The following is a 57,671-nucleotide window of genomic DNA, read 5'->3' as shown; positions in this document are numbered from 1 at the left end:
AAAACGCAGCTGCATTTAAAGCGGGTCAACCGATCCGTCAAGTCAACTGAAGTTAAGCAATAAAAAAAGGTGCTGTGAGAAGCACCTTTTTTCTTGAAGAGATATAAATAAACTCAACCTAATAAATAAACTCCACTTAGGTTTGAATAAAACGACATGGTTTAACGTGGGACACCTGCATCACTGTCATCTACAGCTGGATTAGAGGTGGTAGCTCCACTATTAGGTAAAGCAACACTTTGACGCTGAATGGTCGGTTCTGCTTCAGGTGCTTGATTTTGACTTGCTAGCGTGGTGTTGGCTGATTGCGCAGTTTCAAGGTTGACTGAATTTTCTTGAACGGGTAAAGCGACCGATGCAGTAGTTGGAGCAGGGGAGGCTGTGACAGCAGGTGCTGTCGTTGGGTTGGGTTGACTCAAACTGCCTCTTTCGATGGGAACGCCACCTGCACCGACGAGGTTCTGTTTAGCATGCTGCACAGATTTAACAGTTGTATCTACGCCTTGACGAGCACCGTCACGTAATGCAACCGCTTTTTCATTGGTGAATTCTTTGGTGTTTTGCCAAGCTGAATCGACGGATGGCTTGATTTTAGCAATACCACGCTTGGTCGCATCATCAACGGTATTGGCTGTATTTTGCAAAGTCTCTTGTGCTTTGACTGCAAGTACTTTGGCTAAATTTGGATTGTCACCGTAAGCAGGATTGTTGCCTGTTAAAGTAGAGTCTTGAGCAAATGTAGTTGCTGAGCATAGCGTAATACAACTTACCAGCATCGTTTTCATTATGTTCATGAAGGATCCTCTTCTCAGTTCTGTATGGGTGGCGCTGTGACTCAATCGCCTCATCTGTACAAAACTTTTGAATTTTTTATCAGTTTCCAAGCAAACTACATGAGCGATGGGGCTGTTTCAATGTTGAAATGTATCTGTAACGTTGTGCTTCGGCAGTTTTAATGATTAACGCTACAATTTTTATTCATCTTGCATCGCTTAAAGGCTTTTAGGATACAACACTACATTGTGTGCATTAGATCGTGGACAATAAAATTAAAAGTAAAGTTTATCCTCCGATTCTAAGACAGGTGTTGATCAAACCAATATATTCAACATAAAAAAGTCTGAGCATTGATTCATGCTCAGACGCTGTTTATAAGAAATATAAAAATTAATGCTTCAGATATTGAGTCGGGACTTTTGGTAAAACCACGCTTGATGGGTATTGTGAATTCGAATAGATCGAAATCGATCCCAAAAGCGATGAAGTTAAATTTGGTAATGGGGCAACGCCTTTCCATACATCACTGGAAACCACCGAAATTTGAATACGATGGCCTTTCGGAATAAGCGCAGCAGTTGCTGGAATCTCAACATTGACCAAGACTGGCTTGTTTTTGTCTAAAGGCTGAATATCCGATGCTTTAAATGTATGCCAAGGTTGAATCATTTGTCCTTTGATATAACGAGAACGTGATTCGTCAACTTTACGCATGGACGCTGTGATAATACCCGTGCTTAATGTTTTAGCATTGCCCGTTCTTGGGTCCACATCGGATACACGTACGACTAAACCACTGTCTTTAGAGCTGGATGAAATCCACAAGTCAGCTTGTATCGGTCCATTTAAATAATAGTCTTCAGTTAAAGGTACTGAGTTAAAGACCGAAGCAGGAATATTTGCCAAGTTGCTATTTTCCAGACATGGGAACGGTAGGATAGACGTTGCACCAATGAGAACTTGTTCAACAGTACTTGAGCATAAACCGAAAGTTGGCGCTTGTAATAAGTAGTTTTCACCAGAGCTTGACGTTGGTCGATCTTTTGCAAGGTTTCCACGTGTATTTAAGAATAAACGATCTGGTTCTAATGCTACATGCGGCCAATCCGTACTGACGACATAATCTTCATAACCGTGCACCCATTGTGTGACATTAGGTAGAGTTTCAGCGCCAGTGTTGATGCCTTTTAAATATTGATCAAACCATTGAAGTTGCATTTTGTCTAAACGCGGTACATTACCTTTAGGCAAACTTGGGAAAAGTTGTGCGGCTTGAATGTGTGCCCAAGGGCCAATAAAGGTTTTTACTGTGGTATGACCTTTTAATGCTTCATGCCAAAGCGGTTCACTGCGTTGGAACAAATCACGTGTTCCCCCGACAATAAAAGTCGGAACTTTAATATTATTGGCTTGTTCTAACAGCGATCTTTCTTGCCAAAAGTCATTATCAAAGGCATCAGCTTTGCCTTTTAGAGCATTGGCAAAAAGCGGTATTTGGAATTCTGTACTGTTAATAATTTTATCGAGTGCGGTCAGTTTTCCAGTAATCGGATCTTGCACCAAGGTATCAATCGGTAAAGTACCCAACAGTGTAATTAAACTCATCCAAAGTGGAATGAAGTTAGTATTTAGCTGCCCGCCATTGAAAAGAATATCGCGGTACGCATCACCCATAGGTACGATTGGGAACGCTGCCTTGATTGCTGGATGTTGTGTCGCTGCACCCAGCATCGCCGTGATTCCTAAATAAGAAACGCCATATAAGCCGACATTTCCATCAGAGAAGCTTTGTTTACTTGACCAGTCAATAATTTCATAAGCATCTTGTTGTTCGACTTTACCAAAAGCTTCCCACTTACCTGTAGAGTTGCCTGTTCCACGAACATCTGCAACGACTGTTGCGTAGCCACGTTTCACCATTTCCGGGTCTGCACCACCTGCTATTGCTGAAACCTTACCTGCAACCCCTGCGCTATAGGCCGTTTGAATAACAATCACAGGGAATTTTGCATTGATAGGACGACCTGACTCATCCGCAGGGAGCGTGACATAAGTGGCGATTCGCGTTCCATCACGCATGGTAATCCACTGTGCTGGCAAGGTCACCGACTGAGGATATTCAGCAGGTCGATCATACAATTGCCATTGAGCATTGGCATTGGAAAGTGATGGGACTTGAGGTTGACTCGGAGATTGTCTAGTTCCGAGTCGGGTGTTTTTTAATGCAACGGGAGTACCTGGGAGCGTGACATCTGGGGAGGTCACTGGGTCGGGTTGAGGACTTAAATAGCTTAAGTCTGGTGTCACGTTTGGTGTTGGATTAATTGTTTTATTTGCTATGCCGATGGTGGTCGCAAGTATCGTGACACCAATGCCAACAGCAGCATAGAAAGAATTTAGCAATTTCATTACATAATTCCTTTTTGTTTTTCATTTTTTTAGTCGTGCTTGAGTGAAGAATGAAATATGCATAAAGCCAAATCGTTCCATTCATTTTATTGTTATGTCTCCTAATTTGATCAAAAAAGATAATTCAGATTAGGCTTTGATGTTGTATAATTGTTTAGTTTAACTAACAAGTTTGGGTCTTGTTGTTTGTCGGATTGGCAATAATATTTTGATTAAGTATTTTATTTTTAATATAAAAAAATATTGATTGGGTCAGTTTAAAAAATACAAGCGTATATAAATTAATCATAATTTAGAAGATATTTCTTCTATCTGATTTCTAAAGAAAATTGTTGAATGTGAGCACTTATGCCAATCAGGAGCTTTTATTGAAACTGTAGAAACTCAGCGCTATGTGAGACTTTCACCTTTATGAAAAAATCGTGATTAATCAAATTTTTTTACTCTGATATCTGAAGCAATACTGATTTAGGCAAAATATGCGTAGCTTTAAATCAAAGTCATTCCTCGAATAGATGATTTATATTTTTCTTAATCAGAGCACCAAGTTGAGGATCAAATCCATCTACCAAGAATCGGCTAATTAATCCTTCTATTAGTGTGTAAATTAATTCGGATAAGTCTTGTTTGCCCATATTCAAGCAATGTATTGATATTAATTCTTTTATCCATTGTTTATGATTTTGAGCAACTGAGATTATAGATTTATCGTTTTGGTTCGATTCAGCGACAGCTCTAACAAATAAGCATCCTTTAAAGGAGTCTTGTTGAAACCACTGCATATGCCAATCAAAAATTTTGTTTATTGCAGTAAGACCTTCTGATTTGCCAATATATTTAAACAAACTCTCTTTAAATTTTTCATCACGAGCTTTGAGAACGGATTCAACCAACTGCATCTTATTTTTGTAGTACGTGTACATCGTGGTTTTCGAACACCCTGATTGATCTCGAATTAAGTCTACACCTACGCCAACAAAGCTATTTTGGTTAAATAGTTTTTCTGCTGTATCAAGAATTTTTAATGCTGATTTTGACATCCTTGCAATCCTGAAAATAAAAATAGTACAGATCTGTACTATTTTTATTTTATCTGTATTATGCTTTTAAAACAATATTAAAAAGGCGATATCAGTATGCTTTCAATTTTTGAAGGAAAAGAAAAACTTACTGCTTTTCCTAAACCGCACGAAATGATTCGGAGCTTTATTGGAGGAACAATTAGTATTTTTTTGCTACTTTTGTTGAGTAAATTAACGGGAAATATTTATATCATGGCGCCTTTTGGCGCAACTTGTGTAATTCTTTATGCAGTATCACAGTCGCCATTAGCTCAACCTAGAAATGTGATTTTCGGTCATTTTATTTCTGCTTTTATCGGTCTATTTTTTCTTAAGTTCTTTCCTGATTCGATTTTGACTGTAGCTTTATCAGTTGGTTGTGCGATTACCTTAATGCAATTTTTTAGATGTGTGCATCCTCCAGCAGGAGCAAATCCATTGGTCATTTTATTAACAGCAGATTCAATCAGCTATGGATGGAATTTCCTCATATTTCCTGTGCTTTTAGGATCTGTGGCTTTAGTATTGATTGCGATGGTTGTGAATAATATTAAACCTAATCATAAATGGCCACTTTACGGTTTAGGTATAATCAAATCCAAGCCATGATTGAAATTCGCATCATTCGATTTTTTTTAATCTTATGTGAAACTACCTGAGATAGTCTTTCACTCAAACCTATCTTTTTTGAGACTTGGCGCTGGTCGAGTCACTTTATACTCCCCACTTATAAAAAAAAAGCACAGTTGGTTTTAGCCAATTGTGCTGTCGTAGTTTATGAGTGATCAGATGAATGGTTTTTTAGAGTCTTAGAAATGTTCACACTGTTGAAGATTTTGCGCTTTAAAGTGGTTTTTGAGCGCGTTGAAATTGGTTTGTTTTACTGAATCTTGAATATCAAACACGGTTTGTTTGTTTTCGACATCAGCATCTAAATTTGAATGCGCTGACATCAGTTGCTCCCCTTGGAAGAACCAGTATTCAGTGGCTTTGCCTGTTGCAAAGTTGCCAGTGAACTCGATCAGACAGTTTTCTTTTTGTTTGATGAGTCGTGCTAAGTTGTCTTTGGTTTCAGGCTCAACAGCAATGTTTTTGTGTTGTTCTAAAACAATAGGTGCGTTGGGATTAGTTGGTGTAGTTGAACATGCTGTAAGAATTAAACAAATTAAAGCTGAAATGACTAAAGTTTGGATTTTCATCGTCGGTCTTATATTTTGATCTCTATGAGTTTAAGTATATGAATTTGAAATTAGAAAGCCTATAGGCAGATGGTTGAGTTTTGGTGAATCAGATCTTATAGGTTAGATAAAATAATCTAAAGATTAATTAATTATTTCAAATATAGCCTCTCCGTAATTTATTTGAATTAATACTCTCTCTCCTTTAGTTGTGGGTTCAATTTTTAGTGAAAAAAGTCCAGTATTAAGAATTAAATCATTAAGATTTTTAAAACCATATTCCATTTTAATTCTTTTATTCGCATCAGGGAATTTTTGACTAATTAATGCGCTTACAGTTGTAAGTGATAACCAACCATTATTCTTTTTATTGTTAGTAATTAAGTTCTCAATCTCTTTGTAAATTTCATCTGCAGGGAAAATTAGACGTGTTTTAAACAAATTAGATTTCAAAAAATCAATTTGTGTTTCTAGTGATTTTTGAGCTGTCATACAATATTGCTCAAATTGATCTAAAAAAGGTTTATGTTTGGATTCAAGGTTCAATAAATAATCGATAGCAGCTTTAGAGTCTTCAAAATTAGATAAATTGTATTTTTCTTGAAAATGGTGTGCTATGAAATTTCGATCTTTAACGAATTCTTGTAGTTGGTTGTTCAGTTTACTATGGCTGTGTTCACATAGATTAAAAGATATTTTCATATCCAGTCGAATAGCATTTTCAAGTTCAGGACTTAAAGTATCTTCTTGGTCTTGGGAAGGATTGACTAGAAATAATGAATTTAACGCTTTTGTGCTTAAACCACCTAGTGTTTGGTTTTGAACAGATGGTTCTATAATTAGAGGAGAATCATTAGGTTTAGAAATAATAGTCCTATTCATTTTTACTAGATTTTTTAGCCTCATCTCTATTGTTTGAAAACGGATTAGATGCTTCCCAAGTAAGCTATAAATTTTTTCATGAATTTGCTCAATATTTTGCATTTTAAATAATTATAAAAAAACCCCACTCATTTATAGCGGGGTTTTCTTTAACTTACAAGAAGTTATGGATTAGTGCTGTAACACCGAAATATCAGCCACTTTCGTAAACAAGTCACGAAGCTGTGCAAGCATACGCAAACGGTTCGCTTTTAATTCAGCATCATCAGCCATGACCATTACACCGTCAAAGAACGCATCTACAGGTGCACGAAGTGCAGCAAGTGCAGACAGTGCAGCTGTGTAGTCTTTGGCAGCAAATAACGGTTCAACCACAGGCGTAATTTTCGCAAGTTCAGCGAATAATGCTTTTTCAGCATCTTCAACCAAGTTTGCTTCAACCACTTGACCTTCAGGTGCAGCTTCTTTCGCAAGAATGTTTGCAACACGCTTGTTAGCAGCAGCAAGTGCAGCAGCTTCAGGCAATGCACGGAAGTGATTTACCGCATTTACACGCTTGTCAAAATCAAGTGGAGATTTTGGAGACAACGCTTGAACGGCTTGAATCACATCTACAGCAACGCCTTGGTCTTCGTATTTCGCACGGTAACGACCTTCAAGGAATGCAACAGCATCATTTAGTGTCTTATCGTGATCTTTCAATACATCGCCATAAGCAGCGAGTGCTAGTTTGATCAAATCTTCAATGGATACATCAAGCTCGTTTTCAGTCACAAGACGTAAAATACCAATTGCAGAACGACGCAGTGCAAACGGGTCTTTAGAACCTGTAGGTGCTTGACCAATACCAAAAATACCTGTGAGCGTATCTAAACGGTCAGCAAGGGCAATCGTTGTACCTGTTTTGGTTTTCGGTAAAACATCACCTGCGAATTTAGGTAGGTACTGCTCACCTAAAGACTCAGCAACTTCGTCATTTTCGCCTTCAAGACGTGCGTAGTAAGTACCCGCAATCCCTTGAAGTTCTGGGAATTCACCCACAAGTTCAGAGGTTAAGTCACATTTTGCAAGAAGCGCCGCTTTTTCAGCATCTTCCGCTTTTGCACCTGTAATAGGAGCCAAAGCAACAGCGAGTTTTGCAATACGTTCAGACTTGTTCCAAAGCGTACCCAATTCTGCTTGGAAGACCATGTTCGCAAGTTTCTCTTTACGAGAAGCAAGCGGTTGTTTTTGGTCTTGTAAGAAGAAGAATTCAGCATCCGACAAACGTGGACGAACCACTTTCTCGTTACCTTCAATAATTTGTGTCGGGTCTTTCGACTCAATGTTTGACACAGTAATGAAGTACGGTTGAAGTTTATTGTCAGCGTTTACTAAGCAGAAGTACTTTTGGTTGTCCTGCATTGTGGTGATCAATGCTTCTTGAGGAACAGCAAGGAAACGTTCTTCAAAGCTAGCACGAAGTGCAACAGGCCATTCAACCAGTGCAGTTACTTCATCACGTAAATCACTTGGCACAATCGCAATTGCATTTACTTCATCAGCTAATGCTTTGACTTGACCATCGATAATTGCTTGACGCTCTTCAAAGTTTGCCACAACGTAAGCTGCTTTTAACTTCGCTAAGTATTCATCAGCGTGCGTTAAAGTAATTGCTTCAGGTGCATGGAAACGATGACCAAATGTTACGTTACCTGCTTTGTGATCTTGAATCGTTGCATCAACAACGTCGTTGTCTTTAAGCAATACTACCCATTTTACAGGACGTACAAATTCAGTACGGCTTGCCGCAGAACGCATACGTTTCGCAATTGGAAGATTGTCCAATGCATTTTGTAAAATTTGTGGAAGTAAAGCATCAAGGCTTTGACCTTTCACGTCTTTTAAGTAGCAAACTTTTTCAACTTTACCAGCTTGGAAAGTCGAGATTTGATCAACCGTGATGCCTTGACCACGCATAAAGCCTTCAAGCGCTTTAGTTGGGTTACCTTCAGCATCAAATGCAGCTTGTTTCGCAGGGCCATCAAAACGTTTTTGCGTGTCCGCTTGTGCACTATCAACGTTTACAATTTTAAGCGCAAGACGACGTGGTGCTGCATAGGCTTCGATAGAATCAAACGCTAAGCCAGCATCTTTTAAGCCTTTTACTGTTTCTGCTTGTAGTGCATCACGTAATTTTTTAAGGCTTTTTGGCGGAAGTTCTTCACAACCTAATTCGAACAAAACGGTATGTTTAGACATTATTTGCTCTCCTCAGATTTTGCTTCTGCTTCAACTTGTGCCTTTAACTGTGCCAATACTTCATCACGTAATGCAGGTTCTGCCATTGGGAAACCAAGTTCCGCACGTGCAGCCACATAAGCATTTGCAATTGAACGTGCCAATGTGCGTACACGTAAGATATAACGCTGACGTTCTGTCACAGAAATTGCACCACGCGCATCAAGCAAGTTAAAGCTATGAGACGCTTTAACCACTTGCTCATACGCAGGAAGTGGAAGTTTTGCTTCGATTAAACGTGTTGCTTCAGTTTCATAGAAGTCGAAGAGTTCAAACAGTTTATCGACAGGTGCGTATTCAAAGTTATAAGTCGACTGTTCAACTTCATTTTGATGGAATACATCACCATAAGTCACTGTACCAAACTGACCTTTAGTCCAAACCAAATCGTAAACTGAGTCTACACCTTGCAAGTACATTGCAAGACGCTCTAAACCGTAAGTGATTTCACCGGTAACAGGGTAGCATTCAACACCACCAACTTGTTGGAAATAAGTGAACTGAGTCACTTCCATACCGTTTAACCATACTTCCCAACCTAAGCCCCACGCGCCAAGCGTTGGAGATTCCCAATTGTCTTCTACGAAACGAATGTCATGTACCAACGGATCAATACCAATCGCTTTAAGCGAGTCAAGATACAACTGTTGGATGTTGTCTGGGTTTGGCTTAAGTACCACTTGGAATTGGTAGTAATGTTGCAAACGATTTGGGTTTTCACCATAACGACCGTCTTTCGGACGACGTGAAGGTTGAACGTATGCAGCGTTCCAAGTTTCAGGCCCTAATGCGCGTAGGAAAGTTGCAGTGTGGAATGTACCTGCACCCATTTCCATGTCGTAAGGCTGTAACACGACGCAGCCTTGCTCCGCCCAGTAGTTTTGTAAGGCAAGAATTAAGCCTTGGAAAGTATCAATATGCGATATGGCGCGACTCATGGTCTTCCACTTAAAATTAGAGAAAAATTGCGCTCAATTATAAGGACTTTAGCAGGGAGTGGCAAAGGTTAGTCCATAAATTTGTGCGGCCAACTCAATTGCTAAAAAGTTTGCATACTTGGAGCAGAACGACATCTGTAGTGTTCTTTCCTAGATGTCGAAGTTTTTAATCAGATGGCATGAAATAAACCTCAGTTGATTTCATTTTTACTTTAATTTTTGGCATCTCATTGGGAATATTCCATCGGAGATAATGAATAAATCTTTGAATCTCTGTATCACTATGTTATAAATGTTATGTTATAACATTTCAAATGTAATGTATTGTCATAATAAGAGATGATCTCCATGAAAAACCAATTACCAAAGATCAGCATTTTGCTTTCAGCTATTTTACTGACAGCTTGTGGTGGTAGTGATAACAACAAATCAAATCAGAATAATCCGCCTGAAAAACCAACAACTGTGGTAAATCAAGAGGGGAGACTTTTGATCATCAATGATCAAGTCGATCGACCAGAATTGAGTTTATTCGATTTAGAACAGCAAAAAGTCATCGATGTTAAACAACTGAAGACGATGCCATTTGCGTTACATAGCAGTCCCAGTTCACGTTATGGCATCTTGATGGATCGAGTTGGTGGAACTGTTAATTTTTATGACAGCGGTTTAAGTGATAAGGGAACTGCTTCACCTCAGTTATTGAACTTCCAACTCAATGGTGCTGCACCTACGCATTATCGGAATTTTAATGGTCAGGCTGCTATTTTTTATGATGGTAGCGAGACTGAAACATCAAAATTTGATGTATTCACAGATGCAGGAATCGCTTCAAAAAATGTGGCATCGCAAAAGCTTCCGTTTAAACATCATGGCGTAGCTGAACCGTTGGGTGAGTATGTATTGAGTTCATATTCAGGATCAGGTGAAACATTAGCAAGTGTGGTGAGAAATTACGAACTGCATGGTGATCATTTCCATGGTCAAAATAATTTAGAAAATACGTGTCCAGGTTTGCACGGAGCCTCATCGGTTAAAGGTTATAGTGCATTTGGCTGTGAAGACGGCGTGTTACTTGTCGAGCATGGTGTTGCAGGTCTTTTTAAAGACTCGAAGATTAAGTTGGATGTTCGTATTGGTACAGTCGTCGGCCAAGCCAATGCGCAAGAGCTAGTTGGATTGGCGTCCGCTACACCTGATTTATTCATTATCAATGGTGCAAATAAGCTGATTCAACAAATTCCATGGACTGAGAAAGATACCAATGTGAAACGTCTTCAGCAGACATATAGCCAATCTGGCGATTATTTCGTGATACTCGATTCATTGGGGCAATTGGTGATTTTAGATACTGAGTCTTGGACAGTGAAACATCGTATTCAAGTGATTGAGCAAGGTTCAGAAGCGATAGAGAAGGCAGCGCTGATTGCGCATGGTCAGCAAGATCGTGTTTTCATCAATAATGTGGTGACGAAACAGATTCATGAGATTGATTTGAAATCGGCCAAGATTGAACGCAGTATCAAGCTAGATGCCGTACCACAAAAATTCACTTGGTTGGGTGTTGCAAAATAAATAAAAGACTGGCTTTGAATCGACAAGAAAAAAGCACGATACCGTGCTTTTTTCTTTTTTGAACATTTATTTAGATCAGATAAAGAACCAATAGATAAATAGTGAAACAATGAAAATACACATAATATTCAGGACGAAGCCGACTTTCATCATTTCGGACTGTTGAATATGTCCAGTACCAAATACGATGGCATTTGGTGGTGTCGCAACAGGAAGCATAAATGCACAAGAAGCACCAATGCCGATCACAATAACTAAAATTTCCTTAGGCATACCCATTTGATCGGCAATCGCTGCAAAGACTGGTACTAACAGTGCAGCAGATGCAGTGTTACTGGTGAATTCTGTTAAAAAGACAATAAATGTTGCTACAACAAAAATAATCATCAATGGTGAGGTATCACCAAACACATTTGCAAGCGTTTGACCAAGTACCAATGAACTGCCTGAATCTTTTAAAATTGCACTGAGGGTTAAACCACCGCCAAATAAAAATAAAACGCCCCAATCTGTATTTTCAGCAACTTGTTTCCATGTTGCAGTGCCGATAATCACGACCAAGCATGCTGCCAAAACAGCAATCCAAGTATCAGGTTGTGAAATACCAAAGTTCTCGGTCAGCTTTTTGCTGAAGATCCAAGCAATAGCCGTACAGACAAACAATACCATTGTTGCAATTCGAGTACCCGTCCAAGGAATATCCTCAGTCACAAATTGCACTTTATGATTGAGCTTAGGTCTAAGTACCAAATAAAGACTCAAGAGCATGGCAGGTAAAATAAGCATCATCATCGGTAAACCGATTTTCATCCAATCTGCAAAATCATAGTCTAAAGCCTTAGCCGCGATTGCATTTGGTGGAGAGCCAACCATGGTCCCTAAGCCACCAATACTTGCAGAATAGGCAATACCTAACAGGATAAAAACAAATGTTTTTCGGTCTTTGGTTAAATCCAAGTGAGAAAGTAAACCAAGAGCAAGCGGTAACATCATTGCAGCAGTTGCCGTATTTGAAATCCACATAGATAAAAGTGCTGTTACAGCAAAAATCGCCATTACAGAGATGCCGAGATGACCACCAGACATAGAGATGATCCACATCGCAATTTTTTTATCCAGCTTTTGAATATGCAAAGCGGTCGCCAATGCGAAGCCACCAAAAAATAAAAAAATCACAGGATCTGCAAATGTAGCTAATGCCGCTTGTGTTGTGATTGGTATAAGCTCATCGCCTTTAGCCATAGGCATCACGAGAAGAACCGCGAGTACGGGTACCAATAGGGCGGTAATCGTGATATGGATGGCCTCAGTCAGCCATAAAATGCCGATAAAGCAAAGTAATGCCAACCCTTTATTGGCGTTTTCATCATAGGGTAAGACTTGATAGAGTCCATAAGAAATAAAAGCGGCGATCAGTATCAACACCCAACCTTTGATCAGCCCTTTTGGCATCATGTTGGTCGGGGTCGCGAGTTGTTCCGTCATATTCGCTCCTTTTGAATATCGCTATAGGCTTTATAGTTGCATGTATTAAACTTCTTAATTCTGAAGAATGAATATCCTTATCATTTTTCAAAATATACTATTTAAACAATGAAATCGATTGTTCTAATAAATTATAGCTTTGCCACAGGGCTTGAATACCGAGCAAAAGTAATAGGATCAATACTGTATTTTTAAAAAACTGTTGAGAAATGTGTTGCCTGATCCGTCCGCCGATCCATACCCCAAATATCGCAAAAACACAGATCAACATGACTAAAAGTTGTTGATGCTCATCAATATTGACCAAAATTGGGTAAAGTAGAAGGAGTTGTATCAATTTGCTGGCGATAAAGCTTAAATTACTCACGATCACAATATCGGTTTTACTCAGCTGACAGCTGAGTAAATACATCATTAGAAATGGTGCCATTGCATTGGTAGCACCACCGATAATGCCTGCTAACAGACCGAATATCAGCATATTGAGCACTGACGGGCTAACGGCGAATGAATGTTGTCGTAATTGATCAATCACATACAGCACCATCACCATGCCAAGTAAAAGCTTTAAATAACCTTCATTGAGCCACAATAAAAGTTTTACCCCAAGCAGACTGCCAACTAAGCTACTTAGAATAAGGGGGGAAAATCTTATGCTGTAGTGTTGAATGCTCTGCCATATTGAATAGTGAGGGTGAGCAGTTAGCAGAATTAAATTTAAAATGAGACAGGGAAGAATGACCAAAGTGACAGCGAGGCTGAGCGGGAGTTGAGTAGAGAGTACGGCGGTACTCATCATGGGAAAGCCGAAACCGCTCAGGCCATGTAATAATGCGGCCAGTGCGCATAGCCACAATACCATCCATTCCGACTGTGCCATTGATTGTCCATATTTATTGTTTTGTTCAAGTTAGCGCTATTTTGAGAAAGATGCAAAATGAGAATAAAAAAAACACGATAATTGGGGGAAATTATCGTGTTGAAAAACTCACCCGAGGTTGTGTGGGTGATTGAGGGTAAACTCAAGTTAAAGCGGTGATCTATCCTGATGTACAGTGCGCATTGGACGATCATAAGTATTTGAATGTTCGTGCTGAACTTTATTTTTTGGCATCACTAACCAAAGCACTAAGTACACTAAAATTCCTGGAAATGCAGCGCTCATCACTGACACTAGAACAAAAATAATTCGTAATAAATTCGCATTCCAACCAAAACGTTCAGCAATACCGCCCATCACACCAGCAATCATGTTAGAGCGGTTTGAGCGATATAAACCAACATTGGCCATTGAGTTCTCCTTTAGAACCTAAAATAGTCATGAAATAGACTTCGCAATTTCTCTTTGACGTTTGTCTATACTTTTTATATGGAGAATAATTTTTCGTTTTAAAGGATGTTATTCAAAAAATATCGTAATTTTATGTAATGAAAAAGATAAAACCTAGATGTGGTATAGGTTCTTAATAATTAGACAGATCAGGCTAATACTTGTATATCCCTATTTTATAAGGATAATATTTTTATACATCGCAATTTATGAAATGGCTCAAGATATAAAATGATGAATTTAAATTTTAAAGTTCATTCAATCTCAATGTTCAGCATTATCGCCATCATGAATATTGCACTTGCGGCATGTAGCCAGAATGAATCGCCACACATTGAACACATCAACCAAATTCAGGAGTCGCATACGCCTGAGTCATCTAACTCATTAACGAATGTTGCAGGTAAGGCACGGCCTCCAGTTCAAGAGAAAGCGGATACAACACCGCAGTCTGTTGCTAAAGAATGGCAGAAATTTGTAGGTCGTTACCAAACCACCATGCAATGTGATGATGGCTTTGCTCGTTGTGATAAGGGTGAAGCTGAGTTTATTATCAATTTATTGGCTGATGGCACAGCTCATCGTATTTTTATGCATCGTGGTAAGGTTGAATTTACAACGCAACGTCAATATCGCCAAGATCGTTGGTTGTATGATCCGCATCACCATCAAATCATTATTTTGAGAGAGAGTGGGGTTCAATTTTTTTACGATTTGGATGAGCAGGGTAATATGGTCATGGATCTTGATAAAATTGCCAATGCAACGCAAGTGAACCAAACTTTCTTTAAAGACAATCCGCTTCCGTCACGTGCATATACTTTGCAACGTCAAAAGCTTTGAAGATATAAGAATTGATACTCTATGAGGGTAGCTTGTATTATATTGCAGACAATAAAAAAGCCTTTCAAGATGAAAGGCTTTTTTAAGAATCTGGTGGGTCGTCCGCGACTCGAACGCGGGACCAACGGATTAAAAGTCCGCTGCTCTACCAACTGAGCTAACGACCCATAGGGGTTTCAAAATAAGTGGTGGGTCGTCCGCGACTCGAACGCGGGACCAACGGATTAAAAGTCCGCTGCTCTACCAACTGAGCTAACGACCCATCTCGTTTTGATGTTGCGTATTTTAGCAAGTTATTTGAGTAGCGCAAGTAAAAAATATAAAACTTTGTTACGTTTGGCTAGAAATGACACAATTTCGTGTTTTCTAGCCAAAAAACAATCGATTTTAGCTTAAAAACGATATTTATACTGTTCAATATTTTTCAAAATATCTTCATTTAAATCGCAATATGCATCTTCATTTGGTAATAAAACCAAAATACGATCTGAAGTTTTGTCTGGAAAATAAGCTTCTTCCTTCAACTTACTCTTTTGATATTTAAATGTTCCTGTGGTTTCGAGTGTTTTCTGTACACGTAAGAACACTGGAACTGCATAGCTTGGCAAAGACTTCTTAAAGAACTGAGCCATATCGGATAAATCTTGCTCATTTAGTTCAGCACCTTCTGCTAAAGTGATGGCTGCCATACCTGCACGACCGTTAGTATTTGGAATCTCAACGCCGTATACCACTGCTTCTGTGATCTTTTCATAATCACTACAAATATTTTCAACTTCAGTTGTAGAGACATTCTCACCTTTCCAGCGGAAGGTATCACCGAGACGGTCAACAAATTGAGCATGGCGGCACCCGATATCTCGCACGAGGTCACCCGTGATGAAATAAGAATCTCCTTTGCTAAAAACATCATGCATGATCGAGGATTTATTCTTTTCTGGATCGGTATAACCATCAAATGGCGAGCGATTGGTAATTTTACCAATCAATAAGCCTGTTTCACCTTTTTTGACTTTAATACAATGACCTTTTGCATCGCGAATAGGAGCTTCTTTTTCCTTGTCATATTGGATGATGGCATAAGGAATAGGAGAGAAACCTACGGTGTTGTCGAAGTTTAAAATATTGGAAAAGCCGACATTGCCTTCACTTGAAGCATAAAGTTCGAGTACTTCTTCAATACCAAAGCGATTTTTAAATTTATCCCAAATATTTGGACGCATGCCGTTACCAATCATCTTGGTGACGCGATGATTGCGATCTTGATGTGATTCAGGTGCATCTAGAAGATAGCGACATAGCTCACCAACATAACCAATTGCTGATGCATTAAATTTTTGAACATCTTTCCAAAAAGAAGAGGTTGAGAACTTACGACGAATCGCTAGTGTCGAACTACCAGCAATTACACCACACCAGCACACTACCATGCCTGTAGCATGATAAAGCGGTAAAGTGACATACATAACGTCATCTTTATTTAGATTGAGGACATGACCATATGTGCCATACGCTAACATCCAACGACTATTGGTAAAGACTACGGCTTTTGGTAAACCTGTTGTGCCAGACGTATAGATGTAGAATAAGCCGTCAGCACCAGTCACCTTATGTGTTTCAGCTAGATTATCTTTAGATTCAGATAAAATTTCTTGTGCAAGATTATGATAGCCTTCAGGTGCTTGACCAGCATTTTGGCGTGTATTTTGATCAGCAAACCAATAGAGCTTATCTTTTGCTACAGTCAGTTGTTCGCGTACTTCATCTACAGCTTCACGGCATTCTTCACCGACAATTACGCTGATTGGTTTAACCAAATTAATACTATGGGTAAGTACCTTACCTGTTTGAGACGTATTGACGAGCGCTGAAACAACCCCAATTTTTGCAAGACCAATGACGGTGGCAATAAGTTCACTACGGTTTTCAACAATGACCGCAATCACATCACCTTTTTTTGCACCTTTAGCGATGTAGTAGTGCGCAATTTGGTTTGCCCAATCATTTAGTTGTTGGTAGGTATATTTCTGATCTTCACATAACAGCGCAATACCTTGAGGATTTTTTTGCGCTGCACGCTCAAAAGCGAGGGCAAGACCTGCTGGCGTTTTAGGAGTACGTAAATAAGCCTGTTTGAGCCCGACAAGAATATTTGGCAACTTCGTGACCAAATGTGGGAGTCGTGCTGCTACGTCTTTGATTCCAATGAGATCGTTTTGATAAGTCTGGCTCATACTGGTCCTATTTTTTGTGATATTCCGTTTAGTCTTTAATTTTTCGCAAGTTTTTTACTTGGTTTTGTCACTGAATATCTTATCCATTTTGAAAAATTGATCAATTCTGAACAGGATTTTTCAGTCAAAACTTTAAAGACCATAACAAAAAAACCTAGCCACCGTAATGACTAGGTTTGTCAAAAGCTAATGTAGTTTAAGCAAATTACTCAGCTGATGGTGTTACTTTTTTTGGTGGGCGACCACGAGGGCGACGCGGACGAACAGGTTTTTCTTCTTCCTGCTGTTCTGCATCATCCTTATCTGCTTCAACTTGTGCAGATTTATCTTCAGCATTTACGGCAACTTCCGCCACTTCAACTTTCGCAGTTTCTGCTTCTGTAGGCACTACTTCATTTGATTCTGAAGATTTTTCTTCAGGTTGCTGTTCTGAAGAAGTTTGAACTTTTTCTTCAGTCTTCACTTCAGATTGAGTCACTTCAGCTGTCTGTGTTGCTGTTTCTTGATGTGCAACTTCAGATGTTGCATCAGCTGCTTGTGGAGCATCCGCAACAGGTGCTTCAACTTTCACGGCTTCTTGTGCTGCAACTTCTTCAAGGCGCGCTTGTTTTGCTTGCTCAGCTGCAAGTTTTGCAAGACGACGACGCTCACGTGGATCATTTGCAACACGCTTATCTGACACTGGTTTTGGAGGTGTTAAGTCTAACACAGGTGCAGGCTCTTTTTCAGCTGGAGCTTGTTGAACAGCGACATCACGTGTTACTGGTTTTTTCTCAGTAACAGGTTCAGCAGATTGAGTATTTAAACTCGCTGCATACTGTTCAGTGAACTTTTGCAATGCGCGATTGAAGGTTGGAATTAATCCAAACTGCTCAATCAATACAGAGCAATCCGCACCATACACATGTTGAATTAAACTTAAAACCGTATGTTGTGCTAAAGCTGGCACTTGTGAAGGGCGAAGCTTCGGCGCATCTGATTTTGCTTTCTGGTCATGTTGATGCTTGTTACGACGACGTTGACGTGGGTCGTTACTTGCACGTTGTGGTGCTTGTTGAGGTTTAACCTCAGCTTCAATGACAGGTTCATCAACCGTAATTTCCACTTGAGGTGCTGACACTTCAGCATCTGTCACAACAGGTGCTGGAGCAGTTGCTACAGGTGCTGCTACTTCAGGCGTTAAAGCAACAATCTCACTTTGTGCTTGATCAACATTAACCACTAACGCTGTTTTAAGCTCCTCATTACGAGGTACATCAATTAAATCAACTTTAACTTGAGCTTCTTGAGCAACAGGTGCTGAAGATTGCTCTTGATTTAATACACTTTGATCGCGTTGACGATTTGGACGTTGTGGACGTTGTGCATTACGGTCACGACGTGGCACAGCTTGTTCAGTTTGTGCTTCGAAAGCTGTCTCGTTTTGTTGAGGGCGCTTTTGATGACGTTTCTGATCACGCTGTTCTTGGCGTTGCTCATGACGGTTTTCATTGCGTGACTCATGACGATTATCTTGACGTTGTTCATGGCGAGGTGCCTGTACAACTTCTTCAATCACATGTTGATCTGCGTTAACTTCGCGTGTGTCACGTTGCTTATTGCGATTTTTCTTGTTATGACGTTGTGGACGCTCGTCTTTTTCAGCTTGACGTTCTTGGTCGCGTGTATCATTTTTCGCAACAGGCGTATGTGAAATATACGCATTTGTTTCAACTGGTGCAGATGCTTCAATTGCCACAGGTGTTACAGGTGCAATTTGACCGAATTGACCACGACTTACGGCACCACCGTTCACCATTTGTTCAATTGCAGCCGCTGCAGAGTTAGCCGTACGCGATTGATCAATCGTACTTGCTTGTTTTTGAACAAACAGATTTTCTAACCATGCGCATGGGCTAGTTGCTGGAGCAGCTACTGCTGGCGCAGTTTTTTGCGCTACCGCAGGTTGTGTAGCATTTTGGTTATTTTTATGACGCTTATTGCCTTTTTCCTGCGTTACAGGGGCATGCGTATGTGGAGCTACATGCTCTTCTTCTAAGTGCCATTCTGAAGACTCATAACCCAACTCTTTTTCACTTGAACGAGTCGCTTCAGTACGTTCATAGCTGGTTGGTGCAAAGCCTTCAGGATTATACGAGATTTCGTAATGTGGCGTTTCTAAATGCGGGTGAGGGAGTACAGTCACACGTACATTTGAAGTTTGCTCCAAATACACGAGGCTATGACGTTTTTCATTGAGAAGGAATGCTGCAATTTCAACAGGAACTTCTACTTGAACTTCACCTTGACGCTCACGAAGTGCAATTTCTTCAACTTTACGCATGATCGAAAGTGAAAGAGAACGCAAGTCACGAACCATACCTGTGCCATGACAACGTGGACATACATAGCCAGTCGCTTCTTCTAAAGAAGGGCGTAAACGTTGGCGACTCATTTCCATTAAGCCGAAACGAGACAATTGACCGAACTGGATACGTGCACGATCACTTTGAGTTGATTCACGCAGTTTCGCTTCAACCATACGTTGATTACGTTCTTTGGTCATATCAATGAAGTCAATCACGACCAGACCACCAATATCACGTAAGCGAAGTTGGCGAGCGATCTCTTCTGCTGCTTCTAAGTTAGTACTAAGCGCAGTTTCCTCTACATCGTGACCACGAGTAGATTTTGCAGAGTTAATATCGATCGAAACCAATGCTTCTGTTTGGTCAATGACAATTGAACCACCAGAAGGAAGTTTAACTTCACGCTCGTAAGCAGTTTGAATTTGACTTTCGATACCAAAATGAGCAAATAAAGGCTCATTCAAAGTATATGTTTTTAACTTGTCTAATTGGTTCGGCATCACGGCTTTAACAAAGTTATAGGCTTCGTTATAAGCTTGTTCAGAATCAATTAAAATTTCTGCAACATCATCACGTAAATAGTCGCGAATTGCACGAGTAACTACACCAGCTTCCTGATGAACCAACATTGGAGAAGGGCCAGAATTTGCTGTACTTTGGATGCGTGCCCAAAGATCGAGAAGGTGCTGAAGATCAAGTTGAAGCTCTTCTTGTGAGCGACCAATCCCTGCAGTACGTACAATCACGCTCATACCACGAGGTACATTTAAAGACGCCAACATTTCTTTCAATTCTTCACGAACTGAACCAGAAATTTGACGACTAATACCACCACCTTTCGGGTTGTTTGGCATTAAGACCAAGTAACGACCCGCAAGGGAAATAAAAGTTGAGAGAGCAGCGCCTTTGTTGCCACGTTCCTCTTTTTCAACTTGAACTAAAAGCTCAGTACCTTCAGTGATTAACTCACGAATGTTTGAAGTTTGACGAGGGTCAGCTTTGTAATATGAGTTTGCGATTTCACGCATTGAAAGAAAGCCTTGACGGCCTGCACCATATTCTACAAAAACAGCTTCAAGAGATGGCTCAACGCGAGTCACATGACCTTTGTAGATATTGGCTTTCTTTTGTTCACGAGTACGATTTTCTAAATCGAAATCGTAAAGACGGTGACCAGTGATGAGTGCAACGCGAACTTCTTCGGCATGTGTTGCATTGATCAACATACGTTTCATGGGTGTAACACCTAATAGTGATACACAAGCAAAAACATCGCGATTTACGTAGCGAACATCAACCCGCATGGATCAATTCTTAGATCACCATAATCAGTTTGATCTAAGTGTATTACCGGCCTTTATTGATGGGCTTCGGTATTTTGATTCACGTATTGATGATGGCAATACGGCTTTAATCCTGTCACTGATTAAAGAAGCCTGAACATTCACTGGCGGACTAACGGTGCATTGGATGTTCGTTACTTTCACTGTCACATTGCTCGAAGATCATCTCTTCAATTTTTTGATAGAGTGTCTTGATACGGAATTATCGTCGTATCTTTACAAATTGTGCAGATCCAATGCATCTAACGTTATAGCCTGAATGAGAAATCAGGTTGCGACTATTCTGATGTGTATCAGTTAACGTTTAAAAACCAACATAATTGTTGGCGACATATTTTTTTAAACAAACTGATTTATGTGCAAAAGCACAATTAAACGCAACAGTTTGTCTTTTTGCCGATATAATAAGCCTTCGGCGTTGGCATATTCTTTTGGGACCATTCCGAGTTTATGCTAAACAAAAATTTAGTTTGAATTTCAAAATTTTGAAATCTCTAAACAAATGTTCACTTACGGCGGTATCCGTGCGCTGACTATAGCAAACCTTAGATCATCTGCCTATGGGCTACACAGACATTTCTAGTCAATTGGGTAGTCTAAATGATCAGTTTTTAGTCGAATTTAGTATTTTTTTAGGTCAACGTAACTGTATGAATTCTACGCAAGAATGGCAAAGCGTCACTTGGTTTGAAGTGGATGAGCACCAATTGGGGCAACGCATCGACAATTTTCTATTCGCTCGTCTTAAAGGAGTACCGAAAAGTCGAATCTATCGTTTAATTCGTGAAGGTCAGGTGCGGGTCAACAAAAAGCGTGTGAAAGCGGAAACCAAATTAAATATTGGTGATCAAATCCGTGTTGCACCGATTCGTTATGAACAAAAAGATGAATCTCAAGCTCCAGTATCAGACAAAGTCGCGCAGGGCTTGTTAAGCCGTGTGGTTTATGAAGATGAAGGTCTTTTAGTGGTGAACAAACCTTCTGGGATTGCGGTGCACGGTGGAAGTGGTGTGGCGTATGGCTTAATTGAAGGCTTACGCGCAGCGACAGGGAAAAAATATTTAGAACTGATCCATCGTATTGACCGAGATACTTCAGGCTTGGTGATGATTTCTAAAAAGCGTAGCGTATTAAAAACACTTCAAGATATGCTTCGTGAACACAAGATTCAAAAAACTTATGCTGCTGTGGTGAAAGGCCAAGTAACACTAGATTCCCAATTAATCGATGCACCATTACATCGCTATGAGTTAGCCAATGGTGAACGTCGAGTGCGTGTATCTAAAGAAGGAAAGCCTTCAAAAACCCAATGGAAGGTAGCAGAACGCTTTATGCATGCATCACTCGTGTATGCATCACCGCTTTCTGGTCGTACACATCAAATTCGTGTACATGGACTCAGTATTGGTCATCCCTTGGTGGGTGATGAAAAGTACGGGCATGAGACGGAATATCGTGGACCTAAACCACGTCGTTTATGTTTACACGCAATGCGCTTAGAGATTCCTGGATATCCAGTAATTGAAGCACCATTGCCTGAGGATATGCAAAGCCTGGTTGCACAACTTCGCGCACAAAAAGCGGATAAACCTGTAGTGCAGTCTCAACAAGACTGATTGCGTCTCAGTGGTTGTGTAAGGATTGAATCATTGTGTCATGACGAGGTCATGCAACGATGAGATCTTAATATGTCAATATGATATTTAAATGGCATCTACCCGATCAAAATTAGGATACAAAATATGACATCAGCGGTAAAACTCATTATTTTTGATTGGGATGGCACCTTATTTGATTCAGTGGGTCAAATTGTTGAAAGTTTAAAATTTGCCGCCAAACAATTTAATCAACCTTTGACTGATGAGGATGCTAAAAGCATTATTGGCTTAGGATTACCTGAAGTAGCGCAGGTTTTATTTCCTCAGGTTCCTGATTTACACGAGGCAATTTTACAGTCTTATTCAGCGCATTATGTTGAGCACTCGAAACATGATCGTTGGTTTGATGGTGTGGCTGAAATGTTGCATGATCTCAAAGAGTCAGGTATTCATTTGGCTGTTGCGACAGGAAAAAGTCGTAAGGGGCTAGATCGAGTACTGGGGCAAACTCAGAGTGTGAGTTTGTTTTCAGCGACACGTGCAGCCAGTGAAACAAAATCAAAACCAGATCCGTTGATGTTGGCTGAAATTTTAGCCGAAACTGGTTTTAATGCAGATCAAGCGATAATGGTAGGAGATACTTCATACGATCTTGAAATGGCATTGAATATTCGTATGCCAAGTGTAGGGGTGACGTATGGCGTTCATGTACCTGAGGTACTACAGCAATATCATCCACTTGCGGTCGTGGATTCCATTGATGAATTACATCAACTTTTAAAAAATTTAATTAATCAGTCAGTTGCTTGCTAAATCACATCGATAAAAAACCCGCTCAATTCAGCGGGTTTTTTATTCACGTTGAACTTTGATTAAAGTCTAAATAAAAGACTTTTGAAAGTAACTCCATAAATTTTTGCACAGCAATACCAGTGGCATTCTTGCGATAACTTACAAAGAGATCAAGCGAAGGTAGCTCTACATCGAGTGGACGAGTCACACTATTTTCCAAGAGAAGTGGCATAATATAGCCAGGAAGAATCGTACACCCTAAGCCAATACCAATAGAGTTAATGTTAAACAAGATATTGTCAGCTTTTTGAACAATTTTAAAAGAAACGCCATTTTGTTCAGCAAAGCCTAAAATGGTGTCATGCAGGGTCTTAGATTGCTCATCTGAAGGGATCACAAAATCAATGCCATCAAGCGCTTTTACAGGAATACGATCGTACTTTGCCAAAGGGTGATCTTTAGGCAGAATAAAAACTAAAGGCTCACGGAGTACAAAGCGACTCTCGATCTCTTCAGAATCTAAACGTTGACGAGTAAAAGTAATGTCCAATTCACCTTTCTTTATGCCTTTGAATTGCTCAATATTATTTAAGCTTTGTAATTCAATTTTTAATTCGGGATTTTGAACACGTAAGTTAGGTAATACATAAGGAAAGATTTTCATTTCTGCAACTGGCACAAAACCAATGCGTAGCATTTTTTGTTTTGCTTTAGACACTTGGCGCGCCATATTAATTGCTTTTTCTGCTTGAGCAATGGTGAGTCTCGCCTGTTCCAGAAACACAGCGCCTTCTTCGGTCAATTCAACTTTTCGTTTGGTTCGATTTAGTAAACGCACACCAACATCTTCTTCTAAATCTTTGATTTGTTGGCTGAGTGAAGGCTGTGCTGTGTAGAGCTTAAGTGCAGCTTTGCTAAAATTAAGCTCTTCTGCAACTGTAATAAAATAGCGCAAATGCCGTAATTCCATATAGCCTTCCAGAGAATAATCTAAAAAATGTCTTAATGTTGCTAAAGATGAGTATAAGTGAAATTGATCAATAAGTAGATGTATTTTGGTATTTAGTTAGTGAATGAAGCATTTTTTTGTATTTTAAAATTTACATGCATTTAATTTCTTACTTAGATAGAAATTTTAGATTTCAAGATCGAACTCTCATCGTGAATGAGTGACTGATTTGTATAGGTTTAGAAAAGATTGTATCTATTAAAGTTGAAACCAATTGTTTCGGCTTTAAGTCTATGAAAAATAATAATGTAGAGAAAAGTACGTTGAAGCTTTGGGAGATCAGTTGTTCAGCGTTAAGTCACATCCTAAACAAAATTTAACTTCCTCTATTTAAGATTTCTGTGGGTGATTAAAAAAACATCAAAAATCAGAAAAAAACAACAAAATCATAAACAAAAAGAAAGTCTGAGTTGTATATGATGAATAATAGAGGGATGATTGGTGTTCTATTTCACAATTTATTGATGAAATTATAACCACTTCATGGGAATTGAGATTGATGTTGTCTTAAATGAAACACGAACAGTGTATCTTTTAAAAACATAATTTAAAAATGCGAATAGATGATGAACATAATCTATTTATATAACTGAATAATCAACTATTTCAAAATCGCTTCGGTTTAAGGTGCTTACATTTATTATGTCTAATTTGACTGATATTCCAACGACGACTTCGAGTAATCCAGAGTCTACACTTGTTGTTGGACGGAAGCCGCAAGATTCTAATCTGCACTATCAACTAAAGACTGAAGATTGTATTCGGCATGTGTGGTTTAAACCAAAACTTAAATTGGTTTCACTGGATCACCATAATGGGCAAAGATTCGTTAATCAGGAACCACGTCCTGCACAGCTCAACCAATGGAATTTATATAAATGGTTGATGGCTCGTAAAAGCTTTACCTGGCAAGGTGATTTCGCGAAAGAGCAACAGGACTTTATTCAAACCAAACGTGCTAAGCCTGAGGCTCGTCCGCATGCAGATTTAGAAGATTGGCAAGTATGGTTTGTTGGTCATGCTACGGTTTTAATTCAAATTGGTCCATATAACTTCTTAACCGACCCTGTATGGGCGGATTATGTAAGCCCAAAGCACGGGAGTGGACCGAAACGTGTTATCCCTGCAGGGATTGCACTTGAAGATTTACCACAGATTCACGCAGTATTACTCAGTCATAATCACTATGATCATATGGATTTAGCGAGTTTGAATTGGCTACATCAAAAATTTGCTATGCCGATCTATACAGGTCTAGGAAATGCAGCCTATTTGCCGAAAGCATTTCATGTGATTGAGATGGATTGGTGGCAGTCTGCCTTATTCAAAGATTTTAAAATTGTCTACACGCCTGCCCAACATGGTTCTGGTCGAGGGCTTCGTGATCAAAACCTTGCATTATGGGGTGGTTTTTCAATTTTATCTGAGCATGGTCATTGTTACTTTGCTGGTGATACAGGCTATGCACAACATTTTAAAGAGATTCACCAGCGCTTAGGTGCACCAAGGATTGCTTTACTGCCAATCGGTGCATATGAACCAAGAGTATTGATGCAATATCTACATATGAATCCTGCTGATGCATTCCAAGCACATAAAGATTTACACGCAAAACGTTCACTAGCGATTCACTATCGTACTTTTCAGTTAACAGATGAAGATCGGAATCAACCTGAGTTGGATCTGCACCAAGCGATGAAAAATGCATCTAAATTTATCAGTCCGTTTTATTGTATTCGGGAAGGTAAAAAACTAATTGTTTGAATAAAAAAAAACCGCTGATAACAGCGGTTTTTTTATGGAGATATTAATTAAAGTAAGCCAGGATTTCCTTGTGCTGGGTCAGTTGCACGTGCAGCCTGTGCATCAGCTACGGTCATGCCTAATGCTTTTGCAACACCCTCGCCATATGCTGGGTCACAAGCATAGCAGTTACGAATATGACGATACTTAATGAAATCTAATGCATCGCCCATTGCTGCGGCTGTATTGTCAAATAAAGCCTGTTTTTGCTGATCATTCATGAGATTGAATAATGCGCGTGGTTGACTGAAATAGTCATTGTCATCTTCGCGGTAATCCCAGAAATCTGCCGCACCAGAAATTTTTAATGGTGGCTCTTTATATTGTGGCTGTTCCTGCCATTGGCTGAAACTATTTGGTTCATAGTGTGGCAAAGCACCATAGTTACCATCAGTACGACCTTGACCATCGCGACGGTTTGAGTGAACAGGGCAACGTGGTGCATTCACTGGAATTTGATAATGGTTAACACCAACACGGTAGCGTGCAGCATCTGCATAGTTGAACAGACGTGCTTGAAGCATACGGTCAGGTGAGAAGCTGATGCCTGGCACTAAGTTACTTGGGGCAAAGGCAGCTTGTTCTACGTCTTGGAAGTAGTTTTCAGGGTTACGATTAAGTTCGAATTCACCGACTTCGATCAAAGGATAGTCCCCTTTAGGCCATACTTTGGTTAAGTCAAATGGGTGATATGGAACTTTCTCTGCATCTAACTCAGGCATGATTTGGACGTACATTTTCCATTTCGGGAAATCACCACGTTCAATCGCATCAAATAAGTCAGTTTGAGAACTTTCGCGATCTTTCGCAATAATCGCTTCAGCTTCTGCATCAGTTAAATTCTTAATGCCTTGTTGCGTGCGCATATGGAATTTAACCCAGAAGCGTTCGTTGTTGGCATTAATGAAACTGAAGGTATGGCTACCAAAACCATGCATGTGACGGTAACCATCTGGGATACCTCGGTCTGACATGACAATCGTCACTTGATGTAATGCTTCTGGAAGTAAAGTCCAAAAATCCCAGTTGTTGGTTGCACTACGTTTGTTGGTTTTAGGATCGCGTTTAACTGCTTTGTTTAAGTCAGGGAACTTACGCGCATCACGTAAGAAGAAAACTGGAGTGTTATTACCTACTAAATCCCAGTTACCTTCTTCAGTGTAGAATTTCATTGCGAAACCGCGGATATCACGTTCAGCATCTGCTGCACCACGTTCGCCAGCAACTGTAGAGAAGCGCACAAAAATATCGGTTTTCTTACCGATTTCAGAGAATAATTTAGCGCGAGTATATTGCGTAATATCATGGGTAACAGTGAAGGTACCAAATGCCCCAGAACCTTTCGCGTGCATACGACGCTCAGGAATCACTTCACGAACGAAGTTGCCTAATTTTTCATTCAGCCATAAATCTTGTGCAAGTAAAGGACCACGTGCACCTGCTGTCATACTGTTTTGGTTGTCTACTACAGGAGCACCAGCATCAGTTGTTAAGTGGGTGACAGGACATTTTTTTGAGTCATCGCTCATATTCATTCTCCATTTATAATATATGCCTTTCTTGATGGTTGGCTGAGCATTCACTTTTATAAGTTCTAGCGCCTCCAATATCAGAGACATGAACCGTTTTGTTCGATCATTCTAAAGCAACATTGTGACAAGAATGTGTGTTTTATTGAGTTTACAAATTCATCATAAATCATGATGCGTTCAATTGGAGTGTTTAATTTGTAAATAAAATTCCAATTACCCTCATATAAATTAAGGGTTTATTTGAATATTCACCAATAGAATATTTGGTTCAAGTTAAAAGGATTTAACGATGATTTACAGTAAGGTTTTGGTTGTGTAATTTTTGGATATGAATCATAAGTTTGGTTGTTTAAGTGTTTGAATCTTACTGTCATGAAGCATTGCATGATTACTTCATGACGGCGATTAACTTAAGAATCTTTGTTAAACATCAAGCACAATGATTGGTGAGCGAGCCACAGTGTTGCATAGGGTAATGCGATGTTGAATAGTGGATGAATTAACTTCTAATTGAGTTTGACCTTCCAATTTAGTGCATACACAGGCTTTGCATAAACCTTGTCGACAACCGCTTGGCAGTTTTAGTCCAGCCCAACGCGCGGCTTCAAGTAAAGTGACATTCCCTTCAATATCGATACTTTTATTACTTTTTTTGAAAATCACTCGACGTGTAACACCATCAGACTCAAAACTGAGAGGAGCAGGTTTAAAATTTTCTGTGTGAAATGCTGCTGCTTTAACGCCTGCTTGAATAAGTTGTTGGCGAGCAGAATCGATTAATGCTTGAGGGGCGCAGGCATATACGTGTTGGCATTTAAAATCTCGAATATAAGGTTGGAAAATTTCAAGACTAAAACGTCCTTGTCGTAAATCAGATGTCGACTCGTTCTGAACTTTGGAGCAGATGAAGTGAACATTCAAATTTGAATACTTCGCGATTTGACGAATCTCATTTTCAAACAAAATAGAATTTTCATCATGGTTAAAGTAAAACAAATGAGCTTCAGCTTTACTTTCGATACGCTGATATTTTCTTAACATACTTAAAATTGGTGTAATACCGACTCCTGCTGCGATAAAGATTAACTTCGGCGGGAGGGTGTCTAAAACAAAATCAGGTGTAGATTGTGGTGGACTTACAATCGTCACCTCTGTATTTACAGGAACATGATCATGAATATAGTGAGAAACGATGCCCGCAGGTGTACGTTTCACTGCTATTTCAAAATAGCCATCTGCGCTTTGGCTTTCATGCAATAAGCTGTATTGACGAATATAAGTTTGCCCATTTATTTCAAAGCTTAATGAAATAAATGCACCTGCCTGCCATTTTAAATGTTCCCAGCCTTGAGGCTTGCTCATTTTGAGTGTTTTGACTTGACCATTAAGCTGTATTTCGACTTGTATAACTTTTGCCGACGCATTATAGAACTGTGGCTTGTGTAAATATGTCATGGTTGAGGGGGGCTGATATTGAATTCCTCGTTTGATACGTTTTAGTAATTCTTTTGGTCGAATCAGTAATTTGAAAGGGTTATTTTTTTCTTGATTACCAAAAGGTAGAGTTCTTTTAATGAGGCTGAGCGGTATCGCTGGAATCAGCTTTTCCATGGGTGAATTGTGATAAGGCAAATGATATTTTTCACAAATACTACGTACTACAGCTTTGATTTGTCTTTGACGATTACATGCTAAATCTGGAAATAAATGATGCTCAAGATGTGTATCTAATCCGCCATAAAAGATTTCAAATGGAGGTGGATTTGGATACGGGACCTCATCATCAAGGATTTTTTTGAGAAACTGATCCAGCGGTGCATATGGGATAAAATTGGTGGTACTTTTAATCTGTCGTATGAAATATTCTTCTTGCGTCTCATCAGGTCCAGGATCTGAATAAAGCTCCAAATTTTCAGCGTGATGTTCTAAGAAGAGGATATGAAGTAAAAAACCATAGCCTATCGTTGTTGTAAGATAATTTCCGATAAAAACAGGTAATTTTTTTGACCATTTTGCAGCGACTGGTGCTTCAATAAACTGTTTTTGAGCATGAGCTTTTATGAGACGAAGTGATTGAGTAAAGGTTTCTTTGGAAAGGATCTTTCGACCTTCTGTACGTGCTGCTGATGTGGCTGTATAGAGTGTGAAATAGTAGGATGGAGTGATCATCAGCGCACTGTAAATCAGCAATTGAACACTGTGATGCCCATACCAGCTTTGACCTACCAAGCTTCTTAAAAAGGAATACCCTAAATCATGATCTTTGCCAACGATGTTGGTAAATGGATGATGATTTTGATGATGCATGACGCGCCATTCACGAGGATCAGTCACAAAGTCCCATACCCAGCGTTCTGAATGAAACTCGGTTGCTTGGGGGAGGTGATCATAACTTCCGTGCATGATGTTATGACCGAGCTCTGAAAATTCGAGTAGGGTGTGTAAACAACCCAGAATAATGCCCCGTCCCCAAGATTCTAAACATATACATTCACGAATAAGTTGCTCACTGCGTAATTTTATAGCCTTTGAATATGCAGCAACATTTCGAATATGATCAATATCTTGGTCGTTCATCTCGGCTTTGGTTTTTTGATATAACGCCGTGAGTTCATTGACCAGGCTTTGCTGTTCCTCAGCAAGATTGGTATACATGTTCATAAAAAATTCCATTTTCTTTTTTTATGAATATAAGAGATTGAATTCACTTGTAGAATGATAATTAAACAGTTAAATTTGACATTAGATGACAAATAAAAACGCGAATAATGATGCTTAATTCATGGAAGTTTTTAAGGGAAGCGAATACAGCTCGGGTACTATGTCATGTTGCTGAAAACTACGGTATTACTTTTGAGCAATGCCTAGAAAATACACAACTGACGAAACAGGATCTTTATCGAGAAAATTTTGAAATCCAAGAGCGAAATGAATTACAGATCATTAGAAATATTCTGAATCTAATCTCTGATGAACATCCCATTGCGCTGGAAGCTGGGCTTCGACATCACACCACCACATTAGGGGCTTGGGGATTTGCAATTTTAAGTAGTGCCAATGTCAGAGAAGCGTTGTTGATTGCGATACGTTATCTGAAATTAGGCGCAATTTTTTCTGATGTGGCCTTGCAAGAAGATGGTGAATTTACTCATTTGAATTTATTCCATCATGATCTAAGTGTTGATATGCAATTATTTATTTTAGAAAGAGATATTGCCACGATCATCACACTTCAAAATGATATTCTTGGTGCTCAATTACCCTTTCAGATAGATTTAGCGATGACCAAGCCTTGCTATGCAAACCAGATAGAAGGCTTAACAGGCTATCCTATTTTTTATGATAAACCACAAAGTCGAATCACGATTCAATCTGAATTGTTGCTTACCCCATTGCGTCAAGCTGATGACTTCACTTTTATGCGTTATCAAAAAGAGTGTGAGCATGTATTTCGACGCCGAAAAAGCTTAGGGGACTATAGTAAAAAAATACGTGAGTTTTTATTAAAAAATGCATCCCAAATGCCGACGATTGAAGATATATCGAAAGCTTTAGCTGTCAATATTCGTACCATTCAGCGCAATTTAGCCAATGAAGGGATTACGTTTCACCAATTGGTTAAAAATTTACGTGAGGATTTGGCAGATGATTTATTGCTGGGTACTGATCTCACAATAGATCAAATTTCTGAACGGTTGGGTTATGCAGAAGTATCTGTTTTTTCTAGAGCATTCAAGCGCTGTAAGGGTATGCCACCAGCAAAATATAGAAAGATGATGCAACAATAGCAGAACACAATACTGAGATCATACTAAGACGTTAATAAAAATTTAATGACAATTTAGGTCATCATTTGCACTAGATAATCTACTTTCAAAAGCTATACTCGATAATATAAATAATGAAGTTATAGATAAAAATTCCAAAGAGGGTGCGTTTATGTCGGCATGGATGACACATCAAATACATAATCAATTTGATGAGCTTCAAGATTACAATCTATATACAACAGATCCAATCTTACAAGAAATCTTACAGCGTTATGGCAGTAGAAACTCAGTCCATTTAAGTGAGTTTGGCGCAGTCGTAGGTTGTGAAAGCTTTTATCACCATGCTGATCTTTCCAATAAACATCCTCCTATTTTACATAGTTTTGATGCTCGAGGCAGGCGGGCAGATTTTGTTGAATTTCATCCTTCATGGCACAAATGGATGGCGTTAAATCGTAAATATGCGGTTCATGCACATCCTTTTCTAAATTTTACTCAAGAATCTGGTTGGGTGGATTGGGCAGCAAAATTCTTCCTCAGTGGTCAAGTGGAGTGTGGAAACTTATGTCCAAATTCAATGACCTTGGGCAGCATTCCATTGATTCAAAAAGAACCTGAGCTGTGGAAAAAGCTAGGAGATAAACTTTTATCCACTGAATATGATGAACGTGATTTACCAATTGCTCAGAAAAAATCGATTTGGATTGGAATGGGCATGACTGAAAAGCAGGGTGGTTCTGATGTGCGTGCTAATGAAACGACAGCTGTTCCAGTTGGGCAGTCTGGAAGAGGACAAGCTTATTTACTAACTGGGCATAAATGGTTTTTTTCAGCACCTATGTGCGATGCACATTTGGTTGTTGCTAAAACTGAGCATGATGGATTGGCGTGTTTCTTTGTTCCGCGTTGGTTGGAAGATGGCACAAAAAATGCGATTCATATTCAACGGCTCAAAGAGAAGGTTGGAAATCGCAGCAACTCCAGCTCTGAGGTCGAATTTAAAGAAGCTTGGGGCATTATGATGGGGGAGGCTGGACGTGGCATTCCGACGATTATTGAAATGGCGAACTATACCCGATTAACGTGTGCGGTAGGTTCAAGTGGCATTATGCGTCAGGCCCTAGTACAAAGCATTGCCTATACTCGTCAACGTCAAGCATTTGGTAAGAGACTCATTGAGCAGCCATTAATGCGGTCTGTGCTCACAGATCTTGCTTTAGAAACTGAAGCGGCAGTGCAGTTGAGTTTCCATTTGGCTCATTGTTATGAACATGACAGCGAACTTTGTTTGGCATGGAAACGTATCATGACACCAGCAGCAAAATTTTGGGTCTGTAAAAGAGCAGTAGAGATGACTGGTGAAATGATGGAAGTCTTCGGTGGCAATGGCTACGTTGAACATGGCATCATGGCTCGTCTCTTTAAAGAAGCACCTGTGAACACTATTTGGGAAGGGTCAGGTAATGTCATGTGTCTCGATGTGCTTCGTGCTATTTCACGTGATCCTGAATCAATCGAGCATTTATTTAAAGATTTAGCATCTACTGCAAGTCACGACAAAATACTTAATGAAGAGTTGCAGGGATTGTTTAGATTATTTCATCAGGAACCTGATGATTTACAATTTATGGGGAGAAGCTTAGTCAGTCGTTTGGTTGTGCTCTCTCAAGCAGTATTGCTGAAACGTTATGCGCCAGATTTTATTGCCAATGCTTTTATTGCGACGCGTTATCAAAAATTTCATGGTCAAGTGGTGGGAATGCTTGATCCTAAACAAGTAGATGTGACCTCAATTTTAAATCGAGCATTTGCCGCTTAATTATTTTCCAAAACCCTTTTCTGATAGACAGCCAACACATAGATGCGGTTGGCTGTTATCGATACATAAAAATAAATAAGTACGACAGTGTGAAAAAATAGAATTCACTAGAATCGTGTCATTAAAAATTTTTAAATTTTGATCATATTAAAGTGAATAAAACATGTTGATCAAAAGTTATCTCCTCAATAAAGATTATTCGTCATTATGCACATGCAAAAAAAATCAAAAAAATTAAAGTATTTTTTGGTCTTAGTGGTTTTGGTTGCTTTAGCTCTTTCTGTTTATTTCTATATTCAGTCACAAAAAAAGCAGCCAGAACCGCAGACCGTTGAAGTCACTCAAGGTGATCTAACGCAGATTGTTAAAGCCACAGGTGAAATTTATGCATCTGATATTGTCTCCGTGGGTGCACAAGTCTCAGGTCAAATTCAAAAGCTGTATATCAAGTTAGGACAGGATGTAAAAAAAGGCGAATTAATCGCTGAAATTGACTCGACAACACAGTTGGACAAGCTCAATACCAGTAAAGCCGAACTTGAAGCTGCGAAGGCAGACTTGGCAGCGAAACGTGTCGCTTTACAAACTTTAAAACAAAACTATCAGCGTAAATTAACCTTATACAAAGCTGAAGCAGGTTCTCGTGAAGAGCTCGAACAGGCGAATAATCAGCTTAAACAAGCGATTGCAGATGTTGAGTCAAATGAATATCGGCTGAAACAATTACAGATTAATGTGAATACAGCACAAACTGAATTGGGCTACACACAGATTCGCTCTCCATTGACGGGTACCGTGGTTTCCATGCCTGTTGAAGCTGGCCAAACCATTAACTTTGCACAAACGACACCTTTGATCGCGACGATCGCCAACTTGAATAAGATGGAAATCCGAATGCAGGTCGCAGAAGGTGACTACACTAAATTAAAAGAAAACATGCCAGTTAAATTTAGCACCTTGGCAGACCCCAATGTGAAATTAGATGGTGTGATTCAAAGTATTGATCCTGCTTTAACGACCCTGACCAAAGGAACTTACGACGATAAAAATGAAAATGCGAATGCAGCAGTGTTCTACTATGCAAGAATGTTGGTGGACAACCCTGAGCGTAAACTCAGTATCGGTATGACAACCCAAAATGACATTATTGTAAATCAAAAAAAGAATGTGCTGAAAATTCCGAAAACAACGGTGATTGGATATGGATCAGATGCCATTGTTTACCTCTATCAACCTGATACAAAACCTCAACCAAGAAAAGTCGTGACTGGAATTTCTGACTCAAATGATATTGAAATCAAGTCTGGTTTAAAGTTGGGTGAAAAAATTTTGGCAGAGGCACCTGACGATAGTGCGAATACATCAGGCGATACTTAATGAGTTTGATTGAACTAAAAAAAATAAATAAATTTGTAGGTCCAGAAAATAATCAACAACACATCCTAAAAGATGTCAGTCTCAGTATTGAACAGGGTGAGTTTATTTCGATTATTGGGCAATCAGGTTCAGGTAAGTCTACTTTAATGAATTTACTTGGATGTTTGGATCAAGCCTCTTCAGGACAGTTTCTGTTTCGTGGACAAGATATTTCCTTATTGAGTAATGATGAGCTTTCATCGTTACGTTTAAAAAGTTTTGGGTTTGTGTTCCAACGCTATAATTTATTGAATGCTTTATCTGCTTTAGAGAATGTCGCCTTGCCCGCGATTTATTCAAATTTGAATGCAGAAAACCGTGCAGATCGAGCACTGCAACTTTTAGCTCAGCTCGGTTTAGCTGATAAGAGTGACAATAAACCCAATGAAATGTCGGGTGGACAGCAGCAACGAGTCAGTATTGCCCGCGCGCTTATGAATGGTGGTGAGGTTATTTTAGCCGATGAACCCACAGGCGCTTTGGATTCTGAAAGTGGTGAAATGGTCTTGCAAATTTTGGAAGATCTACACCGTCAAGGGCATACGATTATTTTAGTTACTCATGATAAAAGTATTGCAGAACGTGCAGATCGTGTCATTGAAATTAAAGATGGACGCATTCTTTCGGATACGCAGCGTAAATCTTTAGGGCAAGTTTCTCCATCAAAAGTTTTTCATGCGGACATGAAATTCAGCTTTGTTTCCCAAGTGTATGAAGCGATGAAAATGTCTTTGCACTCAATTTTCGCCAATCGTTTAAGGTCATTTTTGACCATGCTAGGGATTATTATTGGCATTTGCTCAGTCACCATTGTCATTGCCATTGGTAATGGCGCAAAAGAAAAGTTTTTGAATGATTGGGGAGGATTGAAAACAGCAACACTTGAGATTTATCCGGGGGGAACAGCTTTAGCTGCATCAGCCAGCCGTTTAAATATGGATGATTTAAACGCTCTCAATGAGATGAAAGAAATTACCCATGTTTCTCCACATGTCAGTTTAAGCGGGAACATGATTTATCAAAATCGTAATATTGATGTGAGTGCAACAGGTGCAGATGGTTTTTATTTAAAAATTAGAAACATGAAAGTTCAACATGGTCGCTTTTTTACACAGAGCGATGTTGAACAGCGCTCCCAAATCGCAGTGATTGATAAGCAAGCTGCTGAAAAATTATTTGGACAGCAAAAATTAGCTTTAGGTAAAACAGTCTTATTTAATAAGCGTTCTTATGAAGTTGTTGGAATCGCTGAACCTCAATATAGCTCAGGTTCTTCACAAATTTGGATGCCTTATAATGTATTGATGTCACAAATTTCAAGTAGTGATAATGTCAATCTGCTGACTGCGGTACTTCATCAAAATACTGACTCAGTAAAAGCTGAAAAGAAAGTAAGGCAGCTATTGATTGCTCGTCATGGTGTGGAGGATTTTGATATATATAACAGCGATGAGTCTATGAAGTCCTTTGAAAAATATTTAGGAACGATGACCTTCTTTATTTCTGCAGTAGCCTTCATTTCATTGGTCGTAGGTGGCGTTGGTGTGATGAATATCATGCTCGTTTCTGTGACCGAGCGAATTAAGGAGATTGGCTTACGAATAGCAGTTGGTGCTCGCCAAAGCGATGTGCAGGCTCAGTTTTTGATTGAATCTGCGGTTTTATGTTTAATTGGTGGCGTAATTGGTGTTGCGATCGCCTTGATCGCCAGTTTTATTTTTAATGCGATTAGCTCAGATTATAAGATGGTATTTTCATGGTCAGTTGCTATTATCGCACTGCTATTTTCAACGTTGGTTGGTTTGATCTTTGGTTATATGCCTGCTAAACGTGCTGCAAACTTAAAACCAATTGAAGCCTTAGCCCATGAATAAGAAAAAATTAGAGATGGCTGTTCAGTGAGTATTGTCTGTATTAACAGGTATTCAAAGTTCAAGATACTAAAGTTAACATTTTTTATCGTGGAATTTATTGTTGCAAATCAGTCTAATATTTTAACTGTAAATTCGATTTTTTTACTTACTAAACCGTAAGTACTTCTCATCCTTCTTCTACCTCAATAAGCTTTTAATTCGTCTTGTTGCACTGCCACATCCGCAGTATGACGAGGGGAAATATGGCACTTTTGCTTTAAAGCTTATTTAAAAAATAAAGATCAATAAGAACCATAGATAAATTTATCTCATGAGGCTGATATGAAAAATCTCCTAACCACTAGTTTATTTGTGACCACCATTGCTTTAAGTGGCTGTAATGATTCTGATGATAAAATTCCAAAAGATTCATCAAATCTATCTCCACTCACTTTGCAGACTTATACTCCTAGAGAGGATGCTGTTTTTGCCGTTGCATCAACTTTAATTTCAGGAAAAAAAGATGCTATTTTGGTCGATGCTCAATTTCAGAATCAATACGCTAAAGACGTAGTCAATCTGATTAAGAAATCAGGTAAAAATTTAAAATATATTTATATTTCCCATAGTGACCCTGACTATTATTTTGGAACCAATGAAATTTTAAAAGCGTTTCCAAATGCTAAGGTTGTTTCAACCGCGCAGACAGCTTATTTGATACAAGCCTCTAAAGAAGATAAGTTATCAGTTTGGCAGCCACAATTAGCAAAAGGCGATGCCCCTGAAAAGATTATTATTCCTGAAGCCTTAAATTCAGGATATATGGAATTAGATGGGCAAAAGATTCAAGTCCAACTTGATCCAGAGGATTCCGCACATAGTTTCTTATGGATTCCAAGTTTAAAAACAGCATTGGGTGGTATTTCGGTCGCTTATGGTGAGCATTTGTGGATGGCCGATACCAATGGTGTGCAAGGGATCGATCTTTGGAAGAAGCAAATTGATAAAATACTGAGTTTAAATCCTGAAAAAGTGATCCCAGGTCATTATGTAAAAAGTGACTTTTCACCTAAGCCATTGGATTGGATTAAAGGGTATTTAACGAACTTTAAAACAGCAGTTACTGAAAATCAAAGCTCGGAGGGGATTTTGGGATATATGAAAGCAAAGTATCCAGATCTTGAGTCGAGTGTAGAAGTGCTAAAAATGTCTGCACAAGTATTTGCCAAAGAAACCGATTGGAAAGTCGCATCTCCTTATCCGCCAATAGGACAAAAAATACAAGTCGATTTTACGAGTTTGAAATTTGATCTTGATGTCAAAGACCATCAGAACCTAACTTTTACAGGTGCTGGTGGCGCAGTTGGGCCAGATCTTTCTGAAGCGGTAAAATATACACCTGTTGAGATTGCTAAAAATATTTTTATGGTTTATTGGCATGAGGATAAATCAGGAGATAATGTCGTTCATATTCAAGATTATAATCGAGATATCGTTTACACCAACATTGCTGGGAATGATGGAACAATTCATCTTAAAGGCAAAATACAGGGCGTCAAAGGTGTAATCAAGGACATCGGTTTACAACAAGCATTGAACAAACCATTCTTCGCTATTGGAAAGACTTTGGTGTTAAACATCAATGGTCAAACGCGGCATCTTGAATTCAAAGACCAAGGTCTTTTAAATATCGCATCAGGACAAAATACATCTGCCAATATTGAATATGTAGCCACACAGGTTGGACCTGAGCAGTTTATGGTGTATTGGACAGATGATGCGACTAAAGAAAATGTTGTATTAGTCATCGATCAAAAGCAAAAGATCGTTTACCAAAATATCGCAATGCCAGATGGAAAATTTAATCATCATCGAGGTACATTTTGTCTTCTACCGGAATAATGATGATTTAGTCCTTTCTATGCTGTGTAAGAGCACCTTCGGGTGCTCGAGTTATTGATCAATTTAACATAGAAAAATGGCAGAGCTAATTTGAAACATTGTATACCTTCGATGTAGGTCATTGAAAAAACCATTATCAATTTGCTTGTAAAATATACAAAAAAGCGTAATATCGCTTTCCCATCATGAAGGATGGGTAAACTGAAGGCGATTAAAAAATGGCAAAGAAAAAAGCGTTGCCAGAGGTTGTGATTCACAACTTTGTGGCAAAACATATGCATGAAGTCAACAAAAGCCAAGTTTTTGTAGATCGTAAGAAAAATGCAAAACGTGGCTATAGCAAGCACAAAAAAGGGAGATATTCGAATGATTATCTCCCTTTTTTTATATGCCTAAACACGTGAAGGTTAGTCTGCTCCACCACTACTTCCACCATAATCTATATCTACATATGATGATTCGCTCATTTGGTGTTCAGAATTCATCGTTCAACCATGATCTAGCGTATAATTTGAAATAGGTTTATTGGGTCTTGAACTACTTTTTAATTTACTAACATATAAATGAAATAGAATTACCGAGATCGCTACGATCGACATGAAGATAAAAAAAGCCAATTGATCATGTTGTTACTCAGCTGTATCTCTGCTTAAACGGGGATTCGTATTAAGCATTTACAATACGATTCGATTTCACCATATCCGCTAAACCATGGTGACGGAAATAATATTCCATCCAACTTTTCACAATGAGTGGATTACTCATTTTCACCACTTCATCTAAAAGCGTTTGCGCATCTACCATTGGAACATGACAAATTGCTTTACGGACTCTGAGAATATTGCTCGAACTCATTGAAAGCGTATTAAAGCCCATTGCCATCAGTAAAATTGCTGAGAGTGGATCGCCAGCCATTTCACCACAAATACTGACAGGTTTGTCATATTTATGACACTCTTGAACTAAGCGTTGCAATGCTCGAAGCACTGAGGGATGGAAGTGAGAATAAACACTCGATACACGTGGGTTATTACGGTCGACTGCCAACAAATATTGGATTAAATCATTCGAACCCACAGAGAAGAAATCAACTAATTCTGCAAACTCACCAATTTGAAGTAAAACACTAGGTACTTCCACCATGATGCCAATTTTAGGACGATTAATTTTAACTTGTTCTTCTTCCTGAACCGCAGCTAAGTCACGCTCAATAATATAAAGCGCTTCTTCTACTTCACTGACGCTGGTGATCATTGGCAGCAAAATATGCAAATTATTCAAACCAACACTGGCTTTTAACATCGCACGAATTTGTGAAGAGAAAATCTCAGGATGATCCAAGGTAAAACGAATCCCTCTCCATCCTAATGCTGAGTTTTCTTCTTCTATTTCGAAATAAGGTAAATCTTTATCTGCACCAATATCCAAAGTACGCATCACGACTGGTTTATTGGCAAAGTGACTAAGTTGTTGACGGTAAATCGCTCGTTGCTCTTCTTCACCCGGGAAACGGTCACGCAACATAAATGGAATTTCTGAACGATAGAGTCCGACACCTTTGGCACCACGTTGTACACCACGCACGACATCAATCATTAAACCTGTATTCACAAATAAGCGTACTGCAACACCATCAGGAGTGATGGCATCTTTGGTTTCATACTGTTTAAGATCTTTGGCTATTTGTTCTTCTTCTTTTTGGATGTCACGATAACGTTGACGTAAACGGCGTGGTGGATTGATAAATACACGTCCTTGATAGGCATCAACAATCATTTCCACATCATCAAGGGTAGTCACCGGAAGTTCGGTGACCCCAACGACTGTCGGTATACCCAAAGCACGTGCCACAATCACCATATGTGAATTGGCAGCCCCTTCAGACGTCACAATCGCTGCAATCTTATCGACAGGAAGTTCAACCAATGCTGCCGTACTGATTTCTTCACCCACAATGATACTGTCATTACTCAGTTCTCGGTGACTTAAATCATCTTCTTGAAGTGCTGCTAAAATGCGACGTCCAAGGTCTTTTAAGTCTGCAACACGTTCTCGTAAATAATCGTCTTCCATTTGTGCAAAGATTGCCACATGACGATCAATAACGTGTTTAACTGCACCTTGAGCCCAGTGACCATCACGGATTAACTCTTTGATTTCAGCAGGCAGGGCATTCTCATCCAACATTCTCAAGAATACGCTAAATAATGCACGTTCCTCAGACATCAAAGAATCTTGCATTTTTTCATCAAGTGATTGAATTTCTTGGCGAACTGAATCAACCGCATGATCAAGTAATTCAAGCTCTTCACTAATATCTTCAGCTTCGCGGTCAGGTACTGAACCTAAATCTGCGGGTGGATAAAGAATAAGTGCACGACCTAATGCAATACCACCTGCACCTGATGATCCTTGAAATGTTTTATAGGTTGGAGAATTATTTGGCTTACGGAAAACATCAATATTTCCAACTGCATGCGCATGGGCGATAACGCCAGAAAGTTGCGCACAAAGTGTGACTAAAAACGATTCAGCAGCTTCGCTAAAGTCTTGTGGTTCAGTATTTTGAACCACGAGAACACCCATGACTTTTCGACGATACATGACAGGAACGCCAAGGAAAGAGTTATAAATCTCTTCACCTGTTTCTGGAAAATACGCGAAACGCTCATGCTTAAACGCATTCTCGATATTGACGATTTCCTCGCGTTGCCCAACGAGTCCGACCAAACCCTCACCCAGCTGCAGTGAGACATTGCCAATGGATTCAGCGTTTAAGCCTTTGGAAGCCATCAGAACGTAACGTTGGTTACGTTCATCAAGTAAATAAATAGAGCACACATCTACATGCATTGCTTCAGAAATTTGGTTGACCATAATTTCTAACGAATCATGCAAACTGACAGACGCATTGATTTCTTGGACAATGCGCCGTAAAGAGTCTAATTGCATGTTCGACATGTAGCGGTGCTCCTCTTAAAGGGATGTAATTATGGTGATTATTCAAATAGTCGAAATAAAAATCAAACATTTAAATTCAATGTTTAATATAAATCATGCTATGGCAGATGCATACACAATTCCAACATGGCACGACGGTAAACATCTTTTTTGAAGTTCACCACTTGGCCTAGTGGATACCAATAGCTGACCCATTGCCATTGATCAAACTCTGGCGGATCATTTAAGTTCAACTGAATATGATTCGTTGACGCGACTAATTTCAATAAAAACCATTTTTGCTTTTGTCCGATACACACAGGATCAGAATCTGATCTGATGTAGCGAAGTGGCAAACGATAATGTAACCAACCTTCGGTCTGAGCAATTATTTGGACGTGCTCCGGCAATAACCCGACTTCTTCACGGAGTTCCCTGAAAAGTGCCTGTTCTGGAGTTTCACCAAATTGGATGCCTCCTTGAGGAAATTGCCAAGCATTGTGACCAATGCGTTTTGCCCATAAAACTTGTCCAATATCATTTGCCAAAATGATCCCGACATTCGGTCGGAAACCTTCTGAGTCGATCATTTGGCACCTAAAATTTATTAAATTCGTTGACTTTGGGTTCGGGGGCATCCACTCTCTATGCCCAACTCGAAAAGTTCAAAGTAATAATGTTTTAAAATTGCTATGATCTTAACGAATTTCTATCGACTAGCGGAGATAGATTTACATTTTTTTTCTTAAATTTCAGTTTGAACGAGTAATTTCATGAAATTGGCGTTGTTTGATTTAGATCACACCTTGTTAAATACCGACTCTGACCATTCTTGGGGTGAGTTTTTAGTCAATGAAGGCTTGGTTGATCCAGTTCGACATCGCGCCATGAATGACAAATTTTATGAAGACTACAAAGCAGGACAACTTGATCCAATTGCCTACAACGAATTCGTATTTGAATTTTTAACGCAACATGACAATGAGTATTTGACCGACCTACATCAGCTTTTTATGCAAAAAGTGATTCGACCTCAAATGCGTCCTGAAGGTTATAAAGCGATTCAACGTCATCAAGATGCTGGGCATCAATTAGTAGGGATTACCGCAACATCAGATTTTATTACTGCACCTATTTTTCGTGAATTTGGTATTACAGAAATTATTGCAACCAATGCAGAAGTGGTTGATGGTAAATATACGGGTAAAGTCATTAATATTCCGTGTTATCAAAAAGGTAAATTGGCAAGATTAGATCAATGGCTCGAGGGACGAGACGTTACTGAATCATGGGCATATTCAGACTCCATTAACGATCGATTCTTATTGGAATATGCGGATCATGCGATTGCAGTCAATCCAGATGATCGTCTTGAAGCATTGGCTAAAGAGCAGGGTTGGGATATCCAAGACTGGTCCATTTAAGACAGTTTTATTCTCAAAATTAAATCATTGCTAAAGCCATTGTATCAATGGCTTTTTTTCATTGATCAGCATTGAAATAACTTGAGATGAAATTCAGCATAAATTTACAGACGCTTTCATCGCTTGGTGATACCTTATGCGCAAACAACTAACTTAAAATTAATCAAAATCATAAGGAATACACGATGCTAAATGCAGAGCCAAGAATGACCAACTTATTTGAGCAATTAGGATTGGATTCTAGCGAGCAAGCTATTGCAGAATTTATTGAAACACATCAGTTAGAAGCTGAAACCTTTTTGACTGAAGCAAGTTTTTGGTCTGAAGGTCAACGTCAATTTTTGAAAGAAAAATTGTGTTCAGATGGTTCATGGGCATTAATTATCGATCAGCTCAATGAGTCTTTACATGAAGATTCATTGAAGAAAAAAGCTTAAGTAGCTCACTTGTCTTAATAAAGTAAAAAGTCATCTTATTAGATGACTTTTTAAATATCGAGTGCCGAAATTATTTCATTAAATCAACCAGTGCCTTGGCAGCCTTAGATTGGGTGCGTCCCGGATGCCAAACCATACCCAATTGACGCTGCATTTCTAAATTAATATCCAGTCTGACCAAGTCTTGATTGACTAAAGTACTTGGCAGGACAGACCAACCTAACCCAATAGAAGCCAACATGCGAATGGATTCAAGCGGATTATTGCTCATGGACACTTTAGGTTTTAATCCATTTTTTTCAAATTCTGCAAGGGTGATCTGCGCTGTATATGTTTGAGCTGCAGGTAATAAACTTGGGTACTGCATGAGATCTTCAAGGCTTAAATTTTTCATATTTGCCAATGGATGAAAAACTGCAGCAACGAAAACCAAAGGGTCACTCCATAAAGGAACATATTTTAAACGTTCATCTAGGACAGGGGGTAAGGTTAAGAATGCCAGTTCAAGGTCACCGGCTAACACTTTTTCATGCGCTTGTTCTGAATCTACAAAATGCACATCTAATGTCACATCAGGATATTGCTGAACATAGCTTTTTAAATGTTGCGGTAAATGATGTAATCCAATGTGATGGCTGGTACCAACTTTAAGCTTTCCTTTAATCTGATTTTGGTCGTGGCTTAAGGTGTGATGAATATCACCTAGTTCATTTAACCAATTTTTAACTTTAGGAAGCAGGGAATGAGCCGCATGGGTGGCTTGTACACCTCGGCCAGCAGATTCAAATAATTTGACACCAAAATAATCTTCTAAACTATGAATACGTTTGGTGACAGCGGGCTGAGTGATAAATAGTTGATCAGCTGCCATAGAAATCGAACCCGTTTCCATGACTTTTATAAAAGCTTCAAAGGCAGCAAGATTCATAATTTAAACTCGGTTATGAAAATATTATTTAATTATAAAATAAATTTATATCTATTGCGAAGTAATTCTTCATAAACTGTTGCAAAAAAAGCCGCATAGTGCGGCTTAGATGAGGAGGATCACAGGTGAAACTATGCGACGATATTTTCTTCCTGTTGTATCGTTTTTTTCTCCCACACGCGTTCGTGAATGAAATAAGCCACGGCTTGTACAGTAGGCTCAAGTAAACTTAAAGTAATTGCCATCCAAATGCTGCCTGTGACAAGGTAGCCTACAATCATGGCTACCGTAATGTGCATAATGTAGTAGCTTAATGTTTTTTTGAACATGCGTTGATTATCTTCAACAAATTTTTGAATATGTGCCATGTGAACATCCTCAGTTGGTGGTGATCTTGGAGATGTTAAAATGATAAGTATTCTTATTTAATCTGTAAAAGCGAATATTATTTTTAAATTAATCGTTTTTATAGATGGTTTTTGTGTTTAAATTGATTCTAAAAAGTTTTTAAACTAATAAAAATGATAAATTAGATTTATGTGAATAGGCCGTTATAATCGTAATTAATGACAGAATTACCCAGTCCAGTGGAGCAAATCGACATGGCAGGCGAAACCCAAAAAGCAGAAACTCAAACAAAAAAAACGTTGTACGATAAATTGTGGGACGATCATTTAGTTAAACAACGCGATGATGGTTCTTCTTTACTTTATATCGATCGTCACTTGTTGCATGAAGTGACTTCTCCACAAGCTTTTGAAGGCTTACAACTTGCAGGGCGTAAACCTTGGCGTTTGAGTGCAAACGTGGCAACTCCTGACCATAACGTACCAACGTCTACGAAAGAGCGTTCTGAAGGGATTGCGGGGATTGAAGATGATACTTCACGTATCCAAGTGCAAACTTTAGATGATAACTGTAAAACATTTAATGTTGCTCAGTTTGATATCAACGATGTCCGTCAAGGGATCGCACATGTTGTTGGACCTGAGCAAGGTTTAACTTTACCGGGTATGACGGTTGTTTGTGGTGACTCACATACAGCCACTCATGGTGCATTTGGTTGCTTGGCACACGGTATTGGGACATCAGAAGTTGAACATGTATTGGCAACGCAATGCTTAGTTCAAAAGAAAATGAAAAACATGTTGGTACGTGTTGACGGTAAATTAGGTCAAGGCGTAACACCAAAAGACGTGGTTTTAGCGATTATCGGTAAAATCGGTACAGCTGGTGGTACAGGTCATGCCATCGAATTTGGTGGTCAAGTGTTCCGTGATATGTCGATCGAAGGTCGTATGACGGTGTGTAACATGGCGATTGAAGGCGGTGCCCGTGTAGGTATGGTTGCTGTAGATGAGAAAACCATTGAATATGTGAAAAACCGTCCTTATGCACCGAAAGGTGAGCAGTGGGATGCAGCAGTAGAATATTGGAATACTTTACATTCTGATGAAGGTGCACACTTTGATACAGTTGTTGTATTACAAGGTGAAGAGATTGAGCCACAAGTGTCTTGGGGTACATCGCCTGAGATGGTGATTCCTGTATCTCAAGCAGTACCGACACTAGAACAAGCCAAAGATGACGTACAACGTAACGACTGGACACGTGCTTATCAATATATGGGCTTAACCGCGGGTCAAGCATTGTCTGATATTAAATTGGATCGCGTATTTATCGGTTCTTGCACCAACTCTCGTATTGAAGATATCCGTGCGGCAGCTGAAGTTGCAAAAGGCAAAAAAGTTGCAAGCACGATTAAGCAAGCGATGGTTGTTCCGGGTTCTGGCTTAGTCAAAGCACAAGCAGAAGCTGAAGGTTTGGATAAAATCTTAATAGAAGCTGGTTTTGAATGGCGTGAGCCGGGTTGCTCAATGTGTTTAGCAATGAACGCAGATAAATTACAACCGGGTGAGCACTGTGCATCAACATCAAACCGTAACTTCGAAGGTCGTCAAGGTAATGGTGGTCGTACGCATTTAGTGAGCCCAGCGATGGCAGCAGCAGCGGCAATTGCAGGTCACTTTGTTGATGTACGTTCATTCTAAGAGGAGCAAACAACATGAAAAAATATACCGTTGAACAAGGTATCGTTGCACCTTTAGACCGTGCCAATGTCGATACAGATTTAATTATTCCAAAACAGTTCTTGAAATCAATTAAGCGTACAGGTTTCGGCGCGAATTTGTTTGATGAATTACGTTATTTAGATGAAGGCTATTTGGGGCAAGACAACTCAAAACGTCCTTTGAATCCAGATTTTGAGTTGAACAAACCACGTTATCAAGGTGCTTCAATCTTGATTTCACGTTCCAACTTTGGTTGTGGTTCAAGCCGAGAACATGCGCCATGGGCTTTAGAAGAATATGGTTTTCGTACCGTAATCGCACCAAGCTATGCAGACATTTTCTACAACAACAGCTTTAAAAATGGCATGTTACCAGTGATCTTGTCTGAAGAGATTGTGGATCAATTATTCAAAGAGTGTGCAGCTCAAGAAGGTTATCAGTTAACGATTGATCTTGAAGCACAAGAAGTACGTACACCTACAGGCGAAGCATTTAAATTTGAAGTTGATCCATTCAGAAAGCACTGTTTGTTGAATGGTTTAGATGATATTGGTTTAACGTTACAAGCGGCAGAAGACATTCGTGCTTATGAGGAAAGAACTAAAGCTGTTCGCCCATGGGTATTCCAAGAAATCAAAGCGTAACTGATACTTAAAGCTATAGTGCTCTGATTCAAGTCTTGCTAATATCGGTGCAAAATTATTCTTTTAGTTTTGCGCCGTTTGGTGAGGTTGGGCACAAATGAAGGCAAAAGTTTTATTACGCTATGCGTTTTTCGGATTGTCTGTCGCCGTTTTATCCGCTTGTCAGACCGTAGACCGATTACAACTGAAAAAGATTAAAGAAACGCCTGAAACCAGAAATCATGCTTTGATTTATTGCTCAGGAACGCTGAATTGTGAGTTTGAAAGATTCGATGAGCATCCCATTGTTGATGCTCAATCTCGAAGATTAGATCAGCGTGCGATCAAGCAAGGTATCGTGCGATTAAATGCTGGCTCCTTGAAAGATCCGCAAGCCTTATATCTTTCAGTTCCTGCTGGACTGCATGAAGTGGTGGTTCGCTTTTATCCGATTTCAGAGGAAAAAGCAGAAACTATTAATGTCATCCATCGCTTCGAAGCAAAAAAAGATTACCGATTTGTAATGTTTAGAGATCGAAGCAGTGGGAAAAAAAGTTTACTTGATGCTTCTGCACCAGAGCCATTATGTGTTGACTTGTTGCAAGAGCAACAAACCATTCGTCGTTTCTGCAAACCCTATAATGTTCTCAATGGACTAGGTGAGTTTGTGGAACAAAAAAATTTAAAAACACGTTAGTTCATACTAACTTTATAAATGGAAAATCTCATGTCTAAACAAATCTTGATTTTAGCTGGTGACGGCATTGGTCCTGAAATTGTAAAAGCAGCTGAACAGGTCCTCACCCGTGTCAATGAAAAATTCAATCTAGATTTAACATGGGAACAAGGTTTATTGGGTGGCGCTGCAATTGATGCGCATGGTTCACCTTATCCAGAAGTTACCTCTGAACAAGCAAAAAAAGCAGATGCGATTTTGTTAGGTGCTGTTGGTGGTCCGAAGTGGGACACAATTGAGCGCTCAATTCGTCCTGAGCGTGGTTTATTGAAATTACGTAGCGAACTTAACCTTTTCGCTAACTTGCGCCCAGCGATCTTGTATCCTCAATTGGCAGATGCTTCAAGTTTGAAACCTGAAATTGTTTCAGGCTTAGATATTTTAATTGTCCGTGAATTAACTGGTGGTATTTACTTCGGTCAACCACGCGGTATTCGTGAATTAGAGAATGGTGAGAAGCAAGGCTTTAATACCGACGTATACGCAGAGTCAGAGATCAAACGTATTGCTAAAGTGGCGTTTGAAATGGCGAAACTACGCGGTGGTAAAGTGTGTTCAGTTGATAAGGCGAATGTTCTTGAAGTCACTGAGCTTTGGAAACAAACAGTAACTCAGTTACATGCTGAACAGTATGCTGACATTAACTTGTCACATATGTATGTCGATAATGCAGCAATGCAATTGGTTCGTGCACCTAAACAATTTGATGTGATCGTAACAGGTAACTTGTTCGGTGATATCTTGTCTGATGAGGCTGCGATGTTGACTGGTTCAATCGGTATGTTGCCATCAGCTTCTTTAGATGAAAATGGTAAAGGGATGTATGAGCCTTGTCATGGTTCAGCACCAGATATCGCAGGTCAAAATATTGCAAACCCATTGGCAACAATTTTATCTGTTGCAATGATGCTTCGATATACGTTCCGTCAAGAAGCTGCAGCAAAAGCAATTGAAGATGCAGTAGGGAATGTTTTAGACCAAGGTTTACGAACAGCTGACATTATGTCTGAAGGCATGAAGAAGGTCGGGACAATTGAAATGGGTGAAGCAGTTGTTGCAGCGCTTAACTAATTTCAGTTGATTCATTCAAAACGCAGCCTATGAGCTGCGTTTTTTATTGCCGAGCTTTTGAAAGCGTATTTTTTTTAAACTTAAAACACTTGAGCAAGTCATTAGGTTATCAGTATGACTGACTTGCTGAAGCTGTCCATACAGGAATCATAAAACTATTTTCATCTCTCATCGAATTTCCCATTGGAATCGCGGTGTTGATTATACGTTCAAAAGTGAAAATTTCCGACTCATCTCGAATCACAAGATTAGACTTCAGATTAATGTTAAAAGAATTCAAATCGGTAGTTTCACGGATATGTTGGATATCTTACCCTACAAATTGTGAAACATAAGTATTCATATTTTTTTGTTCTGAAAATTTGCTGTTTGGCATGCCGTAAACAGGAAAAGTGTAAATATGCAGATGAGCAAAACCACAATTGATTTAGTGCACGAAATAGTGGGGCAGTACGACGATTTTTTAGATTGAATGTGCAAATGGGCTTTGTTGGTATATATGATTGGATAGTGAATGAATAAATAGTGAGTTTAATTATTCTATAACATCTGAGTATTGATCTTCTCACAAAGACAGACGATTGCTTTAGTAGAATGGATCTCCTGTAGTTTATAAAATAAAAGTACAAAAACAAAAAAAGCCACTCAATGTGGCTTTTCGCTTACTAACACTTAGCGTGCACGGTAAGTAATGCGACCCTTAGATAAGTCATAAGGTGTCATTTCAACTTTAACACTGTCGCCAGTCAAAATACGAATATAGTGTTTACGCATTTTACCAGAAATGTGTGCAATTACTTCGTGACCGTTTTCTAAACGTACACGGAACATAGTATTAGGAAGCGTTTCGGTGACAACGCCTTCGAACTCGATAAGTTCCTCTTTATTGGCCATAGCCTACCTGATGATCAAATTGGAAAGGCGCAAATTATAGGCAAAATTTTAGAAAAAAACAAGGTTAAACCAAGTTCAGTCGGCGTTTCTATGGTCAAACTTGTCGAACAAACAAATAAAATTTTTAAACAAAAAAATGCTTAACTATGTTGTCAGTTTGGTCAATCGACTGTAATCTAATTCATAAGTTTTAAGTAAATATTAATAACATACAAGGAAGGGCACTGCGTGAGTCAGCTAACTGATGCTTCGGTTGTTCTACGATTAGGTTATCAAGCAATTCGTCGTGCTGGATTGCCCACAGAAGAAATTTTAACAAAAGCGGGTGTGGCCTTAAATCAAGTAGATCAAAATGCGCGTACGCCTTTAAGCGCGCAGTACGCTTTCTGGGTTGCTGCCGAAGAAGTCAGTAAAGATCCAGACATTGGTCTACATTTAGGTGAGCATTTACCACTTTATCGTGGTCAAGTGATTGAACATCTTTTTATTTCATCTGAAAATTTTGGCGAAGGCCTGAAAAGGGCTTTAGCATATCAACGTCTAATCAGTGATGCATTTCATGCCAAATTGGTTATTGAAGATGATCGTTGCTACCTAACCAATGGTGAACAACCTTTCTCTGAAAACCTAGTCAATCGTCATTTTTCTGAGTGCGCGATTTCAGGCATTTTAAGATTCTTCAAATTTATTACTGAAGGTCGTTTTCAACCTATATATATCGATTTTAACTTTAGCGAGGGTGCTTCAGACGATGAGTATTTCCGTGTATATGAGTGCCCGGTAAGTTTAGGCCAAAAAGAAACGCGACTTTATTTTGATCCTGCAATTTTAGATTATGTACTTTGGCAAGCCGAGCCAGAATTACTTCAACTGCATGAGCAGTTGGCGATTGAAAAATTACAGGAGTTGGCTCGATACGATTTAGTGGGTGAGGTGCGCCGTGCTATTGGATCAACACTTGAGAGTGGAGAAACAACGCTAGAAACTGTGGCAGCTCAGTTGAATATTACCCCACGTCGTTTGAGAACACAGCTCAGTGAAGCCAATACAAGCTTCCAGCAAATTTTATCTGACTATCGTTGTCGTTTAGCTAAAAAACTTTTGGCAAATACCAATGAAAGCGTAGAGAGAATTGTCTATCTGACGGGTTTCTCGGAACCAAGTACGTTCTATCGGGCCTTTAAACGATGGACCAATGAGACACCTGTTGAATATCGTAAGCGTAAACAGCGCTAAAAAAGTCCCTTCTTATGAAGGGATTTTTTTCTATTTAATTCAAAATAAAAATCTATTCAGGCATGTTTAACCAATGAGGGCCTAGGGGTACTTTAGGCAAGTTAAACTCTTCAGGATAGTGTGCTTGGATAAAGTAAAGGCCGTCAGGTGGTGCTGTGATCCCTGCTGCTTTACGGTCTTCTGCTGCGAATATTTCATCGATATGGTCAATGCCGTACATCCCCTGACCAATTTCCAGTAAACAGCCCATAATATTGCGAACCATGTGATGTAAAAAACCATCTGCTTGGATGTCAAGAACAAGGTAAGCACCGTGTTTGATGAGTTTGCAATGGCTCACATGGCGTACAGGTTGGTTGGATTGACACGCAGCAGCTCGAAAACTTTCAAAGTTATGAGTACCCTCAAATTTTGAGGCTGCAGCAATCATTTTATCTACATCAAGTGGGTAATAAGCATGCGTTACTTGTTTGTGGAGTAAGGCAGGGCGCATGGGGCTGTTATAAACGACATAACGATAACGGCGAGCCTGCGCTTTAAAGCGTGCATGAAAATCACTATCCATTTCTTGAATCCATTGGATGGCAATATCTTTAGGGAGTGTACTGTTAGCCCCCATAAGCCAGCCACGAATTGGACGTATTGCATTTGTGTCAAAGTGAGCCACCATATTTGTGGCATGAACACCTGCATCTGTTCGACCCGCACCATGCAAAATGATGGGTTCATCAGCAATTTTGCTCAACACTTTTTCCATGGTTTCTTGTACGCTCGGCACACCAGGTTGCTGTGTTTGCCAACCTCGATACCGAACGCCACTAAACTCAATTCCGATTGCAAAACGCGGCATTTGAACCTCTAATTTGATGAATCATACCAATGTTTTAACCATTGATCTGTGGAAGGGTATTGTAAATACATTTTTAGAATTTTGGCATAAAGATCGGCATCACTGAGTGTATCGTCTATTAAAATATCAGATGCTTGAATCCAACTGCTAATTGCATAGCGTTGATCTAATTCTCCAAACATGACCTGACTACTTAATATAATATGGCAGCCTAAGGCACGAAGCTGCTTCAAAATATCTGTGGTATCCGCATTAATTGCTAAATTACCGGTTCCATATGCTTGAAGTATGAGTACATGAGGCGGATTGTCGATAAAACGCGTTAAATGCTGATTGAATAATTTGATTTCAATGGGGCGAAGACTCAGATTCGCAATATTGAGTTGTATCGAGCGTTCAATATGTTGCTCAGTAATGTTGAAAAAAGAACTTGATATGGGCTTGATGACATTTGTAAATGCTTCACCACAAAATGCATTTAGTGCCGTGCGATGAGTCTTGACTGCAGTTCTGGCATGAAAAATTTGATGGTTAAAGCATAAGTAAACACCATCAGACATATTTTCCATATATTGGATGGCATGATTCAGATTATCTAAAGCATCGCTCGATGGATGCAAAGATGTCGCTGCATGATTGAGCAGAGGAAATTGGCTACCTGTGATAATGACTCGACACGTATCATGGAGAAATCGAGAAAGAATAGCCGCAGCATAACTCATGGTATCGGTACCATGAATGACAATAAAATTTTGAAATTGTTTAGCTTGTAATTGTTGAATTTGTTGGATTAACAGCAACCAATCACGCGCCGTACATGCACTACTGTCTTTAATCTCATGAGCTTGGACAAGCTCGATTTGATTTTGAACGGGCAAAATTTCTTTTAATTGAGGAAAGAAATCGGCAGCAGGCATAGGCGCTAAAGGTTCACCAACGCAACCAAATGTCCCACCCATATAGATTAAAGCTATTTTTGAACTCATAAAAAAGCAGCCTAATTAGACTGCTTCATATTAAGATTAATTGGAATCAGATTCCATGCTCTCTCGGAGTTTTGCTGCACGCATTTTTTGTTCGTCATTGTAATGCGATTCATATTCTGTAATTAATTTTTCTGCTTCATCAAACGCGCCAAATTTAATGTATTGATCCGCTAAATCTAAGTTAAGTTGAATTTCATCAACGTTGAGTAATTCAGGAAAACGTTGTACAAGAGGATCATCAGGACGATTCGGATTCATTTTTATCGCAGATGTTTCATGCGAATGAATCTGTTGCACATCCACGTTTTCATCTGATGAATTGAGGTCAAAATTAAACTCGTTTGTCGGTTCAATTGAGCTTTCTATTGTAGATTTTGAATCAAGATTTTCCCCAAAGTCGAAAGTAACAAAATCTAAATTCTGATCATTCACGCTTTGCTCTGAAACTTTTGCTGAGCTAGATGTTTCAGCATCAAAGTTAAAATCATCTGAAAGATCAAAAGTGAGTTCATCCTTGGATGTTGTTGTTTGAGAATGAGACTGTTCCGATTGATCTGAAAAGTTAAATTCCAATGGATCGATTTCAATATTCAGTTCTTGTAGATTTTTTTCTGATGGAGAAGAACTCAGTGCTGAATGAGGGAGATCTGTTTTTTCACCCCATTCTTGACTCAAATCAAGTGTGAAGTCGAGATTTTGGATGGACTCATTTTCTGAAGCACGGTTCTCTCTAGCGGTCGACTGCACTGATTCTGTTTGTGATTTATTTTCAGACTGAAAACTGGTGAAGTCTAAATCAAACTCTAAGGGTGCGCGATCTTCAGTCGATTGATTGGTTGTTTCAGATTCAGTCTGTGTTTGAGCATTTGGCTCGAAAGTTAAATCTGTCGTTATAAATTCTAAAGGTGTTTGCTCTTTTGATGCAGGAGTCTTCTCATCATCTTGCTCGAATGGGTGTTGTGAGGTTGGTTGCGGTGTATCTTCCATAAAAAAATCGAGTTCAAAATGCTCGTTTTGCGATGGAGTCTGTTGTTCAGTTGCCTGCTGATTTTCAGCCTGATCAGAAGGGAGCTGGTCAATGATTTCTTCATTGGTTTTATTGAGCGTAAACTCTTCTGCTAAATCCAGCTGTTCTGAGCTAAATACAAAATGAGCAGTAGGTTCAGCAGAGACATGCTCAGTTTCTTCTTCAGGGATGCTTTTCTTCTCTTTGACATGTAAGGGATGTGGATATTGTTCTGTTTCAAACACAAATGTTGAGCTTTGAGAAGGAAGAGAAGATAGCTCTGTGATCTCATTTGTTTCAGTGGGTGTGCTTTCCTGAGAGCTATGTTGTTCATCCTGAGACTTGATGAGATGATCAAAAGCTTGTTCCGATTGCACTGCAGGAATTTCAGTTATAAAACTGGTGCTATGAAACTGTGCAGCATGACGAGGCTGATTCTCGGTGTTCGATATATCCCGTGATTCTTTCGCAATTTCTTTATTCTGTTCCGCTTCTTTTGCAGCTTTAAGTTTGTCTTCAGCTTCATCTGCAATGTAATGTAATCCAGTGGAGCGTAAATAATTACTTAATTGTTTTAAAGCAAATTCATCATTCTGTAGGATGTGAATATCAATCAAATACGAGTAAAGCTCATGTTGTCTAGGATCACGATTCAATGCTTGGTTGATTTTTGCTTCGGCTGACATATAACTTTCTGATTGAATTAAGTATTCAATGCTGGCTTTAAGTTCATCAGCCACTGGTTCGGCACTTAGGTCCTGTGGTGCGCCATGACCGTGCTGTGAAGAGGCTTGTGGTGGGGTGGAGCGAGTTTTAGAGCTTTTTTTAGCGCGTTTTGCACTCACATTTTTTTTAGATTTTGTTGATCCTGTGTCACCATTTTTTTGTTTATCCTCACGTTTTTTGAGCACCAGTGCGATTAACAGCAAGACGACAAATGGAATGACATACAACATAATTTTTCCCCTTCATTGAATTCAATGAATTTATTGCAAACCTAATACCTGAGTGCTCGAAATATTGGACTGTTTTTAATCTCGATTTTTTATATTCTCAGTTCATCATTATGCATCGATCAAGATGTTCGAAATAAGAAGTGATGAGATTGTAATTTAACTGTTTTTTGTATAGATGTCATAATATTTCCTTTCAAATAGCACTCCAAGTTCTCATCAATTCAAGTTGCATAAAAAAAGCCGATCTAATCAGACCGGCTTTTTATTGAAGAGACTATTAAACATTAAGCATTTTTATAGTCAATCAAGATGCGTAGCATACGGCGTAAAGGTTCAGCAGCACCCCAAAGTAATTGGTCACCAACAGTGAACGCGCCTAAATACTCTTTACCCATATTGAGTTTACGTAAACGGCCTACTGGAACTGTAAGCGTGCCAGTTACTGCAACAGGTGTAAGATCAGTCATTGATGCTTCACGTGTGTTCGGCACAACTTTAGACCAGTCATTTGCACTTGCAATGATGTCTTCAATTTCATTTAAAGGAACATCTTTACGAAGTTTTAAAGTCAATGCTTGTGAGTGACAACGCATTGCACCAATACGTACACAGTGACCATCAATAGGTACAATTTGTGAATTACCAAGAATCTTATTGGTTTCAACTTGACCTTTCCATTCCTCTTTCGATTGACCGCTTTCAAGCTGTTTGTCGATATAAGGAATTAAAGAACCTGCTAAAGGTACACCGAAGTTTGCTGAAGGGAATCCTTCACCACGTTGTAATTCAGCAATTTTAGAGTCGATATCTAAAATTGGAGAACGTGGATCGTCTAATAGATCTTTTGTATTGTTATACAAATAGCCCATACCTGTGATGAGTTCACGCATGTTTTGCGCACCCGCACCAGAAGCAGCTTGGTAAGTCATTGAAGTCGCCCATTCAACAAGATTGTTTTGGAACAGACCACCAAGACCCATTAACATCAATGAAACAGTACAGTTACCGCCTACAAATGTTTTCGTACCTTTTACCAAACCGTCTTTGATCACATTCATGTTGACTGGATCTAATACGATGATTGCTTCATCGTCCATACGCAATGTAGATGCAGCGTCAATCCAGTAACCATTCCAACCATCAGCTTTCAACTTAGGGAAAACTTCAGTGGTATAATCACCACCTTGGCAGGTAATAATGACATCCATTTGCTTCAGACTATTAATGTCTGTCGCATCCATAAGTGCTGGGGCAGTTTTACCACCAAACGCAGGGGCTTCACCACCTGCATTACTGGTAGAGAAGTAGAATGGCTCAAAATGAGCGAAATCATTCTCTTCAACCATACGTTGCATAAGGACGGAACCAACCATCCCGCGCCAACCGACCAGACCTACTTTCATGTCACTTTGCCTCGGTGCGTTAAAATAAAAAAGGGGGTTCGAGTGTATCAAAAGAGTGTATAACTGCAAGTGGTACACAATCAAAACAGCAAATATATTGTGCAATATATCTTGTTTATGTTACATGCAAAACTAATATAAATTTATGAATCATCGAAAAATTAAGAATATATAAAGAGAAGCGCTATGCTATGGATTGAGATACTGGCTGTTGTTGTGATTTGGTTAAGTTTTTGGTCTTTGATTCCGCGTGATGAGTGGTGGTTTCGAGGTGCCGATTTTCCAAGACTACAAATTTTAGCCCTAGGCTTTATCGCATTTATCCTCCTGTTGATTTGGGATGGGGAATGGGATTTAAGACGCCAAGTCATATTTGTTGGATTAATTGCTGCATTAGCATATCAATTGAAGATGGTTTTGCCTTATACCTTAATTTGGAAAAAACAGGTGAAACAGGTCCAACCAGATCAACTTGATCCATCAAAGCAAATCTCTTTAATTGTGTCGAATGTTTTAACACCAAATACAGAATATCATCGTTTGATTGAACAGATTCATCAGCATCAACCCGATATCGTATTGACGCTTGAAACAGACCAAACCTGGCAGAATGAACTTTCAGTCATCGAAGCGGATTATCCTTATCGTGTTCCAGTACCTTTAGATAATCTCTATGGAATGCATCTCTACAGTAAGTTGGAATTGAGTGATACCGAAGTCAAATTCATACTGAGTAATGAGATTCCTTCTATTCATACCACAGTGAAATTACGTTCTGGACAGCCAGTTCAATTATATTGTTTACATCCCAAACCGCCGAGTCCAACTGAAGCCAAAGACTCTACATTACGTGATGCTGAATTGTTGATTGTGGGTGATCAAATTAAAGACTTGGATGAAAGTTGCATTGTCATGGGAGATCTAAACGATGTGGCATGGTCTCGTACCACACGACTATTTCAACGTATCAGTGGTTTATTAGATCCGCGTGTTGGACGTCATTATGTCAATACCTTCCATGCGGACTATCCGCTATTACGATGGTCACTCGATCATGTATTCCACAGCACTGATTTTGCTTTGGTGAAAATGGAGCGATTACCGCATATTGGTTCGGATCACTTTCCTGTGTACGTTGTTTTACAAACTGGACGACAATTTGAGCAAGTACAGCAAGAATTAGAACAGACGGATGCTGATGAGCAAGAGGCTCAGGAGGCGATTCAAGAAGGTATTGCGAAAGCTGAGAAAGAAGAGAAACAAGTGACAGATGAAATTGCGCAAGATTATAAAGATGGCAAACAAGTGTGAATGGATGCGTGTAAGAAATTGCTTACAATGAATGTGTCTGTTGACCCATAGTCACGAAGCGAGCTTAAGCGTAATCTAAGCTTATCGGCACAGGGAGTGGGAATGGAATGATCCCAATATGGAAGACGACGCCGACGGAAAATCATCATGGAGATGATGTAGGAAAGGAAAGCCAATAAAACAATAATATGATTTTTGAAAAGCACAACCTCATCGACCCGAGTTTTACAGGATGTAGAACTCGGGTTTAGTTTATGGTGGATTTAAACGTTTATATGCATACAGGTCGAATGAATTAAATCTCGTTATTCAGCTCTAATCTTTTATTAATGCTATGATTTGCCAAAATGAAAATATTGAGCAGATGGGGTATGACTTTGTTTCTTAAAAATATGAAAGACATAACTACAAGCAAATCCTTCGCTTCAATCGTTGTGTTAAATGTACTAATGAACACCAGCGTATTTGCACAAGAAGCTGATGAAAAAATGATGGATGCGGTTGCATCTCAAGAACAGGTCGCGAACACTGAAGCTAAAGAAGCTAAAGAAGCTAAAGAAGCTAAAGAAGCTAAAGAAGCTAAAGAAGCTAAAGAAGCTAAAGAAGCTAAAGAAGCTAAAG

General features: G+C 39.3%; 47 protein-coding genes and 2 tRNA genes (1 of these 49 running past the window's edge). 23 read left to right on the top strand and 26 right to left on the bottom strand.

The annotated features are described in order from the left end of the window. Nucleotides 1-50: the end of a 2-hydroxyacid dehydrogenase gene (locus AC1M9P_RS08760; RefSeq protein WP_481587351.1), read on the top strand. It extends 904 nt beyond the left edge of the window; only the last 50 of its 954 coding nucleotides appear in the window; the start codon falls outside the window, past its left edge; the stop codon is at nucleotides 48-50. A 111-nt stretch (nucleotides 51-161) separates the two neighbouring features. Here the strand turns inward: AC1M9P_RS08760 and AC1M9P_RS08755 are convergent, their stop codons facing one another. The 3 genes from AC1M9P_RS08755 to AC1M9P_RS08745 form a co-directional block, all read right to left on the bottom strand. Then, nucleotides 162-794 carry a hypothetical protein gene (locus AC1M9P_RS08755; RefSeq protein WP_481587350.1) on the bottom strand — a complete coding sequence of 211 codons (633 nt, stop codon included), beginning with the start codon at nucleotides 792-794 and terminating at the stop codon, nucleotides 162-164. A gap of 373 nt (nucleotides 795-1,167) precedes the next feature. After that, complete coding sequence (locus AC1M9P_RS08750) at nucleotides 1,168-3,186, bottom strand: CocE/NonD family hydrolase (protein WP_481587349.1); 2,019 nt, start codon at nucleotides 3,184-3,186, stop codon at nucleotides 1,168-1,170. Between the two features lie 500 nt (nucleotides 3,187-3,686). After that, nucleotides 3,687-4,226, bottom strand: coding sequence for a TetR/AcrR family transcriptional regulator (locus tag AC1M9P_RS08745; RefSeq protein ID WP_481587348.1), 540 nt, complete (start codon nucleotides 4,224-4,226; stop codon nucleotides 3,687-3,689). A gap of 96 nt (nucleotides 4,227-4,322) precedes the next feature. Here AC1M9P_RS08745 and AC1M9P_RS08740 point away from each other — a divergent pair, with 96 nt between their 5' ends. Then, nucleotides 4,323-4,856 carry an HPP family protein gene (locus AC1M9P_RS08740; protein WP_481587347.1) on the top strand — a complete coding sequence of 178 codons (534 nt, stop codon included), beginning with the start codon at nucleotides 4,323-4,325 and terminating at the stop codon, nucleotides 4,854-4,856. A 200-nt stretch (nucleotides 4,857-5,056) separates the two neighbouring features. On the opposite strand, the gene AC1M9P_RS08735 is transcribed toward AC1M9P_RS08740, so the two are convergent. The 4 genes from AC1M9P_RS08735 to glyQ all read right to left on the bottom strand — a co-directional run bounded on the left by AC1M9P_RS08735 (nucleotide 5,057) and on the right by glyQ (nucleotide 9,525). Continuing rightward, on the bottom strand, nucleotides 5,057-5,446 hold the full coding sequence (locus AC1M9P_RS08735) for a hypothetical protein (protein WP_481587346.1): 390 nt from the start codon (nucleotides 5,444-5,446) through the stop codon (nucleotides 5,057-5,059). A 123-nt stretch (nucleotides 5,447-5,569) separates the two neighbouring features. Next, nucleotides 5,570-6,409 (bottom strand): OST-HTH/LOTUS domain-containing protein, encoded by an 840-nt coding sequence (locus AC1M9P_RS08730; RefSeq protein WP_481587345.1) that lies wholly within the window; start codon nucleotides 6,407-6,409, stop codon nucleotides 5,570-5,572. Nucleotides 6,410-6,478: 69 nt separating this feature from the next. Continuing rightward, complete coding sequence (gene glyS / locus AC1M9P_RS08725) at nucleotides 6,479-8,548, bottom strand: glycine--tRNA ligase subunit beta (RefSeq protein ID WP_481587344.1); 2,070 nt, start codon at nucleotides 8,546-8,548, stop codon at nucleotides 6,479-6,481. Then, nucleotides 8,548-9,525, bottom strand: coding sequence for a glycine--tRNA ligase subunit alpha (gene glyQ, locus AC1M9P_RS08720; RefSeq protein ID WP_035264216.1), 978 nt, complete (start codon nucleotides 9,523-9,525; stop codon nucleotides 8,548-8,550). The genes glyS and glyQ overlap by 1 nt, the downstream gene beginning before the upstream one ends. Before the next feature lie 348 nt (nucleotides 9,526-9,873). Between glyQ and AC1M9P_RS08715 the strand changes: the two genes are divergently transcribed. After that, on the top strand, nucleotides 9,874-11,100 hold the full coding sequence (locus tag AC1M9P_RS08715; protein WP_481587343.1) for a hypothetical protein: 1,227 nt from the start codon (nucleotides 9,874-9,876) through the stop codon (nucleotides 11,098-11,100). 75 nt (nucleotides 11,101-11,175) lie between these two features. Here the strand turns inward: AC1M9P_RS08715 and AC1M9P_RS08710 are convergent, their stop codons facing one another. From AC1M9P_RS08710 to AC1M9P_RS08700, 3 genes are all read right to left on the bottom strand, one after another. Continuing rightward, nucleotides 11,176-12,585, bottom strand: coding sequence for an SLC13 family permease (locus AC1M9P_RS08710; RefSeq protein ID WP_481587342.1), 1,410 nt, complete (start codon nucleotides 12,583-12,585; stop codon nucleotides 11,176-11,178). Between the two features lie 97 nt (nucleotides 12,586-12,682). After that, nucleotides 12,683-13,465: a sulfite exporter TauE/SafE family protein gene (locus tag AC1M9P_RS08705; RefSeq protein WP_481587341.1), complete on the bottom strand. Its 783-nt coding sequence runs from the start codon at nucleotides 13,463-13,465 to the stop codon at nucleotides 12,683-12,685. A gap of 147 nt (nucleotides 13,466-13,612) precedes the next feature. Then, a complete protein-coding gene (locus tag AC1M9P_RS08700) occupies nucleotides 13,613-13,876 on the bottom strand; it encodes a PspC domain-containing protein (RefSeq protein WP_179998741.1) in 264 nt (87 codons plus the stop codon). A 270-nt stretch (nucleotides 13,877-14,146) separates the two neighbouring features. On the opposite strand from AC1M9P_RS08700, the gene AC1M9P_RS08695 reads away from it, so the two are divergent. Then, nucleotides 14,147-14,758, top strand: coding sequence for a hypothetical protein (locus AC1M9P_RS08695; protein ID WP_051586498.1), 612 nt, complete (start codon nucleotides 14,147-14,149; stop codon nucleotides 14,756-14,758). A gap of 91 nt (nucleotides 14,759-14,849) precedes the next feature. Here the strand turns inward: AC1M9P_RS08695 and AC1M9P_RS08690 are convergent. The 4 genes from AC1M9P_RS08690 to AC1M9P_RS08675 all read right to left on the bottom strand — a co-directional run bounded on the left by AC1M9P_RS08690 (nucleotide 14,850) and on the right by AC1M9P_RS08675 (nucleotide 20,575). Beyond that, nucleotides 14,850-14,925 (bottom strand) — tRNA-Lys (locus AC1M9P_RS08690). 19 nt (nucleotides 14,926-14,944) lie between these two features. Beyond that, nucleotides 14,945-15,020 (bottom strand) — tRNA-Lys (locus AC1M9P_RS08685). A 130-nt stretch (nucleotides 15,021-15,150) separates the two neighbouring features. Continuing rightward, nucleotides 15,151-16,992, bottom strand: coding sequence for a long-chain-acyl-CoA synthetase (locus AC1M9P_RS08680; protein WP_481587340.1), 1,842 nt, complete (start codon nucleotides 16,990-16,992; stop codon nucleotides 15,151-15,153). A 205-nt stretch (nucleotides 16,993-17,197) separates the two neighbouring features. Further along, complete coding sequence (locus AC1M9P_RS08675) at nucleotides 17,198-20,575, bottom strand: Rne/Rng family ribonuclease (RefSeq protein ID WP_481587411.1); 3,378 nt, start codon at nucleotides 20,573-20,575, stop codon at nucleotides 17,198-17,200. A 67-nt stretch (nucleotides 20,576-20,642) separates the two neighbouring features. Between AC1M9P_RS08675 and AC1M9P_RS08670 the strand changes: the two genes are divergently transcribed. The 3 genes from AC1M9P_RS08670 (at nucleotide 20,643) to AC1M9P_RS08660 (ending at nucleotide 23,094) form a co-directional block, all read left to right on the top strand. Continuing rightward, nucleotides 20,643-20,780: a hypothetical protein gene (locus tag AC1M9P_RS08670; protein WP_179998737.1), complete on the top strand. Its 138-nt coding sequence runs from the start codon at nucleotides 20,643-20,645 to the stop codon at nucleotides 20,778-20,780. 553 nt (nucleotides 20,781-21,333) lie between these two features. Further along, nucleotides 21,334-22,299: an RluA family pseudouridine synthase gene (locus AC1M9P_RS08665; protein WP_035264199.1), complete on the top strand. Its 966-nt coding sequence runs from the start codon at nucleotides 21,334-21,336 to the stop codon at nucleotides 22,297-22,299. Between the two features lie 126 nt (nucleotides 22,300-22,425). Continuing rightward, nucleotides 22,426-23,094 carry an HAD family hydrolase gene (locus AC1M9P_RS08660; RefSeq protein ID WP_092766702.1) on the top strand — a complete coding sequence of 223 codons (669 nt, stop codon included), beginning with the start codon at nucleotides 22,426-22,428 and terminating at the stop codon, nucleotides 23,092-23,094. A gap of 43 nt (nucleotides 23,095-23,137) precedes the next feature. Here the strand turns inward: AC1M9P_RS08660 and hcaR are convergent, their stop codons facing one another. Next, nucleotides 23,138-24,043 (bottom strand): DNA-binding transcriptional regulator HcaR, encoded by a 906-nt coding sequence (gene hcaR, locus AC1M9P_RS08655; RefSeq protein ID WP_092766703.1) that lies wholly within the window; start codon nucleotides 24,041-24,043, stop codon nucleotides 23,138-23,140. Nucleotides 24,044-24,724: 681 nt separating this feature from the next. On the opposite strand from hcaR, the gene AC1M9P_RS08650 reads away from it, so the two are divergent. After that, complete coding sequence (locus AC1M9P_RS08650; protein ID WP_092766704.1) at nucleotides 24,725-25,846, top strand: MBL fold metallo-hydrolase; 1,122 nt, start codon at nucleotides 24,725-24,727, stop codon at nucleotides 25,844-25,846. A gap of 47 nt (nucleotides 25,847-25,893) precedes the next feature. Here the strand turns inward: AC1M9P_RS08650 and AC1M9P_RS08645 are convergent, their stop codons facing one another. Further along, nucleotides 25,894-27,414: a catalase gene (locus tag AC1M9P_RS08645; protein WP_035264193.1), complete on the bottom strand. Its 1,521-nt coding sequence runs from the start codon at nucleotides 27,412-27,414 to the stop codon at nucleotides 25,894-25,896. Nucleotides 27,415-27,840: 426 nt separating this feature from the next. Continuing rightward, entirely contained in the window at nucleotides 27,841-30,078 is a 2,238-nt protein-coding gene (locus AC1M9P_RS08640; RefSeq protein WP_481587339.1) for a fatty acid desaturase, read from the bottom strand. A 110-nt stretch (nucleotides 30,079-30,188) separates the two neighbouring features. Between AC1M9P_RS08640 and AC1M9P_RS08635 the strand changes: the two genes are divergently transcribed. From AC1M9P_RS08635 to AC1M9P_RS08610, 6 genes are all read left to right on the top strand, one after another. Next, the gene (locus AC1M9P_RS08635; RefSeq protein ID WP_481587338.1) at nucleotides 30,189-31,205 is read left to right on the top strand and encodes an AraC family transcriptional regulator; all 1,017 of its coding nucleotides are present in this window, start codon (nucleotides 30,189-30,191) and stop codon (nucleotides 31,203-31,205) included. Between the two features lie 151 nt (nucleotides 31,206-31,356). Continuing rightward, the gene (locus AC1M9P_RS08630) at nucleotides 31,357-33,006 is read left to right on the top strand and encodes an acyl-CoA dehydrogenase family protein (RefSeq protein WP_481587337.1); all 1,650 of its coding nucleotides are present in this window, start codon (nucleotides 31,357-31,359) and stop codon (nucleotides 33,004-33,006) included. Nucleotides 33,007-33,219: 213 nt separating this feature from the next. Then, on the top strand, nucleotides 33,220-34,383 hold the full coding sequence (locus tag AC1M9P_RS08625; RefSeq protein WP_481587336.1) for an efflux RND transporter periplasmic adaptor subunit: 1,164 nt from the start codon (nucleotides 33,220-33,222) through the stop codon (nucleotides 34,381-34,383). Then, nucleotides 34,383-36,296, top strand: coding sequence for an ABC transporter permease (locus AC1M9P_RS08620; protein ID WP_481587335.1), 1,914 nt, complete (start codon nucleotides 34,383-34,385; stop codon nucleotides 36,294-36,296). Before AC1M9P_RS08625 ends, AC1M9P_RS08620 begins: the two co-directional genes overlap by 1 nt. A 321-nt stretch (nucleotides 36,297-36,617) precedes the next feature. Then, on the top strand, nucleotides 36,618-38,177 hold the full coding sequence (locus tag AC1M9P_RS08615) for a MoaF-related domain-containing protein (protein ID WP_481587334.1): 1,560 nt from the start codon (nucleotides 36,618-36,620) through the stop codon (nucleotides 38,175-38,177). Nucleotides 38,178-38,395: 218 nt separating this feature from the next. Continuing rightward, entirely contained in the window at nucleotides 38,396-38,581 is a 186-nt protein-coding gene (locus AC1M9P_RS08610) for a DUF7230 family protein (protein ID WP_035264181.1), read from the top strand. Nucleotides 38,582-38,843: 262 nt separating this feature from the next. Here the strand turns inward: AC1M9P_RS08610 and ptsP are convergent, their stop codons facing one another. Together ptsP and AC1M9P_RS08600 are read right to left on the bottom strand one after the other, a co-directional pair. Further along, nucleotides 38,844-41,138, bottom strand: coding sequence for a phosphoenolpyruvate--protein phosphotransferase (gene ptsP, locus AC1M9P_RS08605; RefSeq protein ID WP_481587333.1), 2,295 nt, complete (start codon nucleotides 41,136-41,138; stop codon nucleotides 38,844-38,846). Nucleotides 41,139-41,236: 98 nt separating this feature from the next. Then, on the bottom strand, nucleotides 41,237-41,707 hold the full coding sequence (locus AC1M9P_RS08600; protein ID WP_035264177.1) for an RNA pyrophosphohydrolase: 471 nt from the start codon (nucleotides 41,705-41,707) through the stop codon (nucleotides 41,237-41,239). 183 nt (nucleotides 41,708-41,890) lie between these two features. Here AC1M9P_RS08600 and AC1M9P_RS08595 point away from each other — a divergent pair, with 183 nt between their 5' ends. Both AC1M9P_RS08595 and AC1M9P_RS08590 read left to right on the top strand, forming a co-directional pair. Continuing rightward, nucleotides 41,891-42,541 carry an HAD family hydrolase gene (locus AC1M9P_RS08595; protein WP_481587332.1) on the top strand — a complete coding sequence of 217 codons (651 nt, stop codon included), beginning with the start codon at nucleotides 41,891-41,893 and terminating at the stop codon, nucleotides 42,539-42,541. A 185-nt stretch (nucleotides 42,542-42,726) separates the two neighbouring features. Further along, on the top strand, nucleotides 42,727-42,978 hold the full coding sequence (locus tag AC1M9P_RS08590; RefSeq protein ID WP_035264173.1) for a DUF2789 family protein: 252 nt from the start codon (nucleotides 42,727-42,729) through the stop codon (nucleotides 42,976-42,978). Between the two features lie 70 nt (nucleotides 42,979-43,048). Here the strand turns inward: AC1M9P_RS08590 and AC1M9P_RS08585 are convergent, their stop codons facing one another. Further along, the gene (locus AC1M9P_RS08585; RefSeq protein WP_035264171.1) at nucleotides 43,049-43,906 is read right to left on the bottom strand and encodes a LysR family transcriptional regulator; all 858 of its coding nucleotides are present in this window, start codon (nucleotides 43,904-43,906) and stop codon (nucleotides 43,049-43,051) included. A gap of 131 nt (nucleotides 43,907-44,037) precedes the next feature. Then, nucleotides 44,038-44,274 (bottom strand): DUF2061 domain-containing protein, encoded by a 237-nt coding sequence (locus tag AC1M9P_RS08580; RefSeq protein ID WP_035264169.1) that lies wholly within the window; start codon nucleotides 44,272-44,274, stop codon nucleotides 44,038-44,040. A gap of 234 nt (nucleotides 44,275-44,508) precedes the next feature. Here AC1M9P_RS08580 and leuC point away from each other — a divergent pair, with 234 nt between their 5' ends. From leuC to leuB, 4 genes are all read left to right on the top strand, one after another. Then, nucleotides 44,509-45,957: a 3-isopropylmalate dehydratase large subunit gene (gene leuC / locus AC1M9P_RS08575; RefSeq protein WP_092766712.1), complete on the top strand. Its 1,449-nt coding sequence runs from the start codon at nucleotides 44,509-44,511 to the stop codon at nucleotides 45,955-45,957. Between the two features lie 14 nt (nucleotides 45,958-45,971). Beyond that, complete coding sequence (leuD, locus tag AC1M9P_RS08570; RefSeq protein ID WP_179998723.1) at nucleotides 45,972-46,622, top strand: 3-isopropylmalate dehydratase small subunit; 651 nt, start codon at nucleotides 45,972-45,974, stop codon at nucleotides 46,620-46,622. 97 nt (nucleotides 46,623-46,719) lie between these two features. Further along, on the top strand, nucleotides 46,720-47,298 hold the full coding sequence (locus AC1M9P_RS08565; RefSeq protein WP_179998722.1) for a hypothetical protein: 579 nt from the start codon (nucleotides 46,720-46,722) through the stop codon (nucleotides 47,296-47,298). A 30-nt stretch (nucleotides 47,299-47,328) separates the two neighbouring features. Then, a complete protein-coding gene (gene leuB / locus AC1M9P_RS08560; protein WP_179998721.1) occupies nucleotides 47,329-48,408 on the top strand; it encodes a 3-isopropylmalate dehydrogenase in 1,080 nt (359 codons plus the stop codon). Nucleotides 48,409-49,080: 672 nt separating this feature from the next. Here the strand turns inward: leuB and infA are convergent. Next, complete coding sequence (gene infA / locus AC1M9P_RS08555; protein WP_004692529.1) at nucleotides 49,081-49,302, bottom strand: translation initiation factor IF-1; 222 nt, start codon at nucleotides 49,300-49,302, stop codon at nucleotides 49,081-49,083. A gap of 228 nt (nucleotides 49,303-49,530) precedes the next feature. On the opposite strand from infA, the gene AC1M9P_RS08550 reads away from it, so the two are divergent. Further along, nucleotides 49,531-50,538, top strand: coding sequence for an AraC family transcriptional regulator (locus AC1M9P_RS08550; protein ID WP_035264130.1), 1,008 nt, complete (start codon nucleotides 49,531-49,533; stop codon nucleotides 50,536-50,538). Nucleotides 50,539-50,590: 52 nt separating this feature from the next. Here the strand turns inward: AC1M9P_RS08550 and truA are convergent, their stop codons facing one another. The 4 genes from truA to asd form a co-directional block, all read right to left on the bottom strand. Next, entirely contained in the window at nucleotides 50,591-51,388 is a 798-nt protein-coding gene (gene truA / locus AC1M9P_RS08545) for a tRNA pseudouridine(38-40) synthase TruA (protein WP_481587331.1), read from the bottom strand. A gap of 8 nt (nucleotides 51,389-51,396) precedes the next feature. Then, entirely contained in the window at nucleotides 51,397-52,374 is a 978-nt protein-coding gene (locus AC1M9P_RS08540; protein ID WP_481587330.1) for an asparaginase domain-containing protein, read from the bottom strand. Between the two features lie 36 nt (nucleotides 52,375-52,410). Further along, nucleotides 52,411-54,336 (bottom strand): hypothetical protein, encoded by a 1,926-nt coding sequence (locus AC1M9P_RS08535; RefSeq protein WP_481587329.1) that lies wholly within the window; start codon nucleotides 54,334-54,336, stop codon nucleotides 52,411-52,413. 284 nt (nucleotides 54,337-54,620) lie between these two features. Next, the gene (asd, locus tag AC1M9P_RS08530) at nucleotides 54,621-55,739 is read right to left on the bottom strand and encodes an aspartate-semialdehyde dehydrogenase (RefSeq protein WP_035264122.1); all 1,119 of its coding nucleotides are present in this window, start codon (nucleotides 55,737-55,739) and stop codon (nucleotides 54,621-54,623) included. Between the two features lie 186 nt (nucleotides 55,740-55,925). Between asd and AC1M9P_RS08525 the strand changes: the two genes are divergently transcribed. Next, complete coding sequence (locus tag AC1M9P_RS08525; protein WP_035264120.1) at nucleotides 55,926-57,050, top strand: endonuclease/exonuclease/phosphatase family protein; 1,125 nt, start codon at nucleotides 55,926-55,928, stop codon at nucleotides 57,048-57,050. Between the two features lie 371 nt (nucleotides 57,051-57,421). Next, a partial coding sequence (locus AC1M9P_RS08520) for a hypothetical protein (RefSeq protein ID WP_481587328.1) occupies nucleotides 57,422-57,671 on the top strand: 250 nt, incomplete at its 3' end.

The sequence above is a fragment of the Acinetobacter sp. 25-47-122 genome (assembly GCF_056779695.1).
The sequence above is the reverse complement of the archived record's forward strand: the minus strand, read 5'-3'. Positions and strand labels throughout refer to the sequence as shown.

Coding starts and splice junctions, on each gene's coding strand:
- AC1M9P_RS08535 (WP_481587329.1), bottom strand. CDS start 54,336: ATGTTGTATGTCATTCCATTTGTCGTCTTGCTGTTAATCGCACTGGTG.
- AC1M9P_RS08700 (WP_179998741.1), bottom strand. CDS start 13,876: ATGGCCAATGTTGGTTTATATCGCTCAAACCGCTCTAACATGATTGCT.
- AC1M9P_RS08645 (WP_035264193.1), bottom strand. CDS start 27,414: ATGAGCGATGACTCAAAAAAATGTCCTGTCACCCACTTAACAACTGAT.
- infA (WP_004692529.1), bottom strand. CDS start 49,302: ATGGCCAATAAAGAGGAACTTATCGAGTTCGAAGGCGTTGTCACCGAA.
- AC1M9P_RS08595 (WP_481587332.1), top strand. CDS start 41,891: ATGAAATTGGCGTTGTTTGATTTAGATCACACCTTGTTAAATACCGAC.
- AC1M9P_RS08745 (WP_481587348.1), bottom strand. CDS start 4,226: ATGTCAAAATCAGCATTAAAAATTCTTGATACAGCAGAAAAACTATTT.
- AC1M9P_RS08650 (WP_092766704.1), top strand. CDS start 24,725: ATGTCTAATTTGACTGATATTCCAACGACGACTTCGAGTAATCCAGAG.
- AC1M9P_RS08630 (WP_481587337.1), top strand. CDS start 31,357: ATGTCGGCATGGATGACACATCAAATACATAATCAATTTGATGAGCTT.
- AC1M9P_RS08635 (WP_481587338.1), top strand. CDS start 30,189: ATGCTTAATTCATGGAAGTTTTTAAGGGAAGCGAATACAGCTCGGGTA.
- AC1M9P_RS08735 (WP_481587346.1), bottom strand. CDS start 5,446: ATGAAAATCCAAACTTTAGTCATTTCAGCTTTAATTTGTTTAATTCTT.
- AC1M9P_RS08580 (WP_035264169.1), bottom strand. CDS start 44,274: ATGGCACATATTCAAAAATTTGTTGAAGATAATCAACGCATGTTCAAA.
- AC1M9P_RS08640 (WP_481587339.1), bottom strand. CDS start 30,078: ATGAACATGTATACCAATCTTGCTGAGGAACAGCAAAGCCTGGTCAAT.
- AC1M9P_RS08750 (WP_481587349.1), bottom strand. CDS start 3,186: ATGAAATTGCTAAATTCTTTCTATGCTGCTGTTGGCATTGGTGTCACG.
- AC1M9P_RS08660 (WP_092766702.1), top strand. CDS start 22,426: ATGACATCAGCGGTAAAACTCATTATTTTTGATTGGGATGGCACCTTA.
- asd (WP_035264122.1), bottom strand. CDS start 55,739: ATGAAAGTAGGTCTGGTCGGTTGGCGCGGGATGGTTGGTTCCGTCCTT.
- leuD (WP_179998723.1), top strand. CDS start 45,972: ATGAAAAAATATACCGTTGAACAAGGTATCGTTGCACCTTTAGACCGT.
- glyS (WP_481587344.1), bottom strand. CDS start 8,548: ATGTCTAAACATACCGTTTTGTTCGAATTAGGTTGTGAAGAACTTCCG.
- AC1M9P_RS08525 (WP_035264120.1), top strand. CDS start 55,926: ATGCTATGGATTGAGATACTGGCTGTTGTTGTGATTTGGTTAAGTTTT.
- AC1M9P_RS08740 (WP_481587347.1), top strand. CDS start 4,323: ATGCTTTCAATTTTTGAAGGAAAAGAAAAACTTACTGCTTTTCCTAAA.
- AC1M9P_RS08675 (WP_481587411.1), bottom strand. CDS start 20,575: ATGAAACGTATGTTGATCAATGCAACACATGCCGAAGAAGTTCGCGTT.
- AC1M9P_RS08540 (WP_481587330.1), bottom strand. CDS start 52,374: ATGAGTTCAAAAATAGCTTTAATCTATATGGGTGGGACATTTGGTTGC.
- leuC (WP_092766712.1), top strand. CDS start 44,509: ATGGCAGGCGAAACCCAAAAAGCAGAAACTCAAACAAAAAAAACGTTG.
- AC1M9P_RS08665 (WP_035264199.1), top strand. CDS start 21,334: ATGAATTCTACGCAAGAATGGCAAAGCGTCACTTGGTTTGAAGTGGAT.
- AC1M9P_RS08695 (WP_051586498.1), top strand. CDS start 14,147: ATGATGAATTTAAATTTTAAAGTTCATTCAATCTCAATGTTCAGCATT.
- hcaR (WP_092766703.1), bottom strand. CDS start 24,043: ATGGAATTACGGCATTTGCGCTATTTTATTACAGTTGCAGAAGAGCTT.
- AC1M9P_RS08610 (WP_035264181.1), top strand. CDS start 38,396: ATGGCAAAGAAAAAAGCGTTGCCAGAGGTTGTGATTCACAACTTTGTG.
- AC1M9P_RS08590 (WP_035264173.1), top strand. CDS start 42,727: ATGCTAAATGCAGAGCCAAGAATGACCAACTTATTTGAGCAATTAGGA.
- truA (WP_481587331.1), bottom strand. CDS start 51,388: ATGCCGCGTTTTGCAATCGGAATTGAGTTTAGTGGCGTTCGGTATCGA.
- AC1M9P_RS08715 (WP_481587343.1), top strand. CDS start 9,874: ATGAAAAACCAATTACCAAAGATCAGCATTTTGCTTTCAGCTATTTTA.
- AC1M9P_RS08585 (WP_035264171.1), bottom strand. CDS start 43,906: ATGAATCTTGCTGCCTTTGAAGCTTTTATAAAAGTCATGGAAACGGGT.
- AC1M9P_RS08730 (WP_481587345.1), bottom strand. CDS start 6,409: ATGCAAAATATTGAGCAAATTCATGAAAAAATTTATAGCTTACTTGGG.
- AC1M9P_RS08615 (WP_481587334.1), top strand. CDS start 36,618: ATGAAAAATCTCCTAACCACTAGTTTATTTGTGACCACCATTGCTTTA.
- AC1M9P_RS08670 (WP_179998737.1), top strand. CDS start 20,643: ATGGATCAATTCTTAGATCACCATAATCAGTTTGATCTAAGTGTATTA.
- AC1M9P_RS08625 (WP_481587336.1), top strand. CDS start 33,220: ATGCAAAAAAAATCAAAAAAATTAAAGTATTTTTTGGTCTTAGTGGTT.
- ptsP (WP_481587333.1), bottom strand. CDS start 41,138: ATGTCGAACATGCAATTAGACTCTTTACGGCGCATTGTCCAAGAAATC.
- AC1M9P_RS08600 (WP_035264177.1), bottom strand. CDS start 41,707: ATGATCGACTCAGAAGGTTTCCGACCGAATGTCGGGATCATTTTGGCA.
- AC1M9P_RS08565 (WP_179998722.1), top strand. CDS start 46,720: ATGAAGGCAAAAGTTTTATTACGCTATGCGTTTTTCGGATTGTCTGTC.
- AC1M9P_RS08620 (WP_481587335.1), top strand. CDS start 34,383: ATGAGTTTGATTGAACTAAAAAAAATAAATAAATTTGTAGGTCCAGAA.
- AC1M9P_RS08705 (WP_481587341.1), bottom strand. CDS start 13,465: ATGGCACAGTCGGAATGGATGGTATTGTGGCTATGCGCACTGGCCGCA.
- leuB (WP_179998721.1), top strand. CDS start 47,329: ATGTCTAAACAAATCTTGATTTTAGCTGGTGACGGCATTGGTCCTGAA.
- AC1M9P_RS08755 (WP_481587350.1), bottom strand. CDS start 794: ATGAACATAATGAAAACGATGCTGGTAAGTTGTATTACGCTATGCTCA.
- glyQ (WP_035264216.1), bottom strand. CDS start 9,525: ATGAGTCGCGCCATATCGCATATTGATACTTTCCAAGGCTTAATTCTT.
- AC1M9P_RS08710 (WP_481587342.1), bottom strand. CDS start 12,585: ATGACGGAACAACTCGCGACCCCGACCAACATGATGCCAAAAGGGCTG.
- AC1M9P_RS08680 (WP_481587340.1), bottom strand. CDS start 16,992: ATGAGCCAGACTTATCAAAACGATCTCATTGGAATCAAAGACGTAGCA.